This window comes from Candidatus Chazhemtobacterium aquaticus, assembly GCF_009936135.1.
Lineage (GTDB): Bacteria > Patescibacteriota > Microgenomatia > UBA1400 > Chazhemtobacteraceae > Chazhemtobacterium > Chazhemtobacterium aquaticus.
The window spans coordinates 112534-166442 of sequence record NZ_CP047901.1 but is presented as its reverse complement, the minus strand read 5'-3'; the positions used below and the strand labels follow the sequence as shown (position 1 = coordinate 166442).

The 53909-nt window shown below is 44.3% G+C and carries 71 protein-coding genes and 2 pseudogenes (2 of these 73 only partly in view); 62 read left to right on the top strand and 11 right to left on the bottom strand.

What is annotated here, in order from left to right:
• The 5 genes from MICH65_RS00880 to MICH65_RS00860 all read left to right on the top strand — a co-directional run.
• Positions 1–208, top strand: partial view of a hypothetical protein gene (locus MICH65_RS00880; RefSeq protein ID WP_161931552.1) — the 3' end only. 752 nt of this gene lie to the left of the window's left edge; 208 of the gene's 960 nt are visible here — the last part of the coding sequence; its start codon lies beyond the left edge, outside the window; the stop codon is at positions 206–208.
• Between the two features lies 1 nt (position 209).
• On the top strand, positions 210–1118 hold the full coding sequence (locus MICH65_RS00875; protein WP_161931551.1) for a glycosyltransferase family 2 protein: 909 nt from the start codon (positions 210–212) through the stop codon (positions 1116–1118).
• A complete protein-coding gene (locus MICH65_RS00870) occupies positions 1115–1609 on the top strand; it encodes an NUDIX hydrolase (RefSeq protein WP_161931550.1) in 495 nt (164 codons plus the stop codon). Before MICH65_RS00875 ends, MICH65_RS00870 begins: the two co-directional genes overlap by 4 nt.
• 278 nt (positions 1610–1887) lie before the next feature.
• Positions 1888–2742 (top strand): glycosyltransferase family 4 protein, encoded by an 855-nt coding sequence (locus tag MICH65_RS00865; protein ID WP_161931549.1) that lies wholly within the window; start codon positions 1888–1890, stop codon positions 2740–2742.
• A 371-nt stretch (positions 2743–3113) separates the two neighbouring features.
• Entirely contained in the window at positions 3114–3536 is a 423-nt protein-coding gene (locus MICH65_RS00860) for a hypothetical protein (protein WP_161931548.1), read from the top strand.
• 467 nt (positions 3537–4003) lie between these two features.
• Here MICH65_RS00860 and MICH65_RS00855 read toward each other — a convergent pair whose 3' ends face one another.
• Entirely contained in the window at positions 4004–4750 is a 747-nt protein-coding gene (locus MICH65_RS00855; RefSeq protein ID WP_161931547.1) for a DUF3800 domain-containing protein, read from the bottom strand.
• A 187-nt stretch (positions 4751–4937) separates the two neighbouring features.
• Here MICH65_RS00855 and MICH65_RS00850 point away from each other — a divergent pair, with 187 nt between their 5' ends.
• The 4 genes from MICH65_RS00850 to MICH65_RS00835 all read left to right on the top strand — a co-directional run bounded on the left by MICH65_RS00850 (position 4938) and on the right by MICH65_RS00835 (position 9137).
• A complete protein-coding gene (locus MICH65_RS00850) occupies positions 4938–5891 on the top strand; it encodes a hypothetical protein (RefSeq protein WP_161931546.1) in 954 nt (317 codons plus the stop codon).
• Positions 5892–5898: 7 nt separating this feature from the next.
• Complete coding sequence (locus tag MICH65_RS00845; RefSeq protein ID WP_161931545.1) at positions 5899–6348, top strand: hypothetical protein; 450 nt, start codon at positions 5899–5901, stop codon at positions 6346–6348.
• Between the two features lie 118 nt (positions 6349–6466).
• Positions 6467–7753, top strand: a complete 1287-nt coding sequence (locus MICH65_RS00840) for a thermonuclease family protein (protein WP_236870864.1) — start codon at positions 6467–6469, stop codon at positions 7751–7753.
• Positions 7754–8090: 337 nt separating this feature from the next.
• Positions 8091–9137, top strand: coding sequence for an ATP-grasp domain-containing protein (locus MICH65_RS00835; RefSeq protein WP_161931544.1), 1047 nt, complete (start codon positions 8091–8093; stop codon positions 9135–9137).
• Here MICH65_RS00835 and MICH65_RS00830 read toward each other — a convergent pair whose 3' ends face one another.
• Positions 9138–9440: a hypothetical protein gene (locus MICH65_RS00830; protein ID WP_161931543.1), complete on the bottom strand. Its 303-nt coding sequence runs from the start codon at positions 9438–9440 to the stop codon at positions 9138–9140.
• A gap of 80 nt (positions 9441–9520) precedes the next feature.
• On the opposite strand from MICH65_RS00830, the gene MICH65_RS00825 reads away from it, so the two are divergent.
• The 14 genes from MICH65_RS00825 to MICH65_RS00760 all read left to right on the top strand — a co-directional run bounded on the left by MICH65_RS00825 (position 9521) and on the right by MICH65_RS00760 (position 18001).
• Positions 9521–9802, top strand: a complete 282-nt coding sequence (locus MICH65_RS00825; protein WP_161931542.1) for a hypothetical protein — start codon at positions 9521–9523, stop codon at positions 9800–9802.
• Between the two features lie 89 nt (positions 9803–9891).
• The gene (locus tag MICH65_RS00820) at positions 9892–10131 is read left to right on the top strand and encodes a hypothetical protein (RefSeq protein ID WP_161931541.1); all 240 of its coding nucleotides are present in this window, start codon (positions 9892–9894) and stop codon (positions 10129–10131) included.
• A 74-nt stretch (positions 10132–10205) separates the two neighbouring features.
• On the top strand, positions 10206–10508 hold the full coding sequence (locus MICH65_RS00815) for an MscL family protein (protein WP_161931540.1): 303 nt from the start codon (positions 10206–10208) through the stop codon (positions 10506–10508).
• Positions 10509–10675: 167 nt separating this feature from the next.
• Positions 10676–11374 (top strand): hypothetical protein, encoded by a 699-nt coding sequence (locus MICH65_RS00810; RefSeq protein ID WP_161931539.1) that lies wholly within the window; start codon positions 10676–10678, stop codon positions 11372–11374.
• Positions 11375–11463: 89 nt separating this feature from the next.
• Complete coding sequence (locus MICH65_RS00805) at positions 11464–11886, top strand: hypothetical protein (RefSeq protein ID WP_161931538.1); 423 nt, start codon at positions 11464–11466, stop codon at positions 11884–11886.
• 253 nt (positions 11887–12139) lie between these two features.
• On the top strand, positions 12140–12406 hold the full coding sequence (locus MICH65_RS00800) for a hypothetical protein (protein WP_161931537.1): 267 nt from the start codon (positions 12140–12142) through the stop codon (positions 12404–12406).
• A gap of 73 nt (positions 12407–12479) precedes the next feature.
• Positions 12480–12701 carry a DUF167 domain-containing protein gene (locus MICH65_RS00795; RefSeq protein ID WP_161931536.1) on the top strand — a complete coding sequence of 74 codons (222 nt, stop codon included), beginning with the start codon at positions 12480–12482 and terminating at the stop codon, positions 12699–12701.
• Between the two features lie 8 nt (positions 12702–12709).
• Complete coding sequence (locus tag MICH65_RS00790) at positions 12710–13966, top strand: M16 family metallopeptidase (RefSeq protein ID WP_161931535.1); 1257 nt, start codon at positions 12710–12712, stop codon at positions 13964–13966.
• Between the two features lie 19 nt (positions 13967–13985).
• On the top strand, positions 13986–15494 hold the full coding sequence (locus tag MICH65_RS00785) for an L-lactate permease (protein WP_161931534.1): 1509 nt from the start codon (positions 13986–13988) through the stop codon (positions 15492–15494).
• Between the two features lie 9 nt (positions 15495–15503).
• Complete coding sequence (locus MICH65_RS00780) at positions 15504–16259, top strand: PD-(D/E)XK nuclease family protein (RefSeq protein ID WP_161931533.1); 756 nt, start codon at positions 15504–15506, stop codon at positions 16257–16259.
• 112 nt (positions 16260–16371) lie between these two features.
• The gene (locus MICH65_RS00775; RefSeq protein WP_161931532.1) at positions 16372–16863 is read left to right on the top strand and encodes a CxxC-x17-CxxC domain-containing protein; all 492 of its coding nucleotides are present in this window, start codon (positions 16372–16374) and stop codon (positions 16861–16863) included.
• A 123-nt stretch (positions 16864–16986) separates the two neighbouring features.
• A complete protein-coding gene (locus MICH65_RS00770; protein ID WP_161931531.1) occupies positions 16987–17409 on the top strand; it encodes a DUF2178 domain-containing protein in 423 nt (140 codons plus the stop codon).
• Complete coding sequence (locus MICH65_RS00765) at positions 17399–17605, top strand: helix-turn-helix transcriptional regulator (RefSeq protein WP_161931530.1); 207 nt, start codon at positions 17399–17401, stop codon at positions 17603–17605. The genes MICH65_RS00770 and MICH65_RS00765 overlap by 11 nt, the downstream gene beginning before the upstream one ends.
• Entirely contained in the window at positions 17606–18001 is a 396-nt protein-coding gene (locus MICH65_RS00760; RefSeq protein WP_161931529.1) for a HEAT repeat domain-containing protein, read from the top strand. It abuts the gene before it with no gap.
• Here the strand turns inward: MICH65_RS00760 and MICH65_RS00755 are convergent, their stop codons facing one another.
• Both MICH65_RS00755 and mgtE read right to left on the bottom strand, forming a co-directional pair.
• Positions 18002–18688, bottom strand: a complete 687-nt coding sequence (locus MICH65_RS00755; RefSeq protein WP_161931528.1) for a DedA family protein — start codon at positions 18686–18688, stop codon at positions 18002–18004.
• A gap of 39 nt (positions 18689–18727) precedes the next feature.
• On the bottom strand, positions 18728–19981 hold the full coding sequence (gene mgtE / locus MICH65_RS00750; protein WP_161931527.1) for a magnesium transporter: 1254 nt from the start codon (positions 19979–19981) through the stop codon (positions 18728–18730).
• 72 nt (positions 19982–20053) lie between these two features.
• On the opposite strand from mgtE, the gene MICH65_RS00745 reads away from it, so the two are divergent.
• From MICH65_RS00745 to MICH65_RS00695, 11 genes are all read left to right on the top strand, one after another.
• On the top strand, positions 20054–20812 hold the full coding sequence (locus MICH65_RS00745; RefSeq protein ID WP_161931526.1) for an SIMPL domain-containing protein: 759 nt from the start codon (positions 20054–20056) through the stop codon (positions 20810–20812).
• Between the two features lie 118 nt (positions 20813–20930).
• On the top strand, positions 20931–21302 hold the full coding sequence (locus tag MICH65_RS00740; RefSeq protein ID WP_161931525.1) for a hypothetical protein: 372 nt from the start codon (positions 20931–20933) through the stop codon (positions 21300–21302).
• A gap of 103 nt (positions 21303–21405) precedes the next feature.
• A complete protein-coding gene (locus MICH65_RS00735) occupies positions 21406–21942 on the top strand; it encodes a hypothetical protein (protein WP_161931524.1) in 537 nt (178 codons plus the stop codon).
• Positions 21943–22018: 76 nt separating this feature from the next.
• Positions 22019–22450 (top strand): Fur family transcriptional regulator, encoded by a 432-nt coding sequence (locus MICH65_RS00730; RefSeq protein ID WP_161931523.1) that lies wholly within the window; start codon positions 22019–22021, stop codon positions 22448–22450.
• A gap of 4 nt (positions 22451–22454) precedes the next feature.
• Positions 22455–23573: a YibE/F family protein gene (locus MICH65_RS00725; protein ID WP_161931522.1), complete on the top strand. Its 1119-nt coding sequence runs from the start codon at positions 22455–22457 to the stop codon at positions 23571–23573.
• 2 nt (positions 23574–23575) lie between these two features.
• Positions 23576–24316, top strand: coding sequence for a ZIP family metal transporter (locus tag MICH65_RS00720; protein ID WP_161931521.1), 741 nt, complete (start codon positions 23576–23578; stop codon positions 24314–24316).
• A gap of 15 nt (positions 24317–24331) precedes the next feature.
• The gene (locus tag MICH65_RS00715; RefSeq protein WP_161931520.1) at positions 24332–24604 is read left to right on the top strand and encodes a thioredoxin family protein; all 273 of its coding nucleotides are present in this window, start codon (positions 24332–24334) and stop codon (positions 24602–24604) included.
• Positions 24601–25803, top strand: coding sequence for a hypothetical protein (locus MICH65_RS00710; protein ID WP_236870863.1), 1203 nt, complete (start codon positions 24601–24603; stop codon positions 25801–25803). Before MICH65_RS00715 ends, MICH65_RS00710 begins: the two co-directional genes overlap by 4 nt.
• Positions 25804–25847: 44 nt before the next feature.
• Entirely contained in the window at positions 25848–26240 is a 393-nt protein-coding gene (locus MICH65_RS00705) for a DUF2177 family protein (protein ID WP_161931519.1), read from the top strand.
• The gene (locus MICH65_RS00700) at positions 26216–26998 is read left to right on the top strand and encodes a DUF1295 domain-containing protein (RefSeq protein ID WP_236870862.1); all 783 of its coding nucleotides are present in this window, start codon (positions 26216–26218) and stop codon (positions 26996–26998) included. Before MICH65_RS00705 ends, MICH65_RS00700 begins: the two co-directional genes overlap by 25 nt.
• On the top strand, positions 26995–27501 hold the full coding sequence (locus tag MICH65_RS00695) for a hypothetical protein (protein ID WP_161931518.1): 507 nt from the start codon (positions 26995–26997) through the stop codon (positions 27499–27501). Before MICH65_RS00700 ends, MICH65_RS00695 begins: the two co-directional genes overlap by 4 nt.
• A 52-nt stretch (positions 27502–27553) precedes the next feature.
• Here the strand turns inward: MICH65_RS00695 and MICH65_RS00690 are convergent, their stop codons facing one another.
• Positions 27554–27982 carry an Hsp20/alpha crystallin family protein gene (locus MICH65_RS00690; RefSeq protein WP_161931517.1) on the bottom strand — a complete coding sequence of 143 codons (429 nt, stop codon included), beginning with the start codon at positions 27980–27982 and terminating at the stop codon, positions 27554–27556.
• Between the two features lie 179 nt (positions 27983–28161).
• The gene (locus tag MICH65_RS00685) at positions 28162–28506 is read right to left on the bottom strand and encodes a hypothetical protein (protein ID WP_161931516.1); all 345 of its coding nucleotides are present in this window, start codon (positions 28504–28506) and stop codon (positions 28162–28164) included.
• A gap of 117 nt (positions 28507–28623) precedes the next feature.
• Between MICH65_RS00685 and MICH65_RS00680 the strand changes: the two genes are divergently transcribed.
• The 3 genes from MICH65_RS00680 (at position 28624) to MICH65_RS00670 (ending at position 29841) form a co-directional block, all read left to right on the top strand.
• Positions 28624–28824, top strand: a complete 201-nt coding sequence (locus tag MICH65_RS00680) for a DUF378 domain-containing protein (RefSeq protein WP_161931515.1) — start codon at positions 28624–28626, stop codon at positions 28822–28824.
• An 85-nt stretch (positions 28825–28909) separates the two neighbouring features.
• Positions 28910–29215 carry an HPF/RaiA family ribosome-associated protein gene (locus MICH65_RS00675; protein WP_161931514.1) on the top strand — a complete coding sequence of 102 codons (306 nt, stop codon included), beginning with the start codon at positions 28910–28912 and terminating at the stop codon, positions 29213–29215.
• 59 nt (positions 29216–29274) lie between these two features.
• Complete coding sequence (locus tag MICH65_RS00670) at positions 29275–29841, top strand: hypothetical protein (protein ID WP_161931513.1); 567 nt, start codon at positions 29275–29277, stop codon at positions 29839–29841.
• Here the strand turns inward: MICH65_RS00670 and MICH65_RS00665 are convergent.
• From MICH65_RS00665 to MICH65_RS00655, 3 genes are all read right to left on the bottom strand, one after another.
• Positions 29838–30704, bottom strand: a complete 867-nt coding sequence (locus MICH65_RS00665; RefSeq protein WP_236870861.1) for a zf-TFIIB domain-containing protein — start codon at positions 30702–30704, stop codon at positions 29838–29840. The two genes, MICH65_RS00670 and MICH65_RS00665, sit on opposite strands and share 4 nt — an antisense overlap.
• Positions 30682–30978, bottom strand: coding sequence for a hypothetical protein (locus MICH65_RS00660; RefSeq protein ID WP_161931512.1), 297 nt, complete (start codon positions 30976–30978; stop codon positions 30682–30684). Before MICH65_RS00660 ends, MICH65_RS00665 begins: the two co-directional genes overlap by 23 nt.
• A 72-nt stretch (positions 30979–31050) precedes the next feature.
• A complete protein-coding gene (locus MICH65_RS00655) occupies positions 31051–32052 on the bottom strand; it encodes a CAP domain-containing protein (protein WP_161931511.1) in 1002 nt (333 codons plus the stop codon).
• A gap of 154 nt (positions 32053–32206) precedes the next feature.
• Here MICH65_RS00655 and MICH65_RS00650 point away from each other — a divergent pair, with 154 nt between their 5' ends.
• The gene (locus MICH65_RS00650) at positions 32207–32479 is read left to right on the top strand and encodes an RNA recognition motif domain-containing protein (protein WP_161931510.1); all 273 of its coding nucleotides are present in this window, start codon (positions 32207–32209) and stop codon (positions 32477–32479) included.
• Positions 32480–32549: 70 nt separating this feature from the next.
• Here the strand turns inward: MICH65_RS00650 and MICH65_RS00645 are convergent, their stop codons facing one another.
• On the bottom strand, positions 32550–33278 hold the full coding sequence (locus tag MICH65_RS00645) for a DsbA family protein (RefSeq protein WP_161931509.1): 729 nt from the start codon (positions 33276–33278) through the stop codon (positions 32550–32552).
• 90 nt (positions 33279–33368) lie between these two features.
• On the opposite strand from MICH65_RS00645, the gene MICH65_RS00640 reads away from it, so the two are divergent.
• The 12 genes and pseudogenes from MICH65_RS00640 (at position 33369) to avd (ending at position 46411) form a co-directional block, all read left to right on the top strand.
• On the top strand, positions 33369–34706 hold the full coding sequence (locus MICH65_RS00640) for an MBL fold metallo-hydrolase (RefSeq protein ID WP_161931508.1): 1338 nt from the start codon (positions 33369–33371) through the stop codon (positions 34704–34706).
• A 99-nt stretch (positions 34707–34805) separates the two neighbouring features.
• Complete coding sequence (locus MICH65_RS00635) at positions 34806–35855, top strand: guanosine monophosphate reductase (protein ID WP_161931507.1); 1050 nt, start codon at positions 34806–34808, stop codon at positions 35853–35855.
• A 10-nt stretch (positions 35856–35865) separates the two neighbouring features.
• Positions 35866–36492 carry a ribonuclease H-like domain-containing protein gene (locus MICH65_RS00630; RefSeq protein WP_161931506.1) on the top strand — a complete coding sequence of 209 codons (627 nt, stop codon included), beginning with the start codon at positions 35866–35868 and terminating at the stop codon, positions 36490–36492.
• A 54-nt stretch (positions 36493–36546) separates the two neighbouring features.
• Positions 36547–36951, top strand: a complete 405-nt coding sequence (locus tag MICH65_RS00625; RefSeq protein ID WP_236870859.1) for an RrF2 family transcriptional regulator — start codon at positions 36547–36549, stop codon at positions 36949–36951.
• Entirely contained in the window at positions 36952–37680 is a 729-nt protein-coding gene (gene sufC, locus MICH65_RS00620) for a Fe-S cluster assembly ATPase SufC (protein WP_161932176.1), read from the top strand.
• Positions 37673–40936 (top strand): annotated as a pseudogene (locus tag MICH65_RS04370) (LAGLIDADG family homing endonuclease); the annotation flags it as partial. The gene sufC and the pseudogene MICH65_RS04370, both read left to right, overlap by 8 nt.
• Positions 40937–41458 (top strand): annotated as a pseudogene (locus MICH65_RS04435) (SufD family Fe-S cluster assembly protein); the annotation flags it as partial.
• A 5-nt stretch (positions 41459–41463) separates the two neighbouring features.
• Positions 41464–41919, top strand: coding sequence for a SufD family Fe-S cluster assembly protein (locus MICH65_RS00600; protein WP_161931504.1), 456 nt, complete (start codon positions 41464–41466; stop codon positions 41917–41919).
• Positions 41920–41951: 32 nt separating this feature from the next.
• A complete protein-coding gene (locus MICH65_RS00595) occupies positions 41952–43217 on the top strand; it encodes a cysteine desulfurase (protein ID WP_161931503.1) in 1266 nt (421 codons plus the stop codon).
• Positions 43217–43567: an iron-sulfur cluster assembly scaffold protein gene (locus MICH65_RS00590; protein WP_161931502.1), complete on the top strand. Its 351-nt coding sequence runs from the start codon at positions 43217–43219 to the stop codon at positions 43565–43567. Before MICH65_RS00595 ends, MICH65_RS00590 begins: the two co-directional genes overlap by 1 nt.
• 28 nt (positions 43568–43595) lie before the next feature.
• Positions 43596–45986: a LamG domain-containing protein gene (locus MICH65_RS00585; protein WP_161931501.1), complete on the top strand. Its 2391-nt coding sequence runs from the start codon at positions 43596–43598 to the stop codon at positions 45984–45986.
• 86 nt (positions 45987–46072) lie between these two features.
• Positions 46073–46411: a diversity-generating retroelement protein Avd gene (gene avd, locus MICH65_RS00580; RefSeq protein ID WP_161931500.1), complete on the top strand. Its 339-nt coding sequence runs from the start codon at positions 46073–46075 to the stop codon at positions 46409–46411.
• Here avd and MICH65_RS00575 read toward each other — a convergent pair.
• The gene (locus tag MICH65_RS00575; protein ID WP_161931499.1) at positions 46408–47541 is read right to left on the bottom strand and encodes a reverse transcriptase/maturase family protein; all 1134 of its coding nucleotides are present in this window, start codon (positions 47539–47541) and stop codon (positions 46408–46410) included. The two genes, avd and MICH65_RS00575, sit on opposite strands and share 4 nt — an antisense overlap.
• A 349-nt stretch (positions 47542–47890) precedes the next feature.
• On the opposite strand from MICH65_RS00575, the gene MICH65_RS00570 reads away from it, so the two are divergent.
• From MICH65_RS00570 to MICH65_RS00515, 12 genes are all read left to right on the top strand, one after another.
• Positions 47891–48409, top strand: a complete 519-nt coding sequence (locus MICH65_RS00570) for a hypothetical protein (RefSeq protein ID WP_161931498.1) — start codon at positions 47891–47893, stop codon at positions 48407–48409.
• Between the two features lie 5 nt (positions 48410–48414).
• Entirely contained in the window at positions 48415–49134 is a 720-nt protein-coding gene (locus tag MICH65_RS00565; protein WP_161931497.1) for a ferredoxin--NADP reductase, read from the top strand.
• Positions 49135–49210: 76 nt separating this feature from the next.
• Positions 49211–49471 (top strand): ferredoxin, encoded by a 261-nt coding sequence (locus MICH65_RS00560; RefSeq protein WP_161931496.1) that lies wholly within the window; start codon positions 49211–49213, stop codon positions 49469–49471.
• Between the two features lie 40 nt (positions 49472–49511).
• Positions 49512–50135 carry a DsbA family protein gene (locus MICH65_RS00555; protein WP_161931495.1) on the top strand — a complete coding sequence of 208 codons (624 nt, stop codon included), beginning with the start codon at positions 49512–49514 and terminating at the stop codon, positions 50133–50135.
• 8 nt (positions 50136–50143) lie between these two features.
• Positions 50144–50644, top strand: coding sequence for an anti-sigma factor (locus tag MICH65_RS00550; protein WP_161931494.1), 501 nt, complete (start codon positions 50144–50146; stop codon positions 50642–50644).
• 44 nt (positions 50645–50688) lie between these two features.
• Complete coding sequence (locus tag MICH65_RS00545) at positions 50689–50889, top strand: hypothetical protein (RefSeq protein WP_161931493.1); 201 nt, start codon at positions 50689–50691, stop codon at positions 50887–50889.
• An 18-nt stretch (positions 50890–50907) separates the two neighbouring features.
• Positions 50908–51210, top strand: coding sequence for a metal-sulfur cluster assembly factor (locus MICH65_RS00540; protein WP_161931492.1), 303 nt, complete (start codon positions 50908–50910; stop codon positions 51208–51210).
• Positions 51211–51223: 13 nt separating this feature from the next.
• Entirely contained in the window at positions 51224–51676 is a 453-nt protein-coding gene (locus tag MICH65_RS00535) for an RpiB/LacA/LacB family sugar-phosphate isomerase (RefSeq protein ID WP_161931491.1), read from the top strand.
• Positions 51677–51699: 23 nt separating this feature from the next.
• On the top strand, positions 51700–52377 hold the full coding sequence (locus MICH65_RS00530) for a hypothetical protein (protein WP_161931490.1): 678 nt from the start codon (positions 51700–51702) through the stop codon (positions 52375–52377).
• 1 nt (position 52378) lies between these two features.
• Positions 52379–53029 carry an LOG family protein gene (locus MICH65_RS00525; RefSeq protein ID WP_161931489.1) on the top strand — a complete coding sequence of 217 codons (651 nt, stop codon included), beginning with the start codon at positions 52379–52381 and terminating at the stop codon, positions 53027–53029.
• Positions 53030–53069: 40 nt separating this feature from the next.
• The gene (locus MICH65_RS00520) at positions 53070–53903 is read left to right on the top strand and encodes a transketolase (RefSeq protein WP_161931488.1); all 834 of its coding nucleotides are present in this window, start codon (positions 53070–53072) and stop codon (positions 53901–53903) included.
• A protein-coding gene (locus MICH65_RS00515) for a transketolase family protein (RefSeq protein ID WP_236870858.1) crosses the window boundary here: on the top strand, positions 53896–53909 show its 5' end (the start). It continues 958 nt past the right edge of the window; 14 of the gene's 972 nt are visible here — the first part of the coding sequence; it begins with the start codon at positions 53896–53898; its stop codon lies off the right edge, out of view. Before MICH65_RS00520 ends, MICH65_RS00515 begins: the two co-directional genes overlap by 8 nt.

Genomic DNA, 53909 nt, shown 5'->3' with positions numbered 1-53909 from the left:
CAGCCAACAGGCATTAGCACAAATGGGGATGAAACTTGTTTCTTCTTATCCCTTGGTGGCTCCAGAGAGCCAGTGGTTACAGGAGTTGGGTTTTAGAAAAAACAGTTGGGGAAGACGGTTGGCGATGTTTACTGCAGGTGGCTTTTTTCCGGCCCAGGAGTTAGTAGATAATTGGTATTTAACAATGGGTGAACATAGTATCTTTTAATATGGCTGAAAGAGAAAATAGACCAGAGCTTTCGGTAATTATAGTCAACTACAATAGTGCCGACTATCTTGATGCTTGTTTGGAGTCTTTACGTCAGGATCAAGGGGTAATCTTTGAAACCGTAGTGGTTGACAATGCTTCGCCAGAGCCGTTTAGGCAAGTAACTGATAAATTTCCTGAAGTGAGGGTAATAGAGAGCGAGAAAAATGTCGGTTTTGCTGGGGCAAATAACAAGGTAATTGAAGAGACAGATACTCCTTTCGTATTGCTTCTAAACCCCGATACAGAGGTAACTGAGGAAGCATTAGGTAGTTTGGTTAACTTCTTAAAGGAGAACCAAAATGTGGGAGTGGTTGGCCCCAAGTTAGTCCACAATGATGGTTCGGTTGATTGGCGTTGCCGCAGGGGTTTACCAACGCCCCAAAATATGTTGGCCAAGGCCTTGGGCTTGAAGAAGTTGTTTCCTGATGATCCGCGATTTAGCCAATATAGTCTTAGTCACCTCGATCCTAATGAAACCGCAGAGGTTGGGGCAGTATCAGGGGCTTGTATGATGGTACGAAGGGAAGCAATTGAGCAGGCAGGTTTGTTGGATGAAGGATATTTCATGATGATAGAAGACGTTGATTGGATGTATCGTATAGGTCAAACAGTCAACCCGGAAACTGGTGAAACTTGGGACATTTTTTATTTTCCAGAGGTTGAGGTTGTACATCATGGAGGAAAGAGTAGGGCAAAGGCTCCATTTAAGTCCAGTCTTGATCTTTACCGCTCAATGAGAAGGTTTAACAACAAACACTTTCTTCCAGAGCATAATTTACTGATGAGAATTATGCTTGAAGCGGGACTGTTGGTATATTGGGGCATTTCCGCGAGTAAAGTTATCAAATATCACTTAAAAAACAAATGACAAATGGAGCGGCAGGTATTGTGTTTAACAAAACTAGAAAAGGAGTGTTGCTGGTAAAGAGGCGGGATCTGCCTGTATGGGTAGTACCTGGAGGAGGCATTGGCCCAAATGAAGAGCCCAAGTATGCTTCTAAGAGGGAAACCGAAGAGGAGACGGGCTTTAAGGTTAGGGTGGTAAGACAAACTGGTGTTTATCAAAAACAGACTAACAAGCCAACTGGCAAGACCTATGTCTTTGAGTGTCGGGTGGTGTCGGGAAAGCCCCGTTTGGGAAAAGAAACGGCGGCGGTTAGGTATTGGCCATTAAAACGCCTACCTTCTCAGCTACCTTTTTATCAAAAGGTTTGGGTTGAGGATGCTGCGAAGAATTTGGAAAGTGTTATTGAAAGAAAACAGGACATAAATACCAAGAAGCTCTTTTTATATTATTTGCGGTCGCCGGAAATAATTTTGACTTATTTGTATAGGCAGCTTACTAGGTTATTAAAATGAGTCGCCTGGAGAGGGAAGTTTCCAAGGAAAGGTTGGCGGGATCGAATTTGGTTGTAGTTTCAGACCATGGTATGGACGGGGTAGGTGGTATACCGAGTTCGCTACAGACATACGCTGACCTATGGACATCGCAACTGGGTGGTCTGAAATTTTTATCTCCACGTGGGGATAAAAACTTTATCTTGGAAGCCCATGATGCTGCAGAAGAAATTTCAAGAGTTAACCCGGACTCCATTTTATTGATCCATCCGACGAGATACGGCTTGGCAACTTTTTATATGCTGCCAGATGAGTTAAAGGGTAGGGTAGTGGCTTATTGGCGTACTAAAACAGACCAGCCTCACGAGAGAAAGTTTGATAAAGCCATTGATGAAGTAAAGCATTGGTTAAGGAAGCCATCTAGGGGGTTAGTCACCGCTTTGCGGCGGTCAATGAAGGACTATGGTGTAAGGCATATTGCTAACTCAAGATCGGTGGCGCACTCGCTGGTCTTGGCCGGTATTGCTCAAGACGAAAATGGTGTGACTATCCACAGACCGCCACTTCATCCCAGACCAGAGAGGGAGTATTTAAGTTTTGATCAACGAGGTGTATCCCAATTTAATATATTGGTTGTGTCGAGGATATCTTCAGAGAAAGGTTTAGAAAACATCAGATTGCTGGGAGAGGAACTAAAGCGAAGTAATATTGAGAACTGGAACATAAGAGTAGTTGGGCCAATTGCTGATCCGAAATATTTTCAGATGTTAAAACAAGAGACTAGTGGTTTACCTGTTGAGTTTGTTGGAGAAAAAGGATGGCCGGAATTGGCCGACTATTACGCAGGATCACATCTCTTGTTTATGCCATCGCGGACGGAAAGTTGGGGACAGGTGACCGTTGAAGCGGCTAGAGAAGGTACTCCAGTTTTGTGTTTGCCGTCTCCAGGTTCGTTAGAAATTTTTGAAGAGACTAATGGATCGTTCGGAGCATTGATGGATATGGATCAAAGAAAAGAAATGGTGCAGTTTTTAAACTTACTTAACGATCCTGGTAACTGGAGTCAGTTATCACAGAGCTGTTTGGAAGGAAGCAAACGATATTCGGCTGAGGTCCTATGTCAATATTTGTTGGAGGACGTGGTGTTGAGATGAACTGAATAAATGAAGGAATAGTGTGAATTATAGCTGTTAGAGCGGAAGGGAGGGTTCAAAAAGATTAGATCTTGCTTATAGTGTGGGGTGGTAACGACATCTCTATGGTGGTGCTACTTTACTCGCGCTTTGTTCCATCAGGGGAGGTAAGAGGTTTTAACAAGGCCACCCCGGGGGTACCCCTCGAGGACAGAGGTGTGTAATCGTTACATAAAAACCAATGGGAAAATGGAGGCAGTGGAAGCAGTGGAGGCAATTTACAGTATTTAAGCGCTTAGGAGGGAGTAAAAGCTGGTATTATCATGCTTAATGCAAGTTCGAATAGCGTCCAGCGCTCGGAGCAGGTTAGTTGTTAATATAACCAATATAATATGGATACTGCCGAGGGTTGGACTATTTTTACTACAGTATTTGGAATTATTTCTGTAGGTATTAACATTTGGCAGTTTTCTGCTGCTCGTAAAGACGCTGAACATAAGAAATCACAGGTTAAAATTTGGCAGCAGGACGCGAACGGCATATCCACAGGTTTAAGGAGAATTGTTGTCGACGTTAACAATAATATGTATTCTGCAGTAAAAGACGTTGCAAATGCCGTTTGGACACTTGAAGCATCAGCGTTTTCTCTTTACCAATCTTTATACGAAGAGCGATTGGTAACAGAAGAAGAGTATAAAGCAAGGCAGAAGGAATTTGAGGAAAATCTAAAGAAACAACAAGGAATTAACGTCGCCCAAGACGAAAAAGTTAAGAAGAATTCTTGGTTTCCTCCATCTCTTTTTGTAACTTACTAACTAACTTATAATTCTTAGGCGCTATAAATAAGTTAGTTATATTAACACTGCGATCCTCGAGCCAACTTTGACGAGAGGCGTAAAAAGCTATCTTGTCAAACGGTTTTATCCAGTCATATCGGGCTTTTTTGCCCTTTAGCTCTAAGTTCTGAAGTGCCATTTTCAAAAGTAGCCGTTTTTCGTGAGCTTCAGAACTCTCAAAGATTTTTCCAGCGTTTTCAGCCAGCTTTAGCAGGTAAGATGAGGTTATGTAGTATTCCTCATCGGCAAACTGTAGCTTCTCAATTTTCTTGTTGATTGCCTTCTGTTTTACCCGATACTCTTTTCGTTTTATAACACAGAAGTCCTTAGTAATTCGTCATTATTAGAAGTGTTGACGTATTTTGGGGATCACAATATAATAGTTTTATAGACAGAGAGCGTGAATTCCTGCTTGTTCGGGATTGTATTCATAGCGCTGTCTATTTTTATTTTTCATCAAAGAATTCGTTAATTTTAAATTTAATTCCATATTTTGCTTTATAGTTGTGAGATTCTGCTAAGTAGTCAGTGTTAAGTTTGTTTTGAAGATGAACTAGTAGTCTGAACTTGGCGTTTTTTCTGTTAAGCCCAGCCACTTTGTATTTAATTTTAAATGAATACGCCACTGTTCCAATGAGGACATCTGCCATTTGAAGTTCGCTTACAGCATGAGATTCGAGCCGGCAAATACCATACAGGGCGTTCCTTCTGGCTTTCACCTTAACTTTTTTCTTAACTTCTTTTTCAAAGTTATCGTGCTTAGGCGTGCTCAAATCGTCAGCGAGGACAACAATATATTCACCTGCCTCAAGTGACTCCGCAATAAGTTTGCTTGTGAAAGAGTTGTAAGCTTTGTGATGATTGTTTCTAAAGTAGCTTTTTAGATCTAGGTTCTTTTTGTCAAACAATATGCTATTAAAGTGGGAATGTTTAGTATCAAAAAACAAATCTATAAATCCTTTATATAGCGTGAGATTGCTATTGCTGACATTTGCGAACTTGAATTCTGAATGAAACCCTGTCTTATTTTTATAGTTGACGATACTTTTATGTAGTTCTGATGGGTGGTGGAGCTTAAGTAACCCTAAGCCGAATAGTCGTTCTGTTGAGGGTGAGTGTAGTAGTCCCACCTCGTCCATAAAGCCGAAGGTGTTTTTAGCTGGTTTTGGTCCGGGTTTTGTGATTTTAGTCATACAATAATTGTTTGAAATTTAAAACAATTATTACATAATTGCAATAGTGTTTTTTAGAATAGTTGCCATGCCACTACATCTTTAATTTCGTTTGTCTTATTTTTTAAGTTTGAAAGACAAATATACTCTTCTTGTTGTCGTATAATGTTTCTAACGCTGTTTACAGTGTGGAGCTAGGTAAGTTAATATGGCAATTTATACAAAGAAAGGGAATCGATTAGAACTAGTAAGAGAGAAAAGGCTTGGCCTTGAGCGTGATATTCAGAAGCTTACCGAGGAAAATCTAGAAACAATTTTTGGCTTAAGATTTGTTAGTGGTTATCTGAATAATGAGTTTAGTGTACGGGTTCAGGAGCAGGATTTTTATATTGACACTCTGACTTTTGACGAACATCAAAAATCGTTCGTAATTATTGAGTATAAGAAGGACAGGAATTTTAGCGTTATTGATCAGGGTTTTTCTTATCTTTCTGCCATGCTTCATAATAAAGCTGAGTTTGTTTTAGAGCTTAATCGGCGTTTGAAAAAAAACTTTGATAAGGGTGATATTGACTGGGAGCAATCAAGATTGATCTTTATTTCTCCGGAGTTTACTAATTATCAGAAGAACGCAATTAACTTTAAAGATCTGCCGTTTTCCTTATATGAGGTAAAAACGTATGAAAACGGAATAGTTGAATTTGACCCCATAAAACCTTTTAAGACGACCGTATCAATTCAGGCATACACAAAGGATAAGCTTATAAAAGATGTGGCAAAAGAAGTTAAGGTATATGAGCTTGAAGACTTGGTAAAAGAGGGCTGGGAAGAGACGTTGACATTGCTTGCGGAGTTTGAAAAACAATTGATGGTGGTAAAACCTGAAACGAAGGTTAAATATACCAAGAAATATATTGCCTACATGTCAAGACATGGTCGCAATTATGCTGAAATCGTTCCCAATAAAAGAGGGCTCAAGATATATTATCGTTTCCACCACGATTATGTTAAAACTTCTTTGGAAATGATTGATTGTTCCAAAGTTGGCCATTGGACCAATGGTTCGTGTCATACTCTTGTATCTGATAGCAGGCAAATACCTGAGGCAGTAAGGTTATCAGAGCAATCGTTTTTATATTTGCATAGGGATATTTATAAATAGAAATAAAATGGCAGTAATAAAAGAGGAAACCACTCGTGAAAAGTGGATTGATGAGAAAGTTTATAAAGCTGTTTTGGTGATAATGTTGATGATAGCTAGTGGTCTTTGGATAAGGATGAGTGGATTGATTGGGACATCGGATTTGTATAAGCCTATTTTTCAAATGGCTAACATTTTAAGATGTGAAATAACCGAATCAACAAAAAAATCAGACGTTGGTGATTTTCTGGTTCTTACAGATATGTTTACCAATACTCCGTCGGTAAATTTTCCTTTAGGGGGAACTCAAGTTTGGGATAAGCTCTTAGAAGACGAAAATGTAGTAACTATTGGGGTTGTTACGTCATCGGGGGGTACTGATAATATTACTATAAATAAGAATGATGGTACGTTTTCTCGATCGAGTACTAGTGTTTGGGCAGGTAGCCAATCATTTTCGGGGTTTTGTGTTCAATAAATAAATCACGATTTGATTGTGGTTTGTATTGCTTTGGAGACAGGGAGCTTGTGACAAAAGTGTGTGGCCAGGACGTAGTTATACAAATTCTTCAAGTAAGATAGTATAATCGCGGCAAATGTTTTCTTGGTTAAGGAGAGTCCCTGGTTTTCGATCTGGCAAGTGGTGGAAATCTATAATTGCCTCTGGTTTTTACTTGCTTGTCTTTGTAATCTTGATGGTTATTATCTTTCCTTCCGCTCCCTCCCTTACCTTAGAAAAAAATGACCCAATCAATAAAGGCTCTGTTTCTATCGCTGGTAAAACCTACTCAGGAAAACCCGTGTATCTTATCAAAGATAATGAGGTTATCCAATCAGTTAAGTCTGATTCCAGCGGGAAGTTTTTCTTTGTCTTGAATGACCTAACCGATGGCAGCTACAACTATATGGTTGAGGTGTGTAGCTCAGAAGAAAAAGGAAAGTGTAGGAATGAAAATATCGTCATTACGATAGATCAAACCTCTCCCCCTAAGCCAGAAATTTTTTTACCCGATAATCTTCCTGATGATAGCGAAGAAGAAATAGTTATTAAGGGTGTTTCTGAGCCTAACGTAAAAATTGTTGCCTCTATCCAGGATAACGAGCTGTCCGCTACTACAACCAATGATAAAGGCGAGTTTGAGATTAAAACCGGTTTGGTTTTAGGTGCTAATACAATTAGTGTTAAGGCAATCGATGCTGTTGGCAATGAGAGTGCGGTTGGCGGGACTTTTGTGAACTTTAACCCTTCCAGATATAAGGCAAAAGTAATCAATGTTGTTGACGGCGACACCATCAAAATTGAGGGTGGTCAAGTAGTCAGGTATATTGGAATCGATACACCTGAAACAGTTCACCCCAGTAAACCAGTCCAGTGTTTTGGCAAGGAGGCTTCCGATAAGAATAGGGAGTTGGTTGAAGGCAAGGAAGTTAGGTTAGAAAAAGATGTTTCTGAAACCGATAGGTATGGCAGACTTTTAAGGTATGTTTGGCTTGGTGATATATTGGTGAATGAATACCTAGTTAGGGAAGGTTATGCTCAATCAAGCAGTTACCCTCCAGATTTAAAGTATCAAAATAAGTTTGTTGAAGCCCAAAGACAAGCGAGAGAGGAGAAAAAAGGATTATGGGGAGATGTCTGTAATGTCCAACCCACTCAAGTCCAGCAAAAGACTATTACCCCAACCCAGATTATTCAGCAGACCACTACTCCTACTCAGCCTCGACCGTCTAACCAAACTTCAGGGAGCTATGCTTGTGATTGTTCTAAAACTTGCTCTCAAATGTCATCTTGTGCCGAAGCTCAATACCAGTTGAATGCTTGCGGATGTGGGGCAAGGGATGCAGACAAGGACGGTATAGCTTGTGATAGTGATTGCCAGTAAATTACTTTATTTATCTAGCTTGAATTTGACTAATTTTTGCTATGTGTGTTTTAGGTCTTTGTTTTTTTAGATTAAGGGTGTGAAGAGAGGGAAAATAGCCAGAATGGCATTAAGGGACTATAATGATCTAAATAGGCTTATTGAAGAAGTGATAATCGGGATTGAGTAAGTGATTATCTTGTGGTCATTAGCTGAGCAATAGATATACGTTTGGGTTGGTGCGGATTGAAATTGTTGAGGAGAATGTTCACGGTGAATAGTTTGCTTTTGATTGTTTTGGGTGTCTTTAGTAAGTGATTAGTATTTGTTTGATTTATGTAGTTTTTTGGTAATTAATATGAAGAAGACCGTTCTTAAAACAAACAGTGCCCAGTTAATTTTGGAGGCAATTTTGGTGAGAGGATTGGATGTAAAGGTGATCTCTAGCCGCTTTAACTTACTTGAGCTTTCACACAAAGGAAGATCGGTATTTGTGATGGGAACTTCTTTTCCGGTTAACTCTCAACCTGCTTGTTTTGTGGCAAATAATAAGTTTCTGACAAGGAAGGTGTTGTTGGCTAATGGGATTCCGGTACCAAGAAGCTGGCTAGTTAGAACTAAGGTTGAGGCGAGAAAGTTGGTGACTGATAAAGATTTTTTCCCTTGTGTGTTAAAGCCGGTTAGAGGGGCTCATGGTAGAAGGGTGGTGGTCAATATTGAGTCGTTGGATGAGTTTGAGGAGGTGTTGTCGATGGTTTTTACGAGTCCGGGGAAAAAGAATGTTTTAGTTGAGGAGTATATAAAGGGTAAGGATTATCGTTTCTTTGTGGTGGGTGACAGGGTAGTTGCGGTGATGGAGAGAATACCGGCTCATGTGGTAGGTGATGGTGTTAAAAATATTCGAGAGCTGATTAAGAGATACAACGAGAATCCAGATGTGGGTGAGAGATACGAGAAGCCTTTGTGCAGGATAAAAGTGAATGGAGAGATAATGAGGAATCTTAAAAAACTAAATATGAAATTGACATATGTTCCGCAAAGAGGAGAGAAGGTGTTTCTGCGACAAAACGCTAATATCAGCACTGGGGGAATAGGGGTTGATGCAACTGATGAGGTAAGTGATGAAATTAAAGAGATAGCGGTGAGGGCGGCAAAAGCGGTGGGGATGGAGATAACGGGGGTAGATATGATTTATGACAAGATGTTGAATAATCCGACAGTGTTGGAGTTAAATGATTGTCCTGGGATTGATATTCGTCATTATCCGATGGAGGGAGAGTCTCGGGATGTAGCAGGTGAGATAGTTGAGTATTTGTACAAGGAGGAGTTAAGGGAGGCTGGGGAGAATAAGGTGTTGGTAGGGAGTGAGGAGTCAGTTAATCCAGTTGTTGTGAGTGTGGTTTGACTAGATTAGTCCGGAGAAAAGAAGTAGGAGAAACAATATGGTGGTAACGGCAAAGATAGCCAGGGTTTGAAGAAAGAGATTGAGAGCAGCCTTTTGTTTTTTGGCGAAAAGTAGAAGAAGAGGTTGGTAGCAGAAAAGATAGCCCATGACGGCAGCTGAGAGCGTGAATAGAGAGAGCATGGCAATGGGAGCAAGGAAAGAGTCGTTTTTGGGGGCGAACTGGGTGCCATAGTACATGATTGAGGAAACAAGGGTGATATATGCAGTGGCAGTGAGAGCGTTGAGGATAGGATTCTTGCTCATAAGGGTATTATACGCTGTGTTGGGTAATGAGGTCTTAAATTTGCCTTTTGGTATCGATGTGAGGATGTTAATATGGCTATATGAGTGTTTCTGTTCGCCATGTTTTTATTGCTGTTTTTATTATTGGGATGGCTCTTTGTAGTCGGGGGATTGGCTTGATCGCCAAGAACAATGACTGGATGAGTATTTATGCAATTGCTGGTTATGCGTTAGGTATCTTGGCTTTAGTTTTGTTTTTGTCGGTAATGGTTAGAAATAGATTTTTGTTTATATCCGGAGATAGGGAGGCGCTGGTTTTTCTTCTGGGAATAATTGTTGTTAAGTTTCTCATCGGGGTGGCATATTCCTTCTTTAACAAGTAGTGACAAAAACATTGTAATGGTTGTTGTACGACGTGATACTTTTTGAGCCTTGATGTGTTTATAGTTGTCTGGACTGGTACAGTTTTAGTATGAGTAAAAAGACAGTAACGAGACAGATTTATGAGAAAGTGTTTGAGTTATTGGAGGAAAGTCCTGAGGGAGTGCGATGGACGGATTTGTTGAAAAGAATTGGTGAGTCTAATCCAGAGTTTCATCCAAAGACAGTTAATGGCTGTGTGTGGAGATTGGTAGAGAAGTATCCGGATAGAGTGTATAAGCCGAGTAGGGGGGTGTTTAGGTTAAAAAAATATAAAGAGGGGGTAAATTGACATTGTTAGTGGGGAGATCTATAACGTAGGTAGGTTGGTATTAGTTCTTTAGAGAAAAAGAAAGGGAGGTAGAGATGAAGGGATTTATTGATTTTATTCGTGAGCAAGGTGTGGTGGGATTGGCAGTTGGTTTTATTTTAGGAGGAGCGGTATCAAAACTAGTCTCTGCTTTGGTAGAGGACATTATTGGTCCGGTATTGGCTCTTGGGTTAAGCAATGTTGAGAATCTACAGAGTGCTTATGTTCAGGTGGGTGCAGCCAAGATTATGTGGGGAGACTTTCTTAACGTGTTTATTGATTTTGTGGTGATTGCCTTGGTGGTTTATTTTGGAGTCAAGATGTTAGGACTTGATAAGCTGGATAAGAAGAAGGCATAAGGAAATGGAGGGGTGGGCAAGATTGTTTTGGGTTGACTATTGGTGGTGGTGTGGTAGGTTAAAGGTAATGAGGGTGGTTGGTGTTTATTCCCGGTTGGTTATTAAGTATTAGTCCGCTATAGGCGGCTTTTTTTATTTAGATAGATAGGAAGGGAGGTGAGAAAAAGATGAAAAAGATAACATTTATGTTTATAGGGATGGTGTTGATGGCATTATTTGGTTTGGTCACTTTAACAACGGTTGAGGCTAAGGCTGATAAATGTGTCACCATCCAGGATGGTGTGTTGACGTATTCGGCTGGTCACTTTTTGGAGGGAGAGCCACTGGTTAATGGCTTTGATGCTTATGGTTACAACTACCAAGGCCATATGTTTAAGGGCTCTTACGCTAATACTTATTTAGGTAAGGATGGTTTCCCGCCGTACGAGGGTGATGACGAAGCATATTTGGATGATAATCCGACAGCGGAGGGTACATGGTATTGGCCATATCGCACTACGCAGTTATTGATGAAGTGGGATGATGCTTGGTTGAGCAATAAAGACTGTGATGATGATGGAGAGCTGGATCGCCTTTACGATTATCCAAGCTATATAGGTTCAGGAGCATGGTTGACTAATCATATGTGGGATTCTTATGAAGAAGAGGATGAGACATATGAGTGGAATTACTTTACTAAAATAGTGGCAGCACCGGCTGATGCTTATAAGGATGGTGGTATGTGGTACACCAGTGATGGTGAGGAAATAGGTCCTGTTATATGGGGTGAGTTTGCTACCGTTTTGGAAGTATATAACGACCAAGGCACTGGAGAGCATGGAGTTTTGTACAAGAGTCCGGTGGGTCCGGGTTTTGGTAAGTTCTAAGGCTCTTGATTAAACGAACAGCCCGAGGTGTTAAGTCCGAGGGCTGTTTGTTATATGTGGAGGTTTTTTGTTTGTATAATCAAGTGGAAATGAAAAAGTTTTATATCAAGGCAGTATTGTTTTGGTTGGTTTTGTTGGTGTTGGCAATATTTAATGCGGTGGTGCGGGAGATGACGTATAAGCCTATCCTGGAGCCATATCTTGGAATGTGGGCACATCAGCTGAGTTCATTGACGGGAATAGTGTTGTTTTACTGGGCGATTCTGTGGTTCTTGAAGATGGTTCGGGGAGAATATACAGATCGAGATTTGGTGTTGGTTGGATTGATGTGGGTGGTGATGACAGTGGTGTTTGAGACGGGGATGAGTTTGCATTTGCGAGGTTTGAGCATGGGTGATGTTTTACAGACATATTATTTTTGGAAGGGTGAGACGTGGATATGGGTGTTGGTGGCGTTGTTTGTAATGCCATTGATGATTGATAGAGGTCTTAACAAGAAGAGGTTGGATTAGCGAGGTTTTTTGGATAGGTGGGAAATAAAGTGTGTGTCCGATAGTGTTGAAAATAGGGATGTGATTTGGTATATTGGGACGTCAGTACATTTCAACCGCGATATATAGGAGGCACGTGATGAAATGCCAGATGTTGGGATGTGATGGAGAGTTGGGTTCGCAGTCTTTCCCAATGCAGACCGGCTGTCACTCTTACACGTCGAGTTGTGCGTGTGTAAAGTGCGGTAGGGTCCACTCAGAAAGTGGACATCTGATGTTCAGCAGGGCAGGCGGAGCGCCGTATCTGCTGGATGGGAAGATCGAACTGATCCTTGAGCCGATTGAGTTGGAGGTGGGTAAGACCTACTTGACTCAGATCTGGATGTGGGTGCTCATCAACGACGAAGAGGGCGAGTTGGAAGCAGGGGCTCGGTTGGTCTTTGACCGGGTTGAGGATGAGACATTCTGCTTCCATGATGCTGATGAGGTGCAGTATCGGCTTCATCGGGGAGATGTCAACTTCATCGTGGTTGAGGAGTAAGAGAAAGAGCCGGTGTTATCACCACCAACACCGGCTCTTTTGCATTTAAGAATGGTGGAGGTGAAAATGAAGTATGCGACTGGAGATATTAGTGCATGTGAATTCAAGAAGAGCTAGGGTGGAGAAGGACTTGTTGGGAGTGGTGCATGTGCATGTAAACAAGCCGGCATTAGAGGGTAGGGCAAACAAGGCGGTAGTAGAGATGTTGGCTGAGTATTTTGAAGTTGGGAAAAGTCAGGTGGATATAGTGGCAGGTCATAAGTCTAAACGAAAGGTGGTTGAGGTGATATATTAGGGTTATTGATGACGAAACCGTATATTTTGGACAAGATTAATGGTTTGCGAGTAATACTTTATCCAATTAAAGGATTACCGGCGGTGAAGGCGAATTTGGTGATTAGGGCTGGTAGTAGTTATGAGGAGGGGAAGGATTGGGGTGCGTTTCACTTTATTGAACACTTAACTTTTCACCAGACGAAGAGGTTTAAAAACAAGTTGGAGCTGGAGTTGTTTAAGGAAGAGTATGGATTGAATAACAATGCGGGGACGGGGAGGGAGGATATCTCGTATTACACATATGGTCCCAGTTCATCATTTAAGCAGGCATTGGAGTTGCTTTATGAGTTGGTGTTTGAGCCGGTGATACCAGAAGAGGTAATGGAGAGGGAGATTGAGGTAATTAGGCAGGAGTACAACGATAAGTGGGACTCACCTCACAATCGGTTTCAACGAGCTTTTGAGGAGCAGCATTTTGGCAAGAGTCATAGATATACAAGAGATGGAATGGGTCAGCCAGAGTATATTGCAAGTTTAAGCAGAGATGATTTAAAGGAGTTGCATGGTAAGTATTTTGTTAACGAAAACTGTGTGTTGTCGTTGACGGGAGATTTTGAGGTGGAGGAGGCAAAAAAGATGGTGAGAGATATCTTTGTGGGTAATCAGGGAAGGTTGTCGAGGCCACGAAGGGGTGAGATTAAACCAGGGGAGCGAGAGTTTATACATAGGGATGATGTACAGCAGGATACGGTAGTGTTGTCGTGGTTGGTACCGGGGTTTATGGAGCTGCCTTTGCGTGAGAGATTTGCGATGTGGATTGCCGGTTATATTGTGGGAGGATCAACTAGAAGTAAGTTATTTAGAAGATTGAGGGAGGAGTTGGGTTTGGTTTATCGTTGTGGAGCAAGTAGGAAACTTAATCCCTATGCTGGCTATTTTGAGGTGTGGTCATCGAATTCTCCGCAGAGCACGAGTAGGGTTTTTGAGGAAATGCGGAAGGAAACCTATGGATTTGTGGAGAAACCGATTGAGGAGAAGATGTATAGGAGGAGCTTGAATTATTTAAAGTCTAATATCAGTTTGTCGTTTGACTCAATTGGGAGGATTTCTGAGTCGATAACATACAATTATTTCTGGGAAAAGAAGGTGTATTTGCCTGATGATGATATTAAGTTGTTGCTAACGATTTCCGAGAAAGAGGTGCGGGAGGTGTTGGGTAGGTATGTGAGACCAGAAAATGAGTATGTGAGTCTGATGACGGCCAAGGAAAAGGCGGGCAGTTAAGGAGTGGTTGTGGTTAAATGTGAAGGTGGAGATAAGTAGCTTTATTTATGGTTTGGCGTTTTTACCTTTTGGTGTGTTTTTTGGTTTGATGTTGGTGAAAAGATTAAGTTTGGTTAAGGTATCAGCGATGACGCTGTTGTTGGTGGTGGTAATGGCAGCTGTGTTTTGGCGGGTGGAATGGGAGATGCTGGGGGTGGCGGGGTTTAGAGGTGTTTTGGTGGCGTTAGATATTTTTTTGATTATTATTGGGGCGATTTTTTTCTTGGAGGTATTGAAGAAAAACAGGGTGATAGATGGGTTGGTGTATCACTTAGGTTCGGTGTCAAAGGATTATCGAGTGCAGGTGATTATGTTGGCGTGGATGGTGGAGAATTTTTTTGAAGGTATTGCCGGGTTTGGTGTTCCGGCGGCTTTGGTAACTCCGTTGTTGGTGGGCTTGGGCTTAAGTCCGCTAAAGGCGGTGGTATTGGGGTTGTTGGGGAATAGTACGGCTGGAGCGTTTGGAGCAAGCGGGACACCGACTAGAGTAGGTTTTGGAGCTTTAAGTAACGCGATGGTGATAGAGAAGGCAGCGATGTTTAACATGGTGGGAATGATTGTGCCGGTTTTTATGTTGTGGATATTGGTGAGTGAGAGTAAAGAAAGGGGGAGAGAGTTTAGGGAGGCATGGCCGTTTGCGTTATGGTCAGGAGCGATCTTTGTGGTGCCGGCATATTTATTCTCATTCTTGGGTCAGGAGTTCCCGTCTATCTTAGGATCGATGGTGGGAATGTTGATATTGTTTTTAAGTACTAAAACGGGGTTTTTGGTGCCTGATAAGGAAAGATGGATTAAGCAGGTGGAGTATAAACAGGTGGGTTTGGGTTTGGTGAAGGTGTTAGTGCCATATCTATTGGTAGTGGTTTGGTTGGTGGGGGCAAAGGCGTGGTTGGGAGGCGTAAAGATCGAGGTTCTAGGAAGTAATGGTTATGGTTTTAGTGTTTACAATCCGGGGTGGTTGTTTTTAGTGTCTGGAGTGATGGTGATGGGGTGGATGGGAGGAAGAGAGAAGGGTTTTAGTTTTCTTAAGACTGCTTTTAAAGGAGCTTGGGGTCCGTTTGTGGTGATTTCACTAATGTCGGTGATGGTGCAGGTGATGACTAATTCGGGAGATAATGTTTCCGGTTGGCCATCAATGATTGAGATGATCGCAGGGACATTTAGAACACAGTGGTTGCCTTTGTTGACACCATTTATTGGAGCGTTGGGGAGTTTTATTACTGGAAGTGTAACTATTTCAAGCTTGTTGTTTGGCAATTTCTGGCAGATGGCTAGTGTTAATCTGGGGATAAAAGCAGAGATTATTTTGGCATTAGGATTGGTTGGAGCAGCGGCAGGGAATATGGTTGCACTAGCTGATGTGTTGGCGGCTGAGGCAGTGGTGGGATTGAAGAATATGGAGAGAGAGGTAGTTAAGGGCGTGTTGATCCCTTGCCTGGTGTATTTGTTGTTGGTGGGGATGTGGGGGATGATATTGGTGGGAGGGTAGAATAGAGATATGAGTGAGTACTATAACCCGCGGAGAACTAAAAATTTGTTTGACCCAAAAAGTAGACAACCGTTTAGTTTAAGTCGATCGAAGATTGATTTGTTTATGGAGTGTCCTAGGTGCTTTTATTTAGACAGACGATTGGGAGTAGGGAGACCGCCAGGGTTTCCATTTGCGTTAAATAGCGCGGTTGATAAGTTGTTGAAGCAGGAGTTTGATATTCATAGGGTTAAGGGAACGCAGCATCCTTTACTGGAAAAATACGGGGTTGATGCTAGGCCGGTACAGCATGAAAAACTGGATGAATGGAGACAGAATTTTATCGGAGTTCAGTATTTACACAAATCGAGTAATTTGATGGTTTTTGGAGCGATCGATGATTTGTGGATTAACTCGAAGGATGAGTATGTGGTGGTGGATTACAAGTCCACGAGTAAGGCGGAGGAGATAACGGAGTTGAATAAGGAGTGGCAGGATGGATACAAGCGACAGATGGAGGTATATCAATGGCTGTTGAGAGGAAATGGATACAAAGTGTCGGATACGGGTTACTTTGTTTATTGCAACGGAATAACGGATCGTGAAGCTTTTGATGCTAGGCTAGAGTTTGAGGTGACACTGATTCCGCATAAGGGGAGTGATGAGTGGATAGAGGGAATGCTTGCTGAGATTAAAGAGTGTTTGTTAAGTGACAGGATACCTGAACCCGGAAAGGATTGTGATTATTGTGCGTATAGGAGAGCTGTGATTGAAGTGGGGGAGTAGTTGATGTTGGCTTGGTGGAGTTTTTTTTGATAGATCGCAAAGATCTGCTTGCTATTGATTGGAATTAGGCATATACTTTTGCGGACGCTTTGATTAGATTAAGCGGAATAAAATGAGAAATTTTGATTTTGGTCGGAGATCAGGGAGGGATAATTCATTTAGACGAGGTAATCGGGGTGATGGTCGGATGTATGATGCGATTTGTAGTGAGTGTGGCAAGGAGTGTCAGGTTCCATTTCGTCCAAGTGGTGAGAAGCCAGTTTTCTGCAGTGAGTGTTTTGAGAAACAGAATGGTGGAAGGAAAAGAGAGAGTAGGGGTGGTGAGTTTAGGGGTAGGGATTCAAGATCTGATAGTGGGAGAAGGAGTGGTGGTATGGAGGTAGATAAACTGATGAGGGAGATGGAGAAGATAGATAGGAAACTAGAAAGGGTGTTGGATTTGCTGAACAAACAAGATATGGGCACAGTAAGGCCAGTTAGTAAGAGTAAGAAAAGTAAAAAGTCTTTAGGTTTGGCGGAGGTAGTGGCTTCGTTGAAAACAAATGAGAAGACTGAAAAAGAAATGGTTGATGATGGGTCCGTTGAGATTGATGATAGAGAGTAGTAATCGGTAGTTTGATGGGTTGGTGTTGGGTAGAGGTGATAATGGTTTGTAATTTAGCTGCTTTGTACCGATTTAATGTAATTAATATTTGACATTTTGTTAATAATATATTACATTTTGGTTATGGAAGCTAAGAAATATAGACAGATACGGGTGGTGGTAAGTATGTTTGTAGGGATGGTTGTGGCTATGGGAGTAACTCGGGAGAGTTATCTGTTAGCATTGGCTGGAGTATTAACGGGAATGGTGTTTATGGGATTGGCTAGGTCAAAAGCTAAGATAGTGGTGGATGAGCGGGAAAGACAAGTAAGAGAGAAGGCGGCTGAGATGGCTTTTGCGATTTTTACGCCGACGATTGGGTTAGGATCATTTTTGTTGTTAGTTCCGTACAAGAAACTGTCAAGTGTGTTTGCGAAGGGTGAGTTTGTTTACCTTGAGTCATTGGGGATGATATTGGCGTATCTAACACTGTTTTTGATTGCGTTGTATGCGATTGCTTATCATGGTTTTAACCGGAAACTTGGAGGGGGTGGGGATGAGAAATAAGCTGAAAGTGTATAGGGCAATGCGCAACTTAACCCAGGAACAGTTAGCAGAAAAGATTGGGGTAACTAGACAGACAGTGATTGCGATAGAGAGTAATAAGTACCTACCTTCGTTGGGGTTGGCGTTTAAGATTGCCAATGTATTTGATGTAAGGGTGGAGGAGATATTTATTAATGATCAAGAAAAGGAGGAATAAATGAAGATTAAAACTTTATGGCGTTATGGATGGCAGATAGGGGCGGTGGGTTTAAGCATTATGCTTCTCTTTTTCATGATTGGTTGTAGTTGGATTGGTTATGAGGTGAAAATTGCTTGTGAGGGAGCGAAGAGATACAAAGAAGGAGATTGTGTGGAGGCATTGATGGCGGTAGTGGATGACGAGAAAATGGGGTTTTGGGAGAGAAATAGAGCTATCTGGGCGTTGGGTCAGTTGGGGGATGATCGAGCTTTGCAAGTATTTGAGAAGTACTATACCGGTGAGATTCCAGAGAGGGAGCCTTTGGGTGAGATGATTAGTCAGTATGAGCTAAAGAAGGCAATTAAGATGGCAGAGGGTGGGGTTAACTTAAGTGCGTGGGTGTGGAGAGAGTAGTTATTTGTTGACAGCTTTTTTAAGTTTGGTGACAGGAACGCTGGGGACATCGGGTTTGCGTTTGTTTTGGATGTATTCGTAGATCATGGGAATAACGGAGAGAACGATAATGGCAACAATAACGTAATGGAAGTTGTGTTGGATGAAGGGGACGTTGCCAAAAAGATAGCCGGTTAGGGTGAAAACAGTGACCCAGATGATACCCCCAAAAAAATTAAAGTGCATGAAACGGGAGTACTCCATGGAACCAACACCAGCGATGAAAGGGGCAAAGGTGCGAACAATGGGGACAAAGCGGGCAAGAAGAATGGTTTTGCCACCGTGTTTTTTGAAGAATTGTTGAGTTTTGTCAATGTGTTCTTGGTTGATGAGAGGGATATTGGGGTTGTCGATGATTTTTTGTCCGAAAAAATGACCGATCCAGTAATTGGATGAGTCACCTAGAATGGCGGCGGTGATGAGAAGGAGGAGAAGAAGCCAGATATTGAGAGAGCCAAGAGCAGCGATGGCGCCGGCGGCGAAAAGGAGGGAGTCGCCGGGAAGAAAAGGGGTAAAGACGAAGCCAGTTTCGGCAAAAATTATGAAGAAGAGGAGAGCATAGGTGAAGGTTCCGTATTGAGAGACAAACTCGGTTAAGTGGGTGTCGAGATGAAGAAATATATCTATGGCACTAGTTAAAATTTCCATGAGAGTAATGGTATCACAAAACACTGGTTTGATTGGGTGTTAGGTGAGGATGAGAGTGGCTAGGCCAAGAAAGACTAGAAAGCCTAAAACATCGGTAGCGGTGGTGATGAAGATAGTTGCTGAGGTGGCGGGGTCCTTGCCTAGTTTTTTCATGATAAGGGGAATAAGGGTGCCAAAAAAGGCGGCAACAAGGAGATTGGCAATCATGGCGAGACTGAGAATGAAGGCTATTTTGAAGTCTCGGTTTATGATGATGACAACCAGAGCGACAAGAATAGCGTTGATAAGACCATTTACAAATGCAGCAACTATCTCACGACGGAGGGTGGGAAGACAGGTTTTGAGGCTAATTTGTTTTAAGGTGATGCCCCGAACCAGGACGGCAAGAGTTTGGGTGGCAGCGTTGCCACCCATGCCAGCGATGATGGGCATGTAGACAGCAAGAAGAACGTATTTGGAGATGGTGTTGTCAAAAAGACTAACGGTTGAAGCGGCCAGAAAGGAGGTTAATAAGTTGATGATAAGCCATTTGTAACGGAAACCTACCTTACGGGTGGCGGTGTCAAAAACGGTTTCTTCGTCGTGGACGCCGGCGAAGTCATAGAGAGAGTTGGTGGATGAGTTTTTAAGGGTTTTGATGACGTCGTCGGAGTAGATAATGCCAAGGATGGCGCCATCTTCGTTAAGGACAGTGATTTTTTTGTGAGGGTTGTTGAGAAAGAGGTTGATGACTTTTTTACGAGTCTCGTTAGGTTTAACGGTGGTGATTTTTTTGGTGTACTGACCGATCGGATCTGAGGGTTTGGTAAAGAGAAGTTTTTCGATGGGAAGGTAGCCAATGAGTTGGTGGTCTTTTAAAACTAAGGGGACTGGGGTTTTGCCGGTGCGTTTTTCATGGGTGCGGATTTTGAGGGCGGCTTGGGAAAGGGTGAGATTGTGGTCGAGTTGGAGATAGTTGAGACTAATGAGGCCGGCGGCAGTGTGAGGATCAAAGCGGAGTAGGAGACTGACTTTGTTTTGGAGCTCTTGGTTGAGTTTGTGAAGAAGCTCTTTTTGTTTTCTGACGGGAAGGGTTTGAAGCAAGTCAGTGGTGTCGTCTGGCTGAAGTTTTTCAAGTAGGCCTAAAACTAGACTTTGATCTAGATTGAGGAGGAGTTCTCTTTGGGCATTGGGTGAGAGTTTGAGGAGAAGTTTGGGTTGTTTTTTGAGATCTTGGTCAAGAAAAAATGAAAGATTCTTTTTTGGATTGTGGTTAATTTTGCGGATTATCCGGGAAGTACTAATACGGGGCATGGGATGATTTTAGTGTTTTTGAGGAAAAGCTGCTAGTGATGGGGGTAGTAAAGGAGGGGTATAATGAAATTTATGAAGCAAGTAAAGATGATGGTGCCTTATTTTATAGCAGTAGTGTTTTTCTTTGTTGGCTTGTTTGTGTATACGAGAGTAGCAGGTCCGGTGGCGTTGTCGGTTAATAGTAATGTGACTAATCAGAGTGATATTTTTACAGTGAGCGGTGAAGGGAAGGTGGAGGTTAAGCCAGAAGTTGCTTACGTGAGGGTGGGGATGGAGAGTAATGGATCGAGTGTGAGCCAGGTTCAGGCCGAGATTGATAGAGTGATGGAGAGAGTGATTGGGTCACTGGAGGGATTGGGGATCGATAGAGAAAAAGAGATGGAGACGGTGAGTTACTCGATTAACCCAATGTTTGATTGGAGCAGTGGTAGGCAGAGAATTACAGGGTATAGTGCTAGCACGCAGCTTAAAGTTAAGGTGAGAGAGATTGATCGGGTAAATGAGGTGGTAGATGCCGCGGTGGAGAGTGGGGCAAACCAAGTAGGGGGGGTGAGTTTTGACGTTGAGGATCGAGAGAAAATTGAGGAGGAGGCACGTAAGGAAGCCGTGGAACAAGCAAAGAGAAAAGCAGAAGCAGCAGCTAAGGCGGCTGGTTTTAGATTGGGAAGAATTGTGAACTATTCAGAGGGGAGTAACGGGGTAACACCACAACCAATGTACGATCGGGCGATGGCGGTAGAGGAGGCGGTTCCGGAGTTGTCTTCGGCTAAGATTCAGCCTGGAGTGGAGGAGATAGAGATTGTGGTGAGCTTGAGTTATCAGATTGAGTAGTGAGGCTGGTTGGTTTTTGTTTTTGCTGGGTAAATGATTGAGATGAAATAAAACGGAGGTTGCGTTTGTATAAAGGGTGTATAGAAATTAACAGAATTGAGGGGAGGTGAATGAAAATATGAAAAAGTTTGCAATTTTAACTGGCGTGATGGCTGTTGTTATAGGTGGAGTAACATTGGTCCCTAGTGCTGTTGAGGCTTATAGGGGCGACCCGAGTGTTTTGGGTCCAAACCATACTGAGGAAAGGCATGAGGCGATGACTACGGCTTTTGAGAACCAGGATTATCAGTCTTGGAAGGAACAGATGCAAGGACGGGGTAGAGTTACTGAGGTGGTTACCGAGGAAAACTTTGCCCGTTTTGCTGAGGCACATCGATTGGCTTTGGAAGGAAGAACTGACGAAGCGAATCAGATTAGAGCTGAGTTAGGCCTAGGTCAAGGACAGAGGAATGGTGATGGCCAGGGTCGTGGTTATGGAAAAAACAGATAAACACATCTGAAACACCAAATAACCCCTCAAGTAGGGGTGTTTGGTGTAGGTTGAAGGTGGTGTGTTCTGAGAAACTTTGGTAGATTTGAGGTAGTTAAGAAGTATGTGGCAAAACATGTGGCGACAGTCGTTAATGGTTGGAGCGTTGTTGGTTGTGTTGATTGGTGGAGGTGTGTGGTATTTGTATGGACGTGGTGATGGGTTAATGGTAGTGACAGAAGAGGGGGTGATAGAAAGTGACTTGGATGGGAGTGTAGGAACAGAGGTTGATCAGGTTGGAAGTTTGGATCACGAGATGGCGGAGTTTAGAGCATATAGTTTTATGCAAGATTTTGTTGAGGTTGGACCACCCGAACCAAATCCGGAAGCTGAAGCGAGAGTTTATGCGGCTCTCTCAAAGAGAGCTAAGACTGAGGTTTCGCGTGAACGATTAAGCAGAGACATAGTTGCTTTTGTGGGGGTACAGGATGTTCCTGATCAAGGTGTGAGCGTGGAAGATCTGCAGGTGGTGGATGATGAGAATGTGGTGGTTGTCTTGGGATTAAACTTTTCTGGAGGGAGGGTACTTAGAGAGGTACATTTGGTAGTCGAGGAGGATGAGTGGAGGGTGGATGATATAACCACGCCTGAGAATCAGTAGTTCTGCGGAGTAAGGTTGAGGTTGTTAGAGTCTAATTGGTATTGTTAATGTAAATAAGTTGCATTAAGATATAAGGATGGAAGGTGCTTTGAAGAAAATAAGAAGTAGTGGAGGCCGAATAACCAAAGCTAGGAGAGGGTTGATAAGGGTGTTTGAGGAAGCAGATAAGCCGTTGTCGGTTAAAGAAATAAGAAGGAGCTTGGGGGAAATTGGGGTGAAGACAAGCATGACAACGGTGTATCGGGAAATTAATTTTATGGTAAAAAATGGTTTGGTGAAGGAGGTTAATCTGTATCCTGAAGAGAAAATGTATGAGTCGGCTTATTTGGTTCATCATCACCACTTGGTATGTGAGAAGTGCGGCAGAGTTGAAGGGGTTGGTGGGTGTAGATTGGCTGAGATTGAGCAGGAGATGTATAGGAAAAGGGGATTCAGAGTGACTAGGCATTCTTTGGAGTTTTATGGTTTATGTGTTGAGTGTAATCAAGGTGTTGGTTTGATGACTTAGAAAAATGAATAGAAAGAAGAGAATATTACTAGGGCTGGTGGTGGCGGGCTTGATGTTGCTGGGTGTGGGGAGTGGGGTGAAGGCGCAGAGTGTAGCAAGTAATGGTAACGAAGAGATGAAGACTTTGGAGGGCGAAGTGGTGGAGGTAGTTGAGGAGAAGTTGCTTAGTGATGAGAATGGTGAGGAGAGATATTGGCAGGTGTTGGCGGTGAGAGTAACTCGTGGAGAGTTGGTGGGAGAGGTGGTCCGAGTTGAGAATGGGAGTGAGATGATGAGTAGTTTGGAGAGATACGAGGTTGGAGATTTGGTGATGGTGAGTTGGAGTAAGGATGTTGAGGGGGGAGACATTTTTTATATCACTGATTATGTTCGAAGGAACGCTTTGTTTTGGCTTTTTGTAATATTTGTGTTGATGGTGGTGATGATCAGCAGATGGCAGGGAGTGTCGTCTTTGTTGGGAATGGCGGTTTCGTTTGGAGTGATTTTCAAGTTTGTTCTACCAAGGATTGCTGCAGGGGATGATCCAGTAGTGGTGGCGATTTTGGGATCTTTGGTAATTATTCCAGCAACGTTCTTGTTGTCACATGGAGTGAACAGAAAGACATGGGTCGCTGTTGCTGGAACGTTAATAGCGTTGGTGGTAACGGGTGTGATGGCGAGTGTGTTTGTAAAAGCAGCTAATCTGACTGGGTTTGCATCTGAGGAGGCTGGGTTCTTGCGGGCATATAATCCGGGTTTGGTTAATATTAAGGGGATTTTGTTGGCAGGAATAATAATTGGAGTATTGGGAGTGCTTGATGATATTACAGTATCCCAGTCTGGAATTGTGGAGCAACTAAAGAAGGCTAATTCTAAGTTAAAAGCAGGTGAGTTGTATCGTCAGGCGATGGTAGTGGGTAAGGATCATATTGCCTCGATGGTGAATACGTTGATTTTGGTGTACACTGGGGCAGCTTTGCCACTGTTGTTGCTATTTGTTGACAACCCAAGGCCGTTTGTGGAGATTGTTAATTATGAAATTATTGCCGACGAGGTGGTGCGGACCTTGGTGGGCAGCATCGGATTGATGCTGGCTGTTCCTATTACCACCATGATAGCGGCGGTAGTAGTAGAAGAGAAATAAAAATGGAGACTTTAATTTATATTCTAGGGGCGACTTTATTGATTAGTTCGGGAGCGTTGGTGGGAATTGTGACCTTGGCGATGCAAGAAGAAAGACTGGAAAAAATATTATTGTTATTGGTTTCATTGTCGGCAGGAGCGTTGATGGGTGGTGCGTTTTTGCATTTATTGCCCGAAGCCGTTGAGGAACTAGGTGGAGGAGTATTTGAGATGGTGTTGGTGGCGTTTGTAGGCTTTTTTGTGTTAGAAAAGGTGCTTCATTGGAGACATTGTCACAAGGGTAGATGTGGGGTTCATAGTTTTGGATATTTGAATTTGTTCGGAGATGCAATTCATAACTTTATAGATGGTTTAGTGTTGGCAGGAGCATTTGTGGTGGACATTAGGTTGGGAATGGTGACGACACTGGCGGTAGCGTTGCACGAGATTCCACAGGAGGTGGGTGATTTTGGAGTATTGCTTTATGCGGGTTTTGAGAAAAAGAAGGCGTTGCTGGCTAACTTTGGAGTCGCTTTGATGGTGGTGGTAGGAGGGGTGTTGGGTTATTGGATGGCTCACCGAATAGAAGGGTTTGTACCATATTTATTACCATTGGCGGCAGGCGGGTTTATTTATATAGCTGCTTCTGATTTGATGCCGGAAATTAGAAAGGAGAAAGATGCAAAGAAGTCAGTGGCTTCATTCGGGATGTTTATGTTGGGGATAGTGATAATGTTATTAGTAAGATTAATTAGTCGTGAGTAAAGGAGGGATAATTAGATGAAGGTATTAAAATTTGGGGCTGTTTGGTGTAATGGTTGCTTGGTGATGCGACCAAGATGGGAAGAGATTGAAAAAGAGAACCCTTGGCTAGTGACGGAGTATTATGATTTTGATGAGGACAAGGAGATGGTGGAGAGGTATAAAGTGGAAATGGGGAGATTGCCAGTATTTGTGTTTTTGGACAAGAGGGGTGAGGAAATATTGCGTTTAAGCGGTGAGGTGGAGAAAGAGAAACTGGTTGAGACAATTGAGCAAAACAAGGAAAAATGATGAAGAGGTTGTTGGTGGTCTTATTTGGTTTATTTCTGTGGATGGGTTTGTCGGGTCGGGTGTTGGCTGGTGAGGTTGGAGTATATTTTTTCTGGGGAGAGGGGTGTCCGCATTGTGCTAAGGAGAAGATTTTTTTAGATAAGTTGGAGCGTGATTATGAGGAGGTGAGGGTTTACGAGTTTGAGATTACGAGAAATCAGGCTAATGTAATGTTGTTGCAAGAAATGGCTAGGGATTTAGATGTGGAGGTGGCGGGGGTTCCGTTTACGGTGGTGGGGAGAGATTATTGGATTGGATACCAAAGTGAGGCAACGACGGGAAAAGAGATTGAGGCGGCGGTAATTGGATTGATTGAAGAAGAAGGTGAGGCAATTGGGAGCGAGGAAGGTGAGGCTGATAAGGGTGCTGATGAGGGGACTGGAGTAACCATAGAGAGGATGAAGAGAGATGGTGCTTCGATTGAGGTGCCGATTTTGGGTGAGGTTGAGATCGAGGGTTTATCACTACCCGTGTTGACAGTGGTGATGGCGGTTTTGGATGGTTTTAATCCGTGTGCAATGTGGACATTGTTGTTTTTGATTAGTTTGCTGTTGGGAATGGAAAATAGAAGACGGATGTGGATTTTGGGAGTGACTTTTGTGGCTACTTCAGCAGGAGTCTACTTCTTATTTTTGTCAGCGTGGTTGAACCTGTTTTTGTTTGTGGGAATGGTGGGGTGGATTAGGGGTTTGATTGGGTTAGTAGCGGTAGGAGCTGGAGGCTACTATTTGTGGGATTTTTGTGTTAACCGAGAGGGAGGGTGTGGGGTGATGGGTGATGAGAAGAGGCAGAAAGTGTTTGAGAAGCTTAAGGGAATAGTTTTACGACAGCGGTTTTGGATGGCTTTGATGGGGATAGTGTTATTGGCGGTAGCAGTGAATATGGTAGAGCTAGTGTGCTCGGCGGGGTTGCCGGCAGTATATACACAGATTTTAAGCATGTCGGAGCTATCAAGTTGGCAGTATTATATGTATCTGGTGTTTTATGTGTTGATTTTTATGTTGGATGATTTGTTTGTGTTTTTTACAGCAATGATCACATTGAGGGCGGTGGGGATCGAGAGTAAGTATGCTAGATATTCGCACTTGATAGGAGGGGGACTGATGTTGGTACTGGGCTTGCTGTTGTGGTTTAAACCTGAGGTGTTGATGTTTGGTTGATTTGTGAGATTTACTTTGATTGGTGTATTAGTGATAATGGGAGTATGTTGAAAATGTATTTGGTGTCGTTGTTAGTTTTTTTGGGGATAGATATGGTGTGGTTGAGTGTGTTGGCTAAGGATTTTTATCGTAACCAGATTGGCGGATTGATGAGAAACGATGTTGGTTGGGGATGGGCTGTTGCCTTTTATTTATTGTTTGTGGTGGGATTGGTGGTATTTGTGATCAATCCAGCAGTGGAAAGCAGGTCGATATCTCGGGCGGTAACGAGAGGAGTTTTGTTTGGATTGATAACATATGCAACTTATGACTTAACCAATATGGCAACACTTAAGGGTTGGTCGTGGCAGGTGACGGTGGTGGATTTGATTTGGGGAATGGTGCTGTCTGGATTAGTGGCGATGATTAGTAGTTGGGTGTTGATGAAGTGGGTGTAGAAAATTATTGGTACTTGGTGTTGGCGGTGGGAGGGTACATGACTGGTTGGTTTGTGGTTTCGGTTATAAAACGGCGAAATGATATTGCTGATGTGGCATGGGGATTGGGCTTTGTAATGTTGGCTTGGCTGGCTTTTTACTTGGGAGGATACTCAGTAAGATCGTTGGTGGTAAATGGATTGGTAAGTATGTGGGGATTGCGTTTGGCATGGCATATATTCTTAAGAAATAGAAAAAAGAAAGAGGATTATAGATATAAGAAGTGGGAGGGAGTTGGTTGGTTGGCGTATGTTCGAAGTTTTGTGCAGGTGTTTATGTTGCAAGGCGCGTTGATGTTGGTGATTGCGTCGCCGGTGGTGTATGTGAACTTATCTGCCAATAGTAGATGGGGGTTGTTGGATTGGATAGGGTTAGTGGTTTGGCTGATTGGTTTCAGTTTTGAGGTGGTGGCAGATTGGCAGTTGAAGAAGTTTTTGGAAGATAAAAATAATAAGGGGAAGATTGTGCGAGAAGGTTTGTGGAGATATAGTCGACATCCTAATTATTTTGGTGAGGTGGTAATGTGGTGGGGTTTGTTGGTGATGGCTTTGTCGATTTCTGGGGGGTGGATGACGGTGGTTGGTCCGGTGATGATTACTTATTTAATTTTGTTTGTGTCAGGAGTGCCTCTGTTAGAGAAGAAGTATGAAGGAAGGAAAGATTTTGAGGAGTACAAGAGGGTGACGAGTGTTTTTATTCCTTGGTTTCCAAAGAAATGAAGGTGGAGGTGGTGGTGAACGATAAAATGCAAAATGGTTATCGGTATTATCTGGTCGAGCCTGAGGGGAAGAACTTTGGAGTTGGGTTTGAGCCGGAGTTGAGTCCGAAACAAATGTTGAGGTTAGGAGTATTTGGAGGAAAGTATATGACAGATTGTGGAGATGAGTTTCCGAAAAGTTGGTTTAATGAAGCAAAGTTAAGTTTTAAAGGATTTGATAAGTCACTAAATTATTTTGGAGTGAGGGCTGGTCTGTCTTTGGCTGAATGGCGGGAAAAGGGCTGGATATACAGGGATGATCCAAGAGGTTGGTTTCAGTGGTATTGCCGATATTATCGAGGGCGAAGAATACCTGATGAGGATGAGAGGCAGATAAAGAGATGGAGATTGTTTAAACGTCATTTGGTGGCACTAAGGAAAGCGTGTATCAAAGGGGACTTGGGGTGTAGACGAAGACAGAGACAGGCGCTGTTGCAATGGGGTTATGATACAACTAAGGAATAACAAAGAACCCCTTAACAGGGGTTCTTTGGAGGTGTTTGTTGAGGAGAAGTGTCTATTTGCCTCCTGATTTGACGGTGATGGTTTTTGGTCTGGCAGCCTCGCTGATGGGAGCGGTGATAGTGATGACACCATCCTTGACCTCGGCGGAGATGTGGTCACTGTCAACAGCTCGGGGAAGTGTAGTGGTGTAGTCGAAGGAGCTTACTTTTTGTTGGCGGTAGATAACTTTTTTCTTGTCTTTCTCCTCTTTGGTTTCCTCGAGTTTGGCTTTGATTCGTAAGACGCCATCTTCGAAGGTGATATGAACCTGATCGGCAGGAACGCCAGGAACAGCTGCTTTGATGACGACGTCAGTGTCGGTTTCATAGACATCAAGACCCTCGGTTAATCGTAGTTGTGGCCAAGCTTCTTCCTCATCAAAAACGGAGAGAAGACGCTCTGGTAACCAGGGAGAGAAGGGATTGTATTTGACGATAGCCATGGTGACTCACCTCCTTTCTAAAAACTAATTAGATAGATTTTGTTAAGAAGGGCAGGTTTTAAGATAAGCCGGTTTTTTTGGGAATTTGATGGTCAATGGGCGGACCAGTCGCCTAACCGGTTTACCTGCCATCTAGCACTCATGATAGTAGAGTGCTAATTAGTTGTCAAGGGGGGCTGTTAGTGTTTACGCCGTGATTCTTTGGAGATGGTGGCCCAGTGGTAGAGATAAATTGGGGTGCCGACTAAAATCATGGAGAGAGATGTTGAGAGTTGGCGTTGGCGTTGGCGGGTGAGTTCTCGTTGTTGGAGTTCCTGGGCTTGTTGTTGTTGCTCGGCTATTTCCTCTTCAGAGAGTGGGTCGGAATCGTTTTTGAGATATTCCGGTGGGTAGAATTCGTACCGGTCGGCGTCGGTGAAAATAAAGACTTTGAAACCAAGGTCAATGAGTTGGATAGAGCCGATGATTAATATTAATAAGCCGACAAAGGAGAATAGATAGAGATAGAGGGTGCGGATATTCATGAGTTAAGTGTAACATTTAGAGTGAAGAGCTGATCTTTTTTGTGTTTTGGTTTTTGTGTATGCTGAAGATGGATTTGGAATTGTAAATTATTGAGGTTAGAAGGGGGGTGAGAGAGAATGGCAAAAAAGAAAGGAATGGCTTGGCAAGAGTTGGCTTTTTGGTTGGTGGTGATCGGAGCTCTTAACTGGGGACTGTTGGGGTTGGTAGGATTTAACGCGGTTAGTTGGTTGGTAGGAATGGTGCCCGGGGCGACGAGACTGGTCTATTTGTTGGTAGGCTTGTCGGGTGTGTATTTGTTGTATGAGAGAAGATCGTAGTGAGATAAGTGGGCTGTTAGAGGGGTTTCTTTAACGGCCCATTTGGTCGAGAGGGTTTGTATATATGGGTATAATGGAGTGAGTGATGAGGATAGGTTTTTTATGGAGTGGGATAGACAACAAGAAGGAGAGAAGGGAAGGTGTGGTGAGAAAAAGGTTGATGAGCCTGGGTAGATTATTGAGTAATTTTTCAAAAGAGAGTCAGAGAGCTCGGGTTGGAATATACAAGCGAGAAAGGTGGGGATATCGGGTTAAGTTCGAAATGGAGTTGCCGGGGAAGAGAATATTTGCTGAGGGTAAAGGTAAGGATTTGATTAAGACGGTGGTGGAGGTAAGAGAGAAGGTAAAGAGGCAGATAAAGGGGCATGTGGAGCGTCTGCGAGGAAATTGATAATTTTTGAGAGAGATTTCGTAGGTTTTGAGAGATAGGAGTGTTTAGAATGTTTGATTATGACATCACCAGCAAGGTATTGGAGAATGCAAAGACAGATGAGGGGTCCTGAATGGGGTCGCGAGGTAAGGATTAGAGCAGATAAAGGAGAATGGGAGTTACCGATAGAGTCAAGATACAACGGAAGGTCGGTGAAAATCGAGTATCTTAATATGGTAGAAGAAGTAACGGGGAAAAGTAGGGTTAGCCAGGTTAAGGTGGAGGGTGTGACTATCTCTTTGGTGGGAAGCTTACGGGATGTGGCGAGAGGATCAGTTTTGAGATTGGCTTTGGGGGAGGAAATGGAGGGGAGGTCTGGGGCAATGGCTGAGGTGGTGATGTTTCTGACAGCATTGCACCATGAACAGATTAGAAGGGAGAACGAGTGGGTTATGAGTGGTGGTAGAGGTAAGCTTGATTTGGTGGAGGTTAGAAAGGATCCTGGAGAGGTAGTAACTGATGCAATTGGGGGTTTGGCAGATGAGGGGATGATAGATGAGGGTCGAGCAAGAGAGATGTTGAGCGTGGTGAGTAGATTGAGAGGAGTGGAGGTGGTGGGTGAAGAGAGAAAGATGGTGGGAGTTTAGGGGGAGAGACTTAGAGAATAGGGTTTTGAGACGATGGTGTCAGTGGCGGTTTCTAAGGTGATGGTAAAAGTGTATGGGAGATTGGGGACAAGGTTCTTGAGGGTGGTGGTGTGAATGGTGGTGGGGGTGCTTGACGCTGTATAGGTATTGATAGGTTGGTTGTTTTGATAGAGGGTGATGGTGGTAGAACCGGTAAGAGTAGTGGAGAAGGAAAGGGAAATAGAGTCGGGTGGAATTTGAGTAATGATGGGAGAAGAGAAGACTTCGTCAGCGCTGATTCTGGTTTCTGCTGATTGCTGAACCTGGCGGGTGGTTAAGGGAATGCCAACAGCGAGACTTAAGACTAGGGCGACTGGGAGAAGAACAGCAAAGATGCTTTTTATGGGGATGCCCCAGACTTGGTGATAGGTGATTTTGGCTTCTTGGGCTTTCTTAAACTGAATGAGTTCTCCTTTGGGAAAGAAATTGCCATGGCCTTGGGGGCAGGTGTAGACATGAAGACCTCGGGGAACTGAGTCATGTTTAATAAGGGAGAGACGGTTTTGGCATTCGGGACAACGAGGGAACTCAGGCGGATTGATGCTGGTTTGGGGAGTAATAGAGTCGGCGTTGTTAGCTTGTGATAACGAGATGTCGTTGGCTAGCCAACGAGGAAACCAGTGGCCACCACAAGTGAAGCATTCGTAAGTGGTGGCTTGTTGATCTGACTTGGTTAGGATAGCGGTCTCCTGAAGCGGTGAGTGGCAGTAGGGGCAGAGCATTGAGGTTAGTTTAGCATGGGAGAGAATAAGAAGCTCCAGCTTCGGTGGAGGCTGGAGCTGGTAAGCGGACTGCGGGGGTTTAAAGGTGGTCGCCTCTGTCAAAGCCTCGAGGGTTTAAGACTTGGCGAAAGTGGAGGATGTTTCGGCGAAGTGATTCGAGATAGACTTCGATCATGGTCCAGAACTCATCGTCTTGGGCGGGATCGTTATCGAGGAAGGTGTTGATGGTGGTGGCGATGAGAAGGTTAAGATTGAAAATGCTGACTCGGCCATCAGTGAGCAGGTCTTGTTCGCTTAACTGAGTGGCTAGTCGTTTGAGGCTTGCGGTGATGTTTTTAACCTCTTCTCTGGTTTGTGTGAGCTTTGGAGAAGTCATGATGCACCTCGTGATATAAGGAACGGGAGGTGATTCTATCCTGCAGTAGTAGGATAGATCAAGTTTTGGGATTTAGAAGGCAGCCACTAGGACAGCATAACCATGGTTGGCGGCAGTGCAAGCAAAGACATAAGCGCCATCACGCAAGAGCGCTTGGTGGCCAGGAGAACCATTCCAGGCTGCGACTGCTGCTTGTGGAGTTGGATAACCGCTTAAAATGTTTTCGGCGATGTTGGTGTGGGTAAGACGGCCGTCTTCACGGAATTGATCGACTAAGGGAGTAAAACCTTCGTGGTTGTCGAGCTTACCAAGTTCGATCATTTGATTAACGCGGATGCTGGCGATGGTACAAAGAGTGTTGTCTTGTTTGAATTCGGGAACGCCATTGTTGCGTCGGTAGTTTTGGACTTCTTGCCAGAGTTGAGTACCAGTATAGTAGGTGGGTGGGGATTGGTTGGTGGTTGTTTTTTGGGTTGGGGACGGGGGGTAAGGAGGCGGGTTGTCAGCGGGAGAGGCTAGAACTATAACAGAAATGATTTGGTCTTGGTTATCTAGGTGGATATTAAGCTGATGGGAGCCTATTTGAGTGAACTGGGGGTCTAATATGTCTGAGGATGAGTCGGTTATCCAGTTGGTGGTGGGAGGGGTAATTATGGGTAGAGGGGTAATGGCAGCGAGATAGGCAATGGTAGAGTAGGAGTAATCGGCAAGAGTAGCGATTTTTTTTAAGTCGATAGCTGTTTCTGATTGAGGATTGGCGGCTAGGCTTAAGGCAATATATTCTGCGGCAGAGTTAAGTGATGGATGGGGGGAAAGGGTAGGTTGGTCGTGTTGTTGACGGTGGGAGTTGATGGGTGAGATGAGGTCAAGTTGGGGTGCTGCTTGAGCTGAGTCATCTTGGTTAAGGTTTAGTTTGGTGAGGAAACGGTTGGTAAAATCTTGAGCTAGCTCAGGTTGGTAAATGAGAAAGGAGGCAATGATGCTTAAGGCAATAAGGGTGGGAAAGAGGCGAAGATAGATCCTGATGAGAGTGGAGGAACGTGCTTGGGAGATGATTGATTTTGGGTTGATCACGGTAGGTTTGATTATATCAAGGGTGAAGAAGAAGATTGTCGTGGGGCCACAAGGTTGGTATAATGGTGGGGCTTTCACCGTTGGTGTGAGGGAGATATGAAGATATCAGCAGTTATTGGTTATTTTTTGATATAGGCGAGGAGGTGAGACTAAGTTGAACGGAACAGATACTAATGACCGACGTTTATATGTCGGAAACTTACCTTATTCACTGAGAACTCCAGATTTGAGACAGATGTTTTCTTCATTTGGAACTGTAGAGGATGCAGTAGTAATGATGGAACCAGGTAGACCTGACAGATCTAAAGGTTTTGGTTTTGTGACTATGTCGAGTGCAGCTGAGGCAGAAACAGCAGCATCAACGATGAACGGTAAAGAAATTGAAGGAAGAGTAATTGTGTGTAATATTGCTAAGCCTCGAGAGTAAGGAAGTTAAGATAAATACAAGAAAACGGCCTGGAGACAGGCCGTTTTTGGTGTTGATAAGAAAACTTCGTTTATTTAAGGGAGTCGATGGTTTGTTTGATCTGGTCGAAAGGTAGGGCTCCTGGGATAAGCTCGGCTTGGCCAGTTTGGGTATTAAGAATGATGGTGCCGGGAGTACCAGTGATACCAGCGGCTTCTCCAGCTGAAAGCTGGGTAGCAATATAATCAGCGGTTTCGTCGCCATCGAGACATGAGTTAAGCGCATTGTTGTTGACACCGAGATTAATGGCCATGTCGGCGGCTTGGTCGACAGTGATGGTTTGATCTTCGAAGATGGCGTCAATTACCTGCCAGGCGAGATCATTACCGTTAAGGTTTTTGGTACACTCAACCACCTCGGCGAATTTTTGAGCTTTGGGGTGAATTTGTGCAAGAGGGAAGTGGCGGTAAACCCAGGCGATTTCTGATCCGTATTCATCAAGTGCTTGTTGAGCGGTGGGGTGGAAACGTGAGCAGAAGGGGCATTCAAGATCTGAGTACTCAAAGAGGATGATTTTGGCGTCTTTGTTGCCACGGATTAAATCTGAGTCAGAGAGGGGTTCTAAGTTATCAGCGTTAAAAGGTGGTGGGGTTGGTGCAGTGTCTGGGGCGTTGCCTACTTGTGCGCCTGCGGTAGTACCGGCTTGGCCTTCGAGGTATTGAGCTTTGGTCCAGAGATGACCGATGGCTCCGGCGGCAATAACTAGGGCGATGACAAGGAGGGTGTTAACTAAGGGTTTGTTTGAGTTTTGTTCTGGCATGAAATGTCTTTTATAATAATTTTTGGGTTACATGGAGTATCCTAGTCGAAGTTAGAAGTTATGGCAAGTGGGTAGTGTTATGATGTGAGAATGAGGATTAAGTTTTTGGGAGCGGCGGGGGAGGTGACTGGTTCTTGTTATGTGGTGAAATCGGGTGGTGAGGAGTTAATGGTGGATTGTGGTATGTTTCAGGGTGAGGGAGCTGATGAGAAAAACAGGAATGGTTTGGAGACAGATGTGAGTCGATTGAGCGCGGTGGTGTTAACTCATGCTCATTTGGATCACTGTGGTAGGTTGCCGTTGTTGGGTAAACAGGGATTTAGAGGTAGTATCTTTACTACGCCAGCTAGTAGAGATTTGGTAGAGATTGTGTTGTTAGATGCGGCAAAGGTGGCAGCTTCTAATGAGGATGTTGAGCCAATCTATAGTCAGGCGGAGGTGGAGCAGGTGTTGGGGATGATAAAGACGGTGAATTATGGGGAGAAGGTTAGGGTAGGTGGTTTTGATTTTGAGTTGCTTGATGCGGGACATATTTTGGGTTCGGCGATGGTTAATATGCGAGTTAAGGATGGAGAGAGTTGGAGGCGGATTGTATTTTCTGGTGATTTGGGAAACGAGCCAAGCCCGATTGTGGGAGAGATAGCCAGACCAGAGAATGCAGAGATAGTGGTGATGGAGAGTACATATGGGAACAGGGAGCATAAAGAGAGGGGGGAAGAGGTTGAGTTGTTAGAAAGAGTATGTGTTGAGGCGGAGGAAAAGGGGGGAACGGTGTTAATGCCAGCCTTTTCACTGGAGAGAACTCAGGAGTTGTTGCACATCTTTGATCATTTAAAGAAAGAGGGTAAGGTGAAGGAGAGTTTGCCGGTGTTTTTGGATTCTCCAATGGCAATGAGAGCGACGGCAGTCTTTTTGAAGTATCCGGATTATTTTAATGAGCAACTGGAGAAGCATCATTCTAAGGACGACCCTTTTGATTTTCCGGGATTGGAGTTGGTGGAGGGAATGGGAGAGAGTAAGAAAATAAATGGAAGGTTGGGAGCAAAGGTGATTATTGCAGGTTCGGGGATGATGAGCGGAGGTAGGATTGTTTTTCACGCGGCCAGATGGTTACCGGATGAAAAGACGGTGTTGATAATTACGGGTTATCAAGCCGAAGGAACGTTGGGGAGGGAGATTGTGGATGGGGCAAAAAGAGTAGTAATTTTGGGAAGGGAGATAGAGGTAAAGGCAAGGGTGGAGGAAATTACAACTATGAGTGCTCACGCAGACAGAAGTCAGTTATTGGATTGGGTAGGAGCGATTAAGGGGGTGAAGAAAGTGGTGTTGACACATGGTGAAGAGGCTGGAAGAGATGGATTGGAGACGGGTTTGGTAAATAAGGTAGAGGTGGTTAAACCAGAGTTTAATGAGGAGGTTGAGTTTTGAGAGAGATTGACAGTTGGGTCTTGACAGAGTATGAGAAAAACGGGATAAGGTAAGAAAGGGAAGTTAAAGAAATCCGCCCCAGAGAGGAGCGGTTTTTTTATGGAAAAAATCCCGGTTTATTTATCACTTGATGATGTTTTGTTGTTACCACAAAGGTCGAGAATAAAATCAAGGCAAGAGGTTGATTTAAGTTGGATGGTGGCTGGAAATAGAAGATCAGTGCCGATTATTGCAGTGAATATGGATGATGTGGTGGGCGAGGAGATGGCGGTGGCGATGAGTGGGTTGGGAGGACTGGCCATTTTGCCAAGGTTTGATGCGCCAGAGATTCAGGCTAATAAAGTGAGGAGGGTAAAGAAGCAAGGCGGCCTGGTAGCGGCAGCTGTTGGGGTGAAGGATGGTGAGTGGAAGAGGTTGGAACAACTGGTTCAGGCTGGGGTAGATCATATTAGTATTGATGTGGCTCATGGACAGATGGTGTCGGTGATTGATTTGGTTAAAAGAGTTAGGAGGAAGTATGGGAGACTATCTTTGTCGGCGGGTGTGGTAGGAACGTATGAGGGGGCGAGAGATTTGTTTGAGGCTGGAGTGGATGTGGTGAGAGTAGGAGTAGGTCCAGGGACAATATGTACAACAAGGATACAGACAGGAACAGGTGTGCCGCAGTTGACGGCTGTGATGGAGGCGGCGAGGGCGGCAAGAGAGAGGGGGAAGCAGGTGTGGGCGGATGGGGGAACTAAGAATTCGGGGGATATTGTGAAGTGTTTGGCTGCAGGGGCAAGTGCAGTGGTGGTGGGATCTTTACTGGCTGGTTGTAGTGAGTCGCCGGGTAAGCTGGTAATTAGAGATGGACTTAAATACAAGGAATATCGCGCCTCAACAAGTTATGAGGCAAAGAAAGAGCAGGTAAAAAAATACAGTAAGGATAAGAATAAGCATTACGTTAAGCATGTCGAAGGAGTGGAGAGTTTGGTGCCTTTTAAGGGGCCGGTTGAAGGGGTGGTGGAAGGATTGATGGCTGGAGTGAGATCGGGGTTGGCTTATTCAGGAGCTAGAAAGATTGAGGAGTTTTGGAGAGTAAGAAAGTTTATTCGGGTAACAGCAATTGGGATGAGAGAGAATGGGGTTCATGATGTCGTAGTACAATGAGAAGTCACTTATGTATAGAGAGGTCATATTCGATATTGAGACAAAGAAGCTGTTTGATCAGATAGAGGATCGACAGAGAATTGAGGATTTAGGTGTGAGTGTGGTGAGTGCTTATAGAAGAGTGTTGGATGATAATTATAAGGAGATTGAGGGAGAGATGGCGAGTTTTTGGGATGAGGGTGTGCGGGGCAGAAGAAGATTGGGTGAGTTGTGGGAGTGGTTAGTGAGCGCTGATAGGGTAATTGGATTTAACAGTATTAAGTTTGATGCTCCTGTTTTGAATCCACATATGGAGGGGGATGTGATGCGGCTGAAACATTTTGATATTTTAGAAAAGGTGAGGGGGGTGTTGGGTCATCGTTTGAGTTTAGATGCATTGGCTAAGGAGACGTTGGGTGAGACTAAGATGGCAAATGGTTTGGCGGCAGTAGATTGGTGGCAAGCAGGTGATGAGGAGAGTTTAGCGAAATTGCAGCATTATTGTGAGATGGATGTTGAGGTGACAAAAAAACTTTATGATGTGGGATTAAGAGAGGGGAGGCTAAAGTACATGAGTAAATGGAACGAGCCAAAGGAGATCGAGGTTGATTTTAGTTATCCTAAGAAAGAGGAAGAGCCTCAGTTGGGATTGTTTTAGAAATAGAGATCAAGGCTTGATTTAGGTAGAAACTATGATTAGAATCGTGTGAGTATGTCTTTACTGGGATTGTCAAAGAAAAGCGATTATGGTTTAGCGATGTTGGTGATGCTAGCGAAGCGTGGGGTGGGTGAGGTGGTTAGCACAGCTGAGATGGTTGAGGAAAAGGAGCTGCCTCGAGCCTTTATTAGTCAGATTGCTAAAGAGTTTATTCGAGTAGGGATTGTTGGATCTAAGGAAGGTAAGGGTGGTGGGTATTTTTTGAAGAGAGATCCGGAGGATATTAGAGTGAAGGAAGTGGTTGAGGCGGTGGAAGGAAAGGTGAGACCGGCTAAGTGTGTACATGGTGAGTGTGATAGGTCGGATAAGTGCGAACATATGCGGTTTATGAAGAGATTGGCTAAGGATATGGAGGGAGTGTTGGAAAGTTATTCTTTGGCAGAGGTGATAGGGAGGTAGATAATGGCGCTTGAGATAAAGAGATTGCGAGTCGGAATTGAGGGTAAGGAAGTGATAAAAGGAATCGATTTGAGGATTGAACCTGGTAAGGTGGTGGCTTTGATGGGGCCAAATGGTTCAGGTAAGAGTAGCTTGGCCTACGCTTTGATGGGTCATCCGCGTTATGAGGTTAAAGGGAGTGTTAAGATTGATGGTAAGGATATAAATGAGTTGACGCCTGATGAGCGGGCGAGACAGGGTTTGTTTCTGGCTTTCCAGTATCCGGTTGGAATTGAGGGGGTAAGTGTAAAGGAGTTGTTGTTGGGGGCGATGCGAGAAAGGGGCGAGAAAATAAGTGCGTTGGAGTTGAGAAGAAAAGTTGAGATTGAGGCAAAGGAGTTGGGAGTAGAAAAGGAGTTACTGAGTAGGTCGGTTAATGATGGTTTTAGCGGTGGAGAGAAGAAGAAGATTGAGATTTTACAAATGAGGATTTTGCAGCCGAAGTATGCGGTTTTGGACGAGACTGATTCGGGTTTGGATATTGATGCTTTAAGAGTGGTGGCGGAGGGAGCAAGGATGGTAGTGGAAAAAGAGAAGGTTGGAGTATTAGTGATAACACATTATCAAAGGATTTTGAGATACATACAACCTGACAGAGTAGTGGTGTTGAAACAGGGAAGAGTAGTAGATGAGGGGGGTGTTGAGGTTGTGGAGAAATTAGAGAGAGAGGGTTATAAGTTTTATGACTAGATTTGCGAAGGTAAAACAAGAGAGTACACAGGATCTGGGAGAGTTAGACGCTAAGTATCGGCTTGGGAAGGCAGATGAGGTTGAGTATGAGATTAAGAGTAAGAAGGGTTTAACAGAGAGACTGGTAAGACAGATATCAAAAAGAAAGAGTGAGCCTAAATGGATGCTGGAGATGAGACTGGCGGCTTTGAAGAGGTTTGAGGAGATGCCAATTCCTAAGTGGGGTGGTGATATTGGGGCAATAAAGTTTGACGAGATTCATTATTACCTGAGACCGAAGATGAAGGAGGTAAGGAGTTGGGATGAGGTGCCTAAAGAAGTTAAGGCAACATTTGAAAAAATTGGAGTACCTCAGGCAGAAAGGGAGTATCTGGCCGGGGTTAAGAGTCAGTGGGACAGCGAGGTGATTTATGGGTCGTTAAAAAAGGTGTTGGCTAAAAAAGGGGTTGTGTTTTTGAGTATGGATGAGGGTTTAAGACAATATCCAGATATTGTGAGGAAATATTTTGGGACAGTAGTCCCTTTGGGGGACAACAAATTGGCGGCACTTAATACGGCAGTGTGGAGTGGTGGATCGTTTGTGTATGTGCCCAAGGGGGTTGAGGTTGATTTACCACTACAGGCATATTTTAGAATTAATAGTGAGAATGCTGGTCAGTTTGAGCGGACGCTGATTGTAGTAGAAGAGGGTGCAAAAGTGCATTATGTGGAGGGTTGTTTTTTGGCTGGAACAATGATTGAAACAGGTGGTGGTAGAAAGGTGATCGAGAGTATAACCAAGAAGGATAAGGTTCTGACACATTTAGGCAGGCTTAGGAAGGTTAATTATTTGCAAAGTCGTGAATACTCAGGTGGTTTGTATCGGATTAAGTATTGGGGTGATTCGACCGAGGAGCTTGTCTTGACCGAGGAACATCCGATATTGGCGGTTAGGAGAGTCCTAAAAAATGAAAGAAACGGGAGTTGGAAGAGGGATTGGTTGAAACCGGGTGAGATTAATGTGGGAGATTATTTAACGATTCCAGTTGACAGGGAAACAAGGATCAGGGAAATAGTTGGTTTTAAGGTGAAAACGTGGTCAGGGAAAAATAAGGGTTATATCGAGGTGGTTAGAGATGTGCCGTGTACTCCTGAGTTTTTTAGATTGGTTGGTTATTATTTGGCGGAGGGAAGTATTAGCAGTGGGTCTTATCTTAATTTTTCCTTTTCAAAGTATGAGCGTGAGTATATAGAGGATGTAAAGAGGTTGATGAAGAAGGTGTTCGGTCAGGAGAAAAGCCATGAAAGCGTACACAAAAAAAACAATGGGATTAGTGTGGTGTTTAGCTCGGTGGAGTTGTGTCAGATATTTGAGAATTTTGGTAAAAAGAGTTATTTGAAACAAATTCCGGAATGGATGGTTCACGAGAGCGAGGATAAGCAGAGAGAGCTTTTGGTGGGATGGTATAGAGGGGATGGTAATTATTATAGAAAGAGACACAGTTCAGGATTAAAGGAAGTTTTTCGGATTAACACGACGTCGGAAAAATTAGTTAGGCAGTTAAGGACGGTGTTGCTGAGATTGGGGGTGGTGTCATATATTAACGCGCGTGAGAGGGGTGATGAAGGAAGGAGAATGATGTACACACTTGGTGTCTCGGGTGAGTGGATGGTAAAGTTTGGGGAGATGGTAGGGGTTGAGGTAAGGATGAAAGTGAATGACAAAAAGAGAGCGACGAAGTTTGGGTTTGATGGTGACTACATGTATGTGCCAGTAAGACAGATAAGGTGTGAGCAGGTTCGTAGGAAGAGGGTGTACAACTTTGGTGTGGATAGGGATGAGTCATATGTGGCTGGTGGAGTGGCAGTACATAATTGCTCCGCACCTGCTTATACCTCTGGATCTTTGCATGCGGCAGTAGTTGAGATTGTGGTTAAGGCTGGAGCTAGGTGTCAGTACACAACGGTACAAAATTGGTACAAGAATGTGTTTAATTTGGTAACAAAAAGAGCTTGGGTAGGCGAGGGTGGTGAGATGAGGTGGATTGATGGAAATTTGGGATGTATTGCCGAGAATCAGAAATTGATTACACCGGATGGGGTGGTGAAAATTGAGCAGATAAAGGTGGGGCAGAAAGTGCTGTCTTATGATGAAAGGAAAGAGCGACTGGTTTTTCGAAGGGTGTTAGCAAAGAGAAATTCTGGAAGGCAGAGGGTATATGATGTGTCGATAGGAGCGAGAAAAATCAGGGTAACAAGAAATCATCCTTTTTATAGCTATAGATATGATTCAACGAGACCGAAAAAATTGGGTCGCTATGAACTTGGTTTTGTGCGGGCGGATGAGTTGTCGAAAGCGATTGTTCCCAGGACCTCTCTTGATTACGGTAAAGAGTATGGGTTAAAGAAGCCAAAATTAAGGACAGAATTTTGGTCAGGAAACCAGCATAAAAATGGATTAAGAGTGGTGAGAGAGCAGAAGTCCAGGTTGAAGATTGGTGATAGAACGACGGGTAAGTTGATGTGGCTTTTCGGGTATTGGCTTGGGGATGGTGATATGAGCATTAAATATGGTGTGAACGAGAAGGTGGTTAGATGGGCAAAGTTGGGTTTTTCTTGTCCAAAAGATAACCGTGCACGAGAAAGGCTGATGGGGATCATGAGTGAGGTCGTCGAGGCTAGTCCCACCGAGAGAAAGGATGGTGTTCATGTGTCTTGGAGTAGTAAGGAATTGGTTGAGTTGTTTGTGACGAACGGTTTTGTGGGTAAGGCAATAGACAGGCGGGTTCCTGGTTGGGTTTGGTCGTTGCCTGAGGAGCAGAGAATCGCTTTTGTTTCAGGTTATATCGACGCTGACGGTACTGTTAAAGAGGGAAGGATAGATATCAAATCGGTTAATAAAACATTGCTCGAGGATGTGGCGTCATTGTTGGTGACTCTAGGGATTACGTCGCGGTTGTTTACGGAGTTTAGCGAATCCAGGGAAGTGATTATTCAAGGTTACAAAACTGTAGCGCATGGGTCTTATAGGTTGAGTTTTGAGATAGATGGGAGGTTTGAAAGATATATTGCAGGGGTGTTGGTTGATAAAATCAAACAAGTGTCGCCAAAGGTGAAAGAGCAGAAACGGTTGGTGGGACGATCAGGCATTAAGTTGGGTGGGGATGTGGAGATAGCAAGGGTGAAGTTCGAGGATGTGGGGAAGGAGTTGCCAACTTGGGATATTGAGGTTGAGGGGACGGGAAACTTTATTTGTGAAGGTTTTATAGTTCATAATTCTCGTTTGACCATGAAGTATCCGGCTTGTATCTTGGCTGGAAAAGGGGCTAAGGGTGAGACCCTGTCAATTGCTTGGGCAGGTGAAGGACAACATCAGGATGCTGGGGCGAAGATGATTCATTTGGCTCCTAAGACTAGCAGTCGGATTATTAGCAAGTCGATTAGTAAGGATGGAGGGAGGGCGAGCTATAGAGGTATGGTCCAGATGAGTAAGGGAGCGAGTGGAGCAAAGTCTAAGGTAGTATGTGATGCGTTAATTTTGGATGATAAAAGTAGATCTGACACTTACCCAGTAAACAGGATTTGGGAGAATGAAGTGAGCTTAGAACATGAGGCGACGGTGAGTAAGGTTGGAGAGGAACAGTTGTTTTATTTGATGAGTAGAGGTATATCAGAGCATGAGGCCGAGGCGATGATTGTTAATGGGTTTTTGGAACCAGTGATGAAGGAGATTCCATTTGAGTATGCAATAGAGATGAATAGGTTAGTTAATCTAGAGATGGAAGGGAGTGTGGGATGAGGCGAGTGGAGATAAGAAGACCAGGAGTGCGAAGGATCAATCTAAAGTATTTAAATGAAGGTGAGGAGAAGGAGTTGATAGTGTTGATTCGGGGAGAGGAACAGGGAGAGTATCAGTTGGATGTGGTGAGTGATCACAAGGTGGGTAGGACGTTTGGTAGAGTAATTGTAAGGGGAATAGCTAAGAATGGAGCTAGAGTGAAGGTGTCTGGTTTGATTAAAATAGCCAAGCAAGCTCAGGGAGTAGAGGATTTTTTGGAGATGAAACTATTGGTGTTGGACGGAAAATCGAGCGCAGTGGCCGAACCTAAATTGGAGATAATGGCTAATGAAGTAAAAGCTTCTCATGCTGCGACGGTGGGTAGAGTTGATGAAGAAGAGATGTTTTACTTATTGGCGCGGGGAATTTGCAGGAAAAATGCGGAGAAAATGATAGTAGAGGGGTTTTTGGAAAAAGTGTAGGTTGATGTATTGAGTCGTGATAGAATCTGGTCATGTTTGAGATAGAGAAGATAAGAGAAGATTTTCCGATATTAGAAAGAGAGATTAATGGTTATCCTTTGGTCTATCTGGATAATGCGGCAACGACTCAAAAACCAAAACAGGTGATTGAGGCAATAGTTGATTATTACGAGAATCATAACGCTAATGTGCACAGGGGAATTCATACTTTGAGTGAGGAAGCGACGAGTATGGTTGAAAATGCACGTTTAAAGATTGCTAGGTTTATAGGGAGTAATGATGAAAAAGAGATAATTTTTGTGCGCAATGCAAGTGAGGCGATAAATCTGGTGATGTATAGTTGGGGGGAGAAAAATATTGGTAAAGGAGATGAGGTGGTGGTGTCTTTGATGGAACATCATTCTAACTTAGTAACTTGGCAGATGTTGTGCCAGAAAAAGGGAGCAGTATTGCGGGTGGTGGATGTAGATGAGGGGGGTGAGATAAGGATGAGAGGAGGAGAGAAGAGGGAGTTTCAAGGAGTGAGAGTAATGAGTTTAGAGCAGACTTTGGGAGGGAAAACGAAACTGGTGGCGATAACAGCGGTATCAAATGTGCTAGGAACGGTAAATCCGCTTGAGAAAATCGTTAAGATGGTTCGGGCAAAAACAAAGGCAAAGATCTTGATAGACGGTTCTCAGAGTGTGCCAGTGATGAAGACTGAGGTTGGGAAAATGGGAGTTGATTGGTTGGTGTTTTCTGGACATAAAATGTTGGGGCCAACGGGAATAGGGGTGTTGTGGGGTAGGCGGGAGATACTAGAGGAGATGCCACCGTTTTTGTATGGTGGGGACATGATTGGACAGGTTGAGCTTGGTAAGAGTGAGTGGAACGAGTTGCCATGGAAATTTGAGGCGGGGACTCCTAATATGGCAGGAATGGTGGGACTGGGGGCGGCGGTCGATTATCTAGAAGATTTGGGAATGAATGAGGTATGGAAGCATGAGCAGGATCTGGTGGCTTATGCTTTAGAGAAAATAAAGGGTAAGGCAGAGGTGTATGGCACGGGGGATTATAAAAAACGAGCAGGGGTGGTTACCTTTAACTTGCCAGGTATACATGCTCATGATACGGCGCAGGTGTTGGATGGTTTTGGAATTGCGATTAGGAGCGGTCAGCATTGTGGAGCTCCAGTGGTTGAGAGTCTAGGAGAGATGGCAGTAGCAAGGGCGAGTGTTTATGTGTATAACACTAGGGCTGAGATTGATTACTTGATTGATAAGTTGGTTGAGGTTAAAAAAGTATTTCGGAAAAGATAATGGAGTACTCAGAAGAAATTATTGATCATGCCAGAAATCCAAGGAATTTTGGTGATCTTAAAGGGGCTAATAAAAGAAGTAAGCAGAGTAATGCAACGTGTGGAGATATGGTTGAGTTTTACGCTAAGGTGGATGGAGGAGTGATCAGAGATATTCGGTTTAAAGGGGTGGGGTGTGCATTATCAACGGCAGCAGCCTCAATGTTAAGTGATAAGGTTAAGGGTATGAAGGTTGATGAGGTGAGAGAGCTTGATGGGAGGGTGGTGGTTGAGTTAATGGGAGAGGTAAATCCAGCGAGAATGAAATGTGTGTTGTTGCCTTTGTCTGCGATTAGGGCGTTGGTGGAGTGATGGTCGGCGGTGATATACTTAAATAGAGATGGAATGTGGGAAAAATAGGATCGGGAAGGTGTTGGGATGTTTGCTGGTTTTTTGGTGGTTTTTGGGCTGGGCGGGGGTAGTGTGGGCTGATTGGAGTGTGTGGGACGAGCCGGTGGTTTATTACGATTTTGAGAGCGTTCAGGGGGATGGAACGACTTTGATTAAGGATCGGGTGGGGGTTAATGACTTGACGTTGACAACGACAGGGAGTGGGGTGACGGGGACGAAGACGGGGATTGGGGCGGAAGCCAAATATGGGAGAAAAGCTGAGTTTGATGGTGTTGATGATTACGGGATAGCTCTGGACACGGCTGTATTTTCCCAGACAGGGAGTTTTTCGGTAGAGGCGTGGGTGAAGTTTGATACGGTATCAGCATCTGAGAGTGCGTTTCAGACGGTGGTGGCCAAGTGGGATGAGACGCTTGATATAAGGAGTTATCGGTTGATAATTCAGGCTGATGCAGACGGCAGGGTATGGCCCAAGTTCCAGGTGTCGCCTGACGGGACAGCGGCGGCGATTAAGACAGCAACAGGAACGACGCAGATACTGCCCAATGTTTGGTACTTGTTGCAGGGTTACTATAACGCAACCAGTCCGGGTACCATATATTTGTATGTGAATGGGGTTAGAGAAGGGAGTGTTTCGTCGGTGGGGACGGCACTGAGTGATACGGCGGCTGATTTTTATTTAGGTGTAACAAAAACGGGGGCTGGCAGTTATACTGGTTATCTGGACGGTTCGATTGATGAAGTAAGAGTATTCTCAGGGACGAGAGATGAAGGGTCGTTGGCTTATGCGATGGAAAGAGGCAGGCCGGTAGTGAGATTAGGTTTTGATGATGGTTCTGGTTTGCAGACGATGAACAGGCTGGAAAACTATACCAGAGCGGCATTGGTGAATTTCCCGAGTGATAACAGCCAGTGGGTAGCGGGTAATGACAATTATGCCTTACTTTTTGACGGAAGTGATGACTATGTTGATCTGGGTAATCACGGACGGTTTCAGTTAGGCGGGGCGATGACGATCTCGGCTTGGGTTTATGTGTCTTCCTTGGGTAATTATGCGATTGTGTCGCAGCCTCACACGAACGGTTATACCTTCCAGATGACGAGCGGAGGGGAGTTGAGCTTCGGGCCAGTGGGAGGGTCGGTGGTGACGAGCAGCGGGGCTGGTATATCGGCGGGAGAGTGGACTAATGTGGCGGTGTCATATGATGGGGTCAATGCCAGTTTTTATGTAGACGGCCGACTGGTGTCATCGCCGGCTTTGTCTTTATGGTCGGTAACGGGGGGGTCGGTGTTTGTTGGTCGAGCAGGGGCGACGCCTAATTACTTTAACGGTAAGATGGATGATGTGCTGATTTATGCTTATGATCGTACTTTGTTCGAGGTGTATGTGGATGTAATTGGTGCGGCGGTTAAGTTTGGTAAAACACAGTCTTTAGAGCCTGCTAATGCTCAGGTGGCGTGTCCTAGTGGTTTTGTTCATGTACCAGGTGATCCGCTATATGGAACGAGTGATTTTTGTGTGATGAAGTATCAGGCTAAGTGTGATGCTGATGGTGACGGGGTGGGGGATACGGCAAGCGGTGCTTATGCGTCATGCAACACTGGTTATGATACGTGGGGAAATATTTTGTCGGGGTGTAGATGTATAGAGGATATGGGAGGAGATGTAGTGTCAACGCCTCAAGGGGCACCGATTGCCAGAATTGCTCAGAATGCTGGCGGATCGGGGGTAGATGCCAGGACTTATTGCCAGACGCAGGGGTGGCATTTGGTGACTAATAACGAGTGGATGACGATAGCGAGAAATCTGGAGAGGTTGGGGAGTAACTGGTGTGCTTTAAACGGGACAGGGTGTGGTAATAGTCCGGGAAGTCAGTATTTGGTGGCGGGTCATAATGATAACGGCCCGGCTCTGGCGCTTCAAGCTTCGACTGACGATTCCCAAGGCTGCTATGGCACGGTCACTAAAGATGTTGATCCAACCTGTGGCAATGGTGCCACCCAAAGACGAACTCATTATTTATCTAATGGCGAGGTGATCTGGGACCTGGCGGGTAATGTATGGGAATGGACGGATGATGTGGTGAGGGGGCCTAATAAGCCGGTGGGAGGGGGTACAAGTTGGGTTGATTGGTCGAGTGTGAGTGATTATGGTGTTTTAAGTTATGACGTACTGAAACCGAGTGATAGTAGTTGGGATTTGAATAAGAGGGTGGGTAGATATTATCAGGGAGGGTCGAGTAATATTGATTACGCCTTCCTACGGGGGGCCAATTGGAACAACGGTTCCAATGCCGGTGTCTTCACCCTCAGCCTGAACAATACGCCCGGCAACTCTGGGCGCAGCAATATTGGCTTTCGTTGCGCCGTCTCCCCCTAAGTAATTTGGCGTAGCTATCTTTTAAAATCTTGTTATCTGGCTCCGACCTTGAGTCGGAGCCTTCGGTTTGGGGGGGTGAGAAAAATATGATTGATCAGCTGATAATCTTTCAGAAAATATATGACCTGTACTTGTATACCCATCGGATGGTGGCGAGGTTTCCTAAAGCGCAACGGTTTTTGTTATCAAATGCTTTGCTAAAAACTAATATGGAAATGATTAGACTAACGGTTATTGCTAACAGTAAACCTGATCGGAGAGCGGAACAGAAGAAGATTTCAGTAAATCTTGATTTGTTTCGGGTATATGTGAGAGTAGCCAAGGATGTAGGGTTTTTGTCGATTAAGAAATACGGGGTAGTAGCGGAGAAAATAAATGAGATTGGGAGATTGCTAAATGCGTGGATGAGGGTGAGTAGGCTCTAGGGCTTGTTGGGTTTCTTGGGGAAGATGTTGGGGATGGTGATGTTGTTGATAGTTACACCACCAGAAGATAGACGTTGGTGGGTGGAGTAACGGAGGAAGCCTTTGAAGGAATTACGGGAGGAGCGAAGTTTTTGTTGGAGAGCGGTAATTTGGTTTGATAGATCCGGGTCGGTTAGATTTTGTGGGGGAGCGAAGAGGGAGAGTTGCTGGGGCTGGTTGTGGTTTTTTAGGAGGTGTTTTAAGGTTTTTAGTTTCTTGAGGCGTTTTTTGTGACGTTTTTTGTAACGGCGGAGGGTCTTTTTTCTGATGGTGGTTTGATGGGGTTTGATGAGATAGCCTAGGAAGTCCAGGCCACGATCAGCCCTAAAGATATTGTTTTTCTTGGGGTGGAGGGTGAGTTTGAGATTGGTGGTTAAAAAGGTGTTGATTTGACGACGGAGGGCAAGGAGATATTCTTTGTCGGGAGAGATGACAAGAAAGTCATCCATGTAACGAAAGTAGTTTTTGAGTTTAAGGGTTTTGGTTAAGTACAGGTCGAGAGGGTGGAGGTAGATATTGGCGAATAGCTGCGAGGTAAGATTGCCGATGGGGATGCCACAGCCGGGTGTGTCGTGGTAGCTGGTGATGATAGTGGTGAGTAATTTGATGGTTTTGGGGCAGGAGATGTGTTTTGATAGCAGGCGGAGAAGAATCTGATGATTAATACTGGCGAAATAGCTTTTGATGTCGCATTTAAGGCAGTAGAAGCGGGGGTGATGCTGACGGATCTGGTGATAGACTTGGGAGACTTGGAGCATACCAAAGTGGGTGCCCTTACCCTTGCGGCAGGCGAAGGAGTGGTTAATGAAAACGTTTTCAAAGATGGGTTCAATAACGGTGATGATGGCGTGATGGAGGATGCGGTCGATAAAAACAGGGGCTGAGATCTGACGTTTTTTGGGTTCAAAGGTGATGAAGCGGTGGTATTTTCTGGGGCGGTATTGATTGGTGGCGAGATTGGTTTGGAGGTTGATGAGGTTTTTTTCGAGATTAAACTCGAAGATTTGGAGAGGTTTTTGGAAACGTTTGTGTCTTCTGGCTTTGTAATAGGCGGAAAGCAGGTTGTTAAAAGAGATGATGCGGTCAAACATGATAGAAGTGTAAAAGAGTAACCGTTGATTAATCCCGAGACTGGTTACTCTTTTACTATCTCTGTCTCCTTAAAGTGGATGACGAGTCTTAGGCTGGTAATTGGATGGTGCCCGGCTCCAGTGATTGATGGGTGGATCAATGATCTGGAGATCTCGCAGGTTTGATTACTTAGGGGGAGACGGCGCAACGAAAGCCAATATTGTTGTTTCCAGAGTTGTCGGGCGTATTGTTCAGGTTGAGGGTGAAGACACCGGCATTGGATCCGTTGTTCCAATTGGCTCCCCGTAGGAAGGCGTAAGCCTAAAACTAGTAGGAGTATAACAGAGTTAGTATGATAGAGTGGTAGTCATGAAAGGTAGTTCAAAGGTGATGGCTTACGCCGGTTTGGTGGTGGCGTTGGTGGCAATGGTGGGGTTGGCGGTGGTGATTGTGGCGAGGAGTAAAGGTGTGGGTGGCGGCTTGGGGTCTAATCGATATGTGAGTAGTGAGTGTGGAGTGGAGTTTGAGTATCCGAAGAATTGGGTGAGGTCGGATATTAAGCTGTCATTGTCGCAGGAGCCTTTGGCTCAGGTGGTTTTTGACGAGATGGTGGGTGGGGTAGTGGAAAAAAGGTCTTTGTTTTCCCTTTTTTGTTATGATGCGAGCAAATATTCATTTGAGCAGTTTTTTGGAGGAGATGTAATAGGTAAGGAGATGAGGGGGGCGGTAACGACGGAGAGTTTAAAATGGGAAAGAGTAGGTAATTTTGCATATACGATTAAGGGGGATAGGTTGTTGATTGTACAGATGTTTTTTACAAAGTTTGACCTAAAGCCACAGAATGGATATGAGCAGACTTTTATGAGTATTTTGAATAGTATGCGTTAGAAGTGATGGAAAATACAAAGGAGATGAAACAGGTTCGAGTGAGAGTAAAACGGAAAGAGAAGTGGCCCAATAGTTATTGGTCTTTGTGGTTGGAAAGAGGAGGGTTGGAGTATAGGGCGGGTCAGTATGTAAGCATTAAAGTAAATGAAGAAGGGGAAAGAAGGAGTTATAGCTTGGCAAGTTATCCGGGTGAAGAGGAGTTACAGTTGGTAGTTGATACGGCCCCGATGGGTGTGGGGAGTCGTTATGTGTTGGATTTGGAGGTGGGTGATGAGGTTGAGGTGCTGGGACCAATGGGTGAGTTTGTGGTTAGTGATGGGCATTTAAGGCAAGACACAAAGGGTTTTTTGATGGTGGGAACAGGCAGTGGGGTGGTACCACTTCGGCCAATGATTAATGATTTGTTAAAAATTAAGAGAGAGGTTCGGCCAGTGAGACTATATTGGGGGATGAGGCATGAGGAGGATTTATTTTGGATGAAAGAATGGATGGATTTGGAAAAAGAGTATGAAAACTTTAAGATCGATGTGGTTTTAAGCAGGGGGGGTGATAATTGGAAAGGATGTAATGGGCATGTGGGTGATTGCTTGAAGAATCATGGTGGAGATCTAAAGAGTTGGCAGGCTTATGTATGTGGAAGCAGAGAGATGGTTGAGGAGACTAGTAAATTGTTGATGTCGTTGGGAGTGGGTGAGAGTGAGGTTAATTTTGAGAAGTTTTTTTAGGAACAAGGGGATTGTGGACTCGCTTAAGTTTTATTAGGATATGGGGTAGCGTTACAATTTAAGTTTTATAAATAGAATGAGTTATTCAAAAGGATCAGAAGATAAGCCGGTTAAGACTAAGTATCAGGTAAAGGTAATTAATGATAAGTGTATTGGAGCAGCGTCATGTGAGGCAATCGCGTCGGCTACTTTTAAGCTAAACGAGCAGAATATTGCGGATATTATTGACCAGGATGGCAATGTAGATGAGGAGAAGTTGCTGGCAGCTCAGTCTTGTCCGACGATGGCGATTGAGGTAATCAATATTGAGACAGGAGAGAAGATTTGGCCGAAGTAAGACTTGAATCTTGGATTAGTTTAGTGCAAGATAGGGACTTATGAACGATGCTAAGTTGATTTTTGGAGTGATAGGAGGAAGTTTGTTGCTGTTGATTGTAGTAGCCTTGGGGATGAGTAGGATGACTGGAGATCAGATGGGTGGAGAGGTCAAAGAGATTTCGGGTGAGGAGAGGTTGGTAATGGGAGCGGAGGATGCTAAGGTAGAGGTGGTGGAGTTTAGTGATTTTCAGTGTCCTGCTTGTAAGGCGGCACAGGGATTAGTGAAACAAGTACAGAATAGAGAGGGAGTGAGATTTGTGTTTAGACATATGCCACTGTCAAGTATTCACAAGAATGCTTTGATTGCAGCTGAGGCAGCGGAAGCGGCACACGATCAAGGCAAGTTTTGGGAGTATCATGACTTGTTGTTTGAACGGCAAGGAGAATGGGCGGAAGAAAAAGAGATTGAGGTTAAGCTATCTGATTATGCTGAAGAATTGGGCTTGGATCGGGAGATGTTTGTTGAGTCACTTGAAGAGGGAAGGCATAAGGAGCTAGTGATGAATGATTACGGGGAAGCTATGAGATTGGGAGTGAGAGGGACACCGACATTTTTTGTTAACGGTAAGCAGACTGCAGTTGGAGATTTACTGCGAGCGGTGGAAGCAGAGTTGGCAGAATAGGATAGAATATGGGTATGAAAAGATATGGGTTGGTTTGGGGTTTGGTTTTTTTGGGTTTGGTGGCAGTTGGGGGTTGGTATTGGATGACAAATCGAGTTGAGCCAGAAGATGTAATTGAGGTGGGGGACAACTTGGAGATTAGTGAGGAGGTGCTTGAGAGATTTAGAGGAATGGGTGCGGTGTCTGATACGGCTGAACGAGTGGAGTTGAGGCCAGTGGAGGGGGAGTCAGGTTTTGGAGTTGCAACTCGAGAGGTAACGGGTGGGCGGTTGTATCATTCAGTGATGGCTGATTTGCCGGAGTTGGGTAACGGCGAGTTCTATGAAGGGTGGTTGATAGGCGGAGAGAGGAGAGTGAATGTGGGAAAGCTAATAAAAGAGAAAGGTGGTTGGTTACTTGAGTTTGTGGGCGATGAAGGGCTTGTGGAATATGATTTAGTTGTGATTACATTGGAGGTAAGGGATGACAAGTCTCCCGAGAAAGAAGTACTTAAAGGTACTTTTAAGTAGTAGTTGCCCTGGTGGGCTGTTGGTGAAGGGAGGTGAGTGGGTTTATGTTTAGTCGTGATAAGGATAAGTTGGCTTTAGCCAAGGGGATGATGTTGCTGAGCATTTCGGCGGCGATTTTGGCTGGATTAGGATCAGTTGGATACGATATTTATCTGGCCAGTACTCAGTGGATGCTGGTGGCAGTCTTGTTGGCAGCTTGGTCAGTTTATTGTTTGGCTGAGGCTCAGTTTCAGCTAAAGAGATAAAGTTGGTATGATGAGTGGATGCTGAAAGATCAAGATGTTTTTAATGCTTTAAAGGGAGTGATTGATCCTGAGTTGGGTATTAATGTAGTTGATTTGGGATTAGTGTATGGGGTGGAGATAAATGAGGAAGTGGTTAGGGTGGAGATGACTCTAACGAGTCCAGGATGTCCTTTGGCGGGGTTGATTGATCAAATGGTGAAGAGTGCTGTGGGTAAATTGGAAGGAGTGGAAAGAGTTGAGTTAGAGTTGGTATGGGATCCTCTTTGGATACCGGCGATGATGAGCGAGGAAGTACGTGAGGAGTTTGGGGTTGGAGGATGATAAGATAATGGGTATGAAAGTGGTGATAGGGGCGGATCATGGAGGGTATCAAGTTAAGGAAGTAGTGAAGGATTGGTTGGTTGATCGGGGTATTGATGTAATTGATGTAGGAGCAGTCAATTATATGGCCGAGGATGATTTTGTTGATTATGCTAAGCAAGTAGCTAGGGAGGTTGGTGGAGATAAGGAAGTGAGAGGTGTAGTTTTTTGTAGAAATGGGGTGGGGGTAAGTATTGTGGCGAATCGGTTTGATGGGGTGAGATGTGCTCTGGGTTTTGATGTGGAGCAGGTAAGAAAGGCGAGAACTGATGATGATGTTAATTGTTTGGCGATTGCGGCGGATTACAGTAGTGAGAAGGTGATAAAGGAGATGGTTGAGGTTTTTATGAAGACGGAGTTTAGTGGTGAGGAGAGGTTTGTTAGACGTTTGGTTAAGTTGGATAAATTACGATTTGAGAGTGATTAGAAAGTGGTAAGATAGTTGCTACGATGGTGAAGATTATTCCAGCTATTTTGAGGCCGAATTTAAGGGAGTTTCAGGAGGATTTTGATAAGGTAAAGGGGTTGGTTGGGAGAGTCCAGGTGGATGTAATTGATGGGGTGTTTGCAGATAATAAGACAGTTAATCCGGAGGATTTGGAGGTGATTGATACGGTGGTGGAATGGGATTGGCATTTGATGGTGGATAGGCCCGAAAAGTGGGTGAAGAGGTGTGTTAGGGGTGGAACTGGAAGGGTGTTTGCTCACATAGAAAGAATGAATGATGTAGCTGGATATATTGCAGAGACACAAGTGGCGGGAATGGGGGTAGGATTGGCGTTAGATTTAGAAACAGAGGTGGATAGATTGGAGGAATATGTCTATGACTTGGATGCGGTGCTGTTGATGTCAGTTAAGGCAGGTTTTCAGGGTCAGGAGTTTGATGAAAGGGTTCTAAGTAAAATTGCGTCGGTGAGAAAGATGAGGAGTGATATACCTATTGTGGTTGATGGAGGTTTGGGAGTAAGTGAGATAAAGAGGTGTGTGGCGGCTGAGTGGGCGGAGCAAATTCGTGAGGAGGAGTTGGACCGTAATTTTTTGGATATGGAGTTTGCGGTTGGTGGAGAGCTCTTGCGGGCTGGAGATGTGGTAGCTAAACTTGAGCAGTTAAGGAATTTGGAGGAATAATATGCCAGCGGATAAGATTGGACCATTTAGGAGAATTAGGGCGGTGTCATTTTTGGGTTATGCCGATGCTCATGAGGGAGATGGTTTATATGACTCAGCAAAGGAGGTGGCGAGGATGGTGGCGGAACATGGTTTGGTAGTAGTAAACGGAGGGGGTCCAGGGGTGATGAGAGCTTCGACTGAAGGGGCTCATGAAGGGGGTGGTAAAGCATATGTGGCTACTTTTTATCCTAAACACATGGAGAACTTTGAGGGTAAGGATCCGTTAAACAAGGCAGATAAGGAAATCATCATGAATAATTATTTGGATCGAACCTTGAAGTTGTTGGAGTTAGGGAACGCTTATATTTTATTTAACGGAGGAACGGGAACGGTGAGTGAGTTTGGGATGGCATGGGGTTTGGCTAAGTTGTATTTAGGAAGACATAAACCACTGATTCTTTACGGTTCTTTTTGGCATACAATCATGGAGGCGTTTGCGGCTAATATGAGGATTAGGCCAGAGGCGCTAAGGGTATATAGGATAGTGACAACACCTGAGGCGGCGATGGAGGCATTGTGGAAGTATGAGATGGAGTTGCTAAAGGGTGAGCATGGAGAGGAGGTAGAGATGGGTAATGGTGAGAATATTGAGAAGGCTTTTATTAATTGAGAGTTTTGTAAGGGGGGTGGTTTTGGGATAAAGTGAAGATATGAGGTATACGGTGAGTGAGTTGCAGGAAAAGGCAGATGAGATAAGGGAGGAGATAATCAAGATGTTGGTTAATGTGGGAAGTGGACATACGGGGGGAGCTTTGGGAGCGGCTGATTTCTGGACGGCGCTGTATTTGGGAGGGTTGGTAAGAGTTGATCCTAATAATCCTTGGGATGAGGAGAGGGATCGAGTGGTGCTTTCGGCTGGTCATTATTGTCCAGCTCAGTACGCAGTGTTGGCGGAGATGGGTTTTTTTGAAAAGAAAGAGCTGATGAGTTTGCGTCAGATTAACTCGAGATTGCAGGGGCATCCGGTAGTAAGATGTTTGCCGGGGATTGAGAATACGAGTGGTCCGTTGGGTCAGGGGATTTCTCAGGCGGTGGGAATGGCTATAGTGGGGAAGCGAGAGAGAAAACAATGGCGAGTGGTCTGTTTTATGGGAGATGGTGAGCAACAAGAGGGTCAGGTGTGGGAAGCGTATATGCTGGCAAACAAGGAAAAATTAGCGAATTTAACGGTGGTGATTGATAGGAATAATATGCAGATTGATGGGCGAACTGAGGAGGTGATGCCACTGGAACCATTGAGAACAAAGCTTGAGGCGTTTGGGATGGAGGTGTTTGAGGTGGATGGACATAATATTGGATCGATTATGGAGGTTTTTGCAAAGGTAAGAATGGTTTATGAGAGGCCGTCGGTGATACTGCTTCATACAATACCGGGTAAGGGGGTTGGGTTCATGGAGGGCTTGGTTGAGTGGCATGGTAAGGCGCCAAGTGCAGCAGAGGCGGTTGAGGCATTGTCGGAATTAGGAAAAACAAAAGATGATTAATCCAGA

Coding starts and splice junctions, on each gene's coding strand:
- MICH65_RS00875 (WP_161931551.1), top strand. CDS start 210: ATGGCTGAAAGAGAAAATAGACCAGAGCTTTCGGTAATTATAGTCAAC.
- MICH65_RS00870 (WP_161931550.1), top strand. CDS start 1,115: ATGACAAATGGAGCGGCAGGTATTGTGTTTAACAAAACTAGAAAAGGA.
- MICH65_RS00865 (WP_161931549.1), top strand. CDS start 1,888: ATGCTGCCAGATGAGTTAAAGGGTAGGGTAGTGGCTTATTGGCGTACT.
- MICH65_RS00860 (WP_161931548.1), top strand. CDS start 3,114: ATGGATACTGCCGAGGGTTGGACTATTTTTACTACAGTATTTGGAATT.
- MICH65_RS00855 (WP_161931547.1), bottom strand. CDS start 4,750: ATGACTAAAATCACAAAACCCGGACCAAAACCAGCTAAAAACACCTTC.
- MICH65_RS00850 (WP_161931546.1), top strand. CDS start 4,938: ATGGCAATTTATACAAAGAAAGGGAATCGATTAGAACTAGTAAGAGAG.
- MICH65_RS00845 (WP_161931545.1), top strand. CDS start 5,899: ATGGCAGTAATAAAAGAGGAAACCACTCGTGAAAAGTGGATTGATGAG.
- MICH65_RS00840 (WP_236870864.1), top strand. CDS start 6,467: ATGTTTTCTTGGTTAAGGAGAGTCCCTGGTTTTCGATCTGGCAAGTGG.
- MICH65_RS00835 (WP_161931544.1), top strand. CDS start 8,091: ATGAAGAAGACCGTTCTTAAAACAAACAGTGCCCAGTTAATTTTGGAG.
- MICH65_RS00830 (WP_161931543.1), bottom strand. CDS start 9,440: ATGAGCAAGAATCCTATCCTCAACGCTCTCACTGCCACTGCATATATC.
- MICH65_RS00825 (WP_161931542.1), top strand. CDS start 9,521: ATGAGTGTTTCTGTTCGCCATGTTTTTATTGCTGTTTTTATTATTGGG.
- MICH65_RS00820 (WP_161931541.1), top strand. CDS start 9,892: ATGAGTAAAAAGACAGTAACGAGACAGATTTATGAGAAAGTGTTTGAG.
- MICH65_RS00815 (WP_161931540.1), top strand. CDS start 10,206: ATGAAGGGATTTATTGATTTTATTCGTGAGCAAGGTGTGGTGGGATTG.
- MICH65_RS00810 (WP_161931539.1), top strand. CDS start 10,676: ATGAAAAAGATAACATTTATGTTTATAGGGATGGTGTTGATGGCATTA.
- MICH65_RS00805 (WP_161931538.1), top strand. CDS start 11,464: ATGAAAAAGTTTTATATCAAGGCAGTATTGTTTTGGTTGGTTTTGTTG.
- MICH65_RS00800 (WP_161931537.1), top strand. CDS start 12,140: ATGTTCAGCAGGGCAGGCGGAGCGCCGTATCTGCTGGATGGGAAGATC.
- MICH65_RS00795 (WP_161931536.1), top strand. CDS start 12,480: ATGCGACTGGAGATATTAGTGCATGTGAATTCAAGAAGAGCTAGGGTG.
- MICH65_RS00790 (WP_161931535.1), top strand. CDS start 12,710: ATGACGAAACCGTATATTTTGGACAAGATTAATGGTTTGCGAGTAATA.
- MICH65_RS00780 (WP_161931533.1), top strand. CDS start 15,504: ATGAGTGAGTACTATAACCCGCGGAGAACTAAAAATTTGTTTGACCCA.
- MICH65_RS00775 (WP_161931532.1), top strand. CDS start 16,372: ATGAGAAATTTTGATTTTGGTCGGAGATCAGGGAGGGATAATTCATTT.
- MICH65_RS00770 (WP_161931531.1), top strand. CDS start 16,987: ATGGAAGCTAAGAAATATAGACAGATACGGGTGGTGGTAAGTATGTTT.
- MICH65_RS00765 (WP_161931530.1), top strand. CDS start 17,399: ATGAGAAATAAGCTGAAAGTGTATAGGGCAATGCGCAACTTAACCCAG.
- MICH65_RS00760 (WP_161931529.1), top strand. CDS start 17,606: ATGAAGATTAAAACTTTATGGCGTTATGGATGGCAGATAGGGGCGGTG.
- MICH65_RS00755 (WP_161931528.1), bottom strand. CDS start 18,688: ATGGAAATTTTAACTAGTGCCATAGATATATTTCTTCATCTCGACACC.
- mgtE (WP_161931527.1), bottom strand. CDS start 19,981: ATGCCCCGTATTAGTACTTCCCGGATAATCCGCAAAATTAACCACAAT.
- MICH65_RS00745 (WP_161931526.1), top strand. CDS start 20,054: ATGAAGCAAGTAAAGATGATGGTGCCTTATTTTATAGCAGTAGTGTTT.
- MICH65_RS00740 (WP_161931525.1), top strand. CDS start 20,931: ATGAAAAAGTTTGCAATTTTAACTGGCGTGATGGCTGTTGTTATAGGT.
- MICH65_RS00735 (WP_161931524.1), top strand. CDS start 21,406: ATGTGGCAAAACATGTGGCGACAGTCGTTAATGGTTGGAGCGTTGTTG.
- MICH65_RS00730 (WP_161931523.1), top strand. CDS start 22,019: ATGGAAGGTGCTTTGAAGAAAATAAGAAGTAGTGGAGGCCGAATAACC.
- MICH65_RS00725 (WP_161931522.1), top strand. CDS start 22,455: ATGAATAGAAAGAAGAGAATATTACTAGGGCTGGTGGTGGCGGGCTTG.
- MICH65_RS00720 (WP_161931521.1), top strand. CDS start 23,576: ATGGAGACTTTAATTTATATTCTAGGGGCGACTTTATTGATTAGTTCG.
- MICH65_RS00715 (WP_161931520.1), top strand. CDS start 24,332: ATGAAGGTATTAAAATTTGGGGCTGTTTGGTGTAATGGTTGCTTGGTG.
- MICH65_RS00710 (WP_236870863.1), top strand. CDS start 24,601: ATGATGAAGAGGTTGTTGGTGGTCTTATTTGGTTTATTTCTGTGGATG.
- MICH65_RS00705 (WP_161931519.1), top strand. CDS start 25,848: ATGTTGAAAATGTATTTGGTGTCGTTGTTAGTTTTTTTGGGGATAGAT.
- MICH65_RS00695 (WP_161931518.1), top strand. CDS start 26,995: ATGAAGGTGGAGGTGGTGGTGAACGATAAAATGCAAAATGGTTATCGG.
- MICH65_RS00690 (WP_161931517.1), bottom strand. CDS start 27,982: ATGGCTATCGTCAAATACAATCCCTTCTCTCCCTGGTTACCAGAGCGT.
- MICH65_RS00685 (WP_161931516.1), bottom strand. CDS start 28,506: ATGAATATCCGCACCCTCTATCTCTATCTATTCTCCTTTGTCGGCTTA.
- MICH65_RS00680 (WP_161931515.1), top strand. CDS start 28,624: ATGGCAAAAAAGAAAGGAATGGCTTGGCAAGAGTTGGCTTTTTGGTTG.
- MICH65_RS00675 (WP_161931514.1), top strand. CDS start 28,910: ATGAGGATAGGTTTTTTATGGAGTGGGATAGACAACAAGAAGGAGAGA.
- MICH65_RS00670 (WP_161931513.1), top strand. CDS start 29,275: ATGACATCACCAGCAAGGTATTGGAGAATGCAAAGACAGATGAGGGGT.
- MICH65_RS00660 (WP_161931512.1), bottom strand. CDS start 30,978: ATGACTTCTCCAAAGCTCACACAAACCAGAGAAGAGGTTAAAAACATC.
- MICH65_RS00645 (WP_161931509.1), bottom strand. CDS start 33,278: ATGCCAGAACAAAACTCAAACAAACCCTTAGTTAACACCCTCCTTGTC.
- MICH65_RS00640 (WP_161931508.1), top strand. CDS start 33,369: ATGAGGATTAAGTTTTTGGGAGCGGCGGGGGAGGTGACTGGTTCTTGT.
- MICH65_RS00635 (WP_161931507.1), top strand. CDS start 34,806: ATGGAAAAAATCCCGGTTTATTTATCACTTGATGATGTTTTGTTGTTA.
- MICH65_RS00630 (WP_161931506.1), top strand. CDS start 35,866: ATGTATAGAGAGGTCATATTCGATATTGAGACAAAGAAGCTGTTTGAT.
- MICH65_RS00625 (WP_236870859.1), top strand. CDS start 36,547: ATGTCTTTACTGGGATTGTCAAAGAAAAGCGATTATGGTTTAGCGATG.
- MICH65_RS00595 (WP_161931503.1), top strand. CDS start 41,952: ATGTTTGAGATAGAGAAGATAAGAGAAGATTTTCCGATATTAGAAAGA.
- MICH65_RS00590 (WP_161931502.1), top strand. CDS start 43,217: ATGGAGTACTCAGAAGAAATTATTGATCATGCCAGAAATCCAAGGAAT.
- MICH65_RS00585 (WP_161931501.1), top strand. CDS start 43,596: ATGGAATGTGGGAAAAATAGGATCGGGAAGGTGTTGGGATGTTTGCTG.
- avd (WP_161931500.1), top strand. CDS start 46,073: ATGATTGATCAGCTGATAATCTTTCAGAAAATATATGACCTGTACTTG.
- MICH65_RS00575 (WP_161931499.1), bottom strand. CDS start 47,541: ATGTTTGACCGCATCATCTCTTTTAACAACCTGCTTTCCGCCTATTAC.
- MICH65_RS00570 (WP_161931498.1), top strand. CDS start 47,891: ATGAAAGGTAGTTCAAAGGTGATGGCTTACGCCGGTTTGGTGGTGGCG.
- MICH65_RS00565 (WP_161931497.1), top strand. CDS start 48,415: ATGGAAAATACAAAGGAGATGAAACAGGTTCGAGTGAGAGTAAAACGG.
- MICH65_RS00560 (WP_161931496.1), top strand. CDS start 49,211: ATGAGTTATTCAAAAGGATCAGAAGATAAGCCGGTTAAGACTAAGTAT.
- MICH65_RS00555 (WP_161931495.1), top strand. CDS start 49,512: ATGAACGATGCTAAGTTGATTTTTGGAGTGATAGGAGGAAGTTTGTTG.
- MICH65_RS00550 (WP_161931494.1), top strand. CDS start 50,144: ATGGGTATGAAAAGATATGGGTTGGTTTGGGGTTTGGTTTTTTTGGGT.
- MICH65_RS00545 (WP_161931493.1), top strand. CDS start 50,689: ATGTTTAGTCGTGATAAGGATAAGTTGGCTTTAGCCAAGGGGATGATG.
- MICH65_RS00540 (WP_161931492.1), top strand. CDS start 50,908: ATGCTGAAAGATCAAGATGTTTTTAATGCTTTAAAGGGAGTGATTGAT.
- MICH65_RS00535 (WP_161931491.1), top strand. CDS start 51,224: ATGAAAGTGGTGATAGGGGCGGATCATGGAGGGTATCAAGTTAAGGAA.
- MICH65_RS00530 (WP_161931490.1), top strand. CDS start 51,700: ATGGTGAAGATTATTCCAGCTATTTTGAGGCCGAATTTAAGGGAGTTT.
- MICH65_RS00525 (WP_161931489.1), top strand. CDS start 52,379: ATGCCAGCGGATAAGATTGGACCATTTAGGAGAATTAGGGCGGTGTCA.
- MICH65_RS00520 (WP_161931488.1), top strand. CDS start 53,070: ATGAGGTATACGGTGAGTGAGTTGCAGGAAAAGGCAGATGAGATAAGG.